48 protein-coding genes (1 of these 48 only partly in view) are annotated in these 57671 nt (G+C 43.6%); 16 read left to right on the forward strand and 32 right to left on the reverse strand.

The window, feature by feature from the left end:
* A protein-coding gene (gene folM, locus ATB74_RS17305) for a dihydromonapterin reductase (protein ID WP_061019256.1) crosses the window boundary here: on the forward strand, positions 1 to 565 show its 3' portion. Its footprint begins 152 nt before the window's first position; only the last 565 of its 717 coding nucleotides appear in the window; its start codon lies off the left edge, out of view; its stop codon occupies positions 563 to 565.
* Between the two features lie 54 nt (positions 566 to 619).
* Here folM and ATB74_RS17310 read toward each other — a convergent pair whose 3' ends face one another.
* The 3 genes from ATB74_RS17310 to ATB74_RS17320 all read right to left on the reverse strand — a co-directional run bounded on the left by ATB74_RS17310 (position 620) and on the right by ATB74_RS17320 (position 2326).
* Positions 620 to 976 carry a hypothetical protein gene (locus tag ATB74_RS17310; protein WP_061019257.1) on the reverse strand — a complete coding sequence of 119 codons (357 nt, stop codon included), beginning with the start codon at positions 974 to 976 and terminating at the stop codon, positions 620 to 622.
* A 56-nt stretch (positions 977 to 1032) separates the two neighbouring features.
* Positions 1033 to 1905, reverse strand: a complete 873-nt coding sequence (locus tag ATB74_RS17315) for a patatin-like phospholipase family protein (protein ID WP_060981789.1) — start codon at positions 1903 to 1905, stop codon at positions 1033 to 1035.
* An 82-nt stretch (positions 1906 to 1987) separates the two neighbouring features.
* Entirely contained in the window at positions 1988 to 2326 is a 339-nt protein-coding gene (locus ATB74_RS17320; protein ID WP_061019258.1) for a hypothetical protein, read from the reverse strand.
* Between the two features lie 314 nt (positions 2327 to 2640).
* Between ATB74_RS17320 and ATB74_RS17325 the strand changes: the two genes are divergently transcribed.
* Entirely contained in the window at positions 2641 to 4149 is a 1509-nt protein-coding gene (locus ATB74_RS17325) for a DUF3360 domain-containing protein (RefSeq protein WP_061019259.1), read from the forward strand.
* A gap of 97 nt (positions 4150 to 4246) precedes the next feature.
* On the opposite strand, the gene ATB74_RS17330 is transcribed toward ATB74_RS17325, so the two are convergent.
* Complete coding sequence (locus tag ATB74_RS17330; RefSeq protein ID WP_048609133.1) at positions 4247 to 4585, reverse strand: hypothetical protein; 339 nt, start codon at positions 4583 to 4585, stop codon at positions 4247 to 4249.
* Positions 4586 to 5220: 635 nt separating this feature from the next.
* On the opposite strand from ATB74_RS17330, the gene ATB74_RS17335 reads away from it, so the two are divergent.
* Positions 5221 to 5478 (forward strand): hypothetical protein, encoded by a 258-nt coding sequence (locus ATB74_RS17335; protein ID WP_048609136.1) that lies wholly within the window; start codon positions 5221 to 5223, stop codon positions 5476 to 5478.
* 355 nt (positions 5479 to 5833) lie between these two features.
* Here ATB74_RS17335 and ATB74_RS17340 read toward each other — a convergent pair whose 3' ends face one another.
* Together ATB74_RS17340 and ATB74_RS17345 are read right to left on the reverse strand one after the other, a co-directional pair.
* Positions 5834 to 6976: an MFS transporter gene (locus ATB74_RS17340; RefSeq protein WP_061019328.1), complete on the reverse strand. Its 1143-nt coding sequence runs from the start codon at positions 6974 to 6976 to the stop codon at positions 5834 to 5836.
* 519 nt (positions 6977 to 7495) lie between these two features.
* Entirely contained in the window at positions 7496 to 8344 is an 849-nt protein-coding gene (locus ATB74_RS17345; protein WP_061019260.1) for a hypothetical protein, read from the reverse strand.
* A 496-nt stretch (positions 8345 to 8840) separates the two neighbouring features.
* On the opposite strand from ATB74_RS17345, the gene ATB74_RS17350 reads away from it, so the two are divergent.
* Positions 8841 to 9221 carry a hypothetical protein gene (locus ATB74_RS17350; RefSeq protein ID WP_061019261.1) on the forward strand — a complete coding sequence of 127 codons (381 nt, stop codon included), beginning with the start codon at positions 8841 to 8843 and terminating at the stop codon, positions 9219 to 9221.
* Between the two features lie 120 nt (positions 9222 to 9341).
* Here the strand turns inward: ATB74_RS17350 and ATB74_RS17355 are convergent, their stop codons facing one another.
* Together ATB74_RS17355 and ATB74_RS17360 are read right to left on the reverse strand one after the other, a co-directional pair.
* Positions 9342 to 10268, reverse strand: coding sequence for a hypothetical protein (locus ATB74_RS17355; protein ID WP_061019262.1), 927 nt, complete (start codon positions 10266 to 10268; stop codon positions 9342 to 9344).
* A gap of 297 nt (positions 10269 to 10565) precedes the next feature.
* Positions 10566 to 11438 carry an alpha/beta fold hydrolase gene (locus tag ATB74_RS17360; protein WP_061019263.1) on the reverse strand — a complete coding sequence of 291 codons (873 nt, stop codon included), beginning with the start codon at positions 11436 to 11438 and terminating at the stop codon, positions 10566 to 10568.
* A gap of 285 nt (positions 11439 to 11723) precedes the next feature.
* Between ATB74_RS17360 and ATB74_RS17365 the strand changes: the two genes are divergently transcribed.
* Complete coding sequence (locus ATB74_RS17365; protein WP_016793465.1) at positions 11724 to 12482, forward strand: hypothetical protein; 759 nt, start codon at positions 11724 to 11726, stop codon at positions 12480 to 12482.
* Positions 12475 to 14949, forward strand: a complete 2475-nt coding sequence (locus ATB74_RS17370; RefSeq protein WP_081090136.1) for a DEAD/DEAH box helicase family protein — start codon at positions 12475 to 12477, stop codon at positions 14947 to 14949. Before ATB74_RS17365 ends, ATB74_RS17370 begins: the two co-directional genes overlap by 8 nt.
* A gap of 197 nt (positions 14950 to 15146) precedes the next feature.
* On the opposite strand, the gene ATB74_RS24560 is transcribed toward ATB74_RS17370, so the two are convergent.
* Positions 15147 to 15734 carry a TetR/AcrR family transcriptional regulator gene (locus ATB74_RS24560; RefSeq protein ID WP_061019264.1) on the reverse strand — a complete coding sequence of 196 codons (588 nt, stop codon included), beginning with the start codon at positions 15732 to 15734 and terminating at the stop codon, positions 15147 to 15149.
* A gap of 179 nt (positions 15735 to 15913) precedes the next feature.
* Here ATB74_RS24560 and ATB74_RS17380 point away from each other — a divergent pair, with 179 nt between their 5' ends.
* Positions 15914 to 17164, forward strand: coding sequence for a glycosyltransferase (locus ATB74_RS17380; protein ID WP_179946925.1), 1251 nt, complete (start codon positions 15914 to 15916; stop codon positions 17162 to 17164).
* A 219-nt stretch (positions 17165 to 17383) separates the two neighbouring features.
* Here ATB74_RS17380 and pheT read toward each other — a convergent pair whose 3' ends face one another.
* The 7 genes from pheT to ATB74_RS17415 all read right to left on the reverse strand — a co-directional run bounded on the left by pheT (position 17384) and on the right by ATB74_RS17415 (position 27910).
* Complete coding sequence (pheT, locus tag ATB74_RS17385; RefSeq protein ID WP_061019266.1) at positions 17384 to 19771, reverse strand: phenylalanine--tRNA ligase subunit beta; 2388 nt, start codon at positions 19769 to 19771, stop codon at positions 17384 to 17386.
* 18 nt (positions 19772 to 19789) lie between these two features.
* The gene (pheS, locus tag ATB74_RS17390) at positions 19790 to 20773 is read right to left on the reverse strand and encodes a phenylalanine--tRNA ligase subunit alpha (RefSeq protein WP_004741591.1); all 984 of its coding nucleotides are present in this window, start codon (positions 20771 to 20773) and stop codon (positions 19790 to 19792) included.
* Positions 20774 to 21082: 309 nt separating this feature from the next.
* A complete protein-coding gene (locus ATB74_RS17395; RefSeq protein ID WP_432215317.1) occupies positions 21083 to 22234 on the reverse strand; it encodes a GGDEF domain-containing protein in 1152 nt (383 codons plus the stop codon).
* A gap of 160 nt (positions 22235 to 22394) precedes the next feature.
* Entirely contained in the window at positions 22395 to 23627 is a 1233-nt protein-coding gene (locus ATB74_RS17400; RefSeq protein ID WP_017096761.1) for a hypothetical protein, read from the reverse strand.
* Between the two features lie 9 nt (positions 23628 to 23636).
* The gene (locus tag ATB74_RS17405; protein WP_061019267.1) at positions 23637 to 24428 is read right to left on the reverse strand and encodes an outer membrane lipoprotein-sorting protein; all 792 of its coding nucleotides are present in this window, start codon (positions 24426 to 24428) and stop codon (positions 23637 to 23639) included.
* Between the two features lie 44 nt (positions 24429 to 24472).
* Complete coding sequence (locus ATB74_RS17410; RefSeq protein ID WP_061019268.1) at positions 24473 to 27004, reverse strand: efflux RND transporter permease subunit; 2532 nt, start codon at positions 27002 to 27004, stop codon at positions 24473 to 24475.
* Between the two features lie 120 nt (positions 27005 to 27124).
* Entirely contained in the window at positions 27125 to 27910 is a 786-nt protein-coding gene (locus tag ATB74_RS17415; protein WP_048611674.1) for a TetR/AcrR family transcriptional regulator, read from the reverse strand.
* 533 nt (positions 27911 to 28443) lie between these two features.
* Between ATB74_RS17415 and ATB74_RS17420 the strand changes: the two genes are divergently transcribed.
* Entirely contained in the window at positions 28444 to 29271 is an 828-nt protein-coding gene (locus tag ATB74_RS17420) for a hypothetical protein (protein WP_061019269.1), read from the forward strand.
* Positions 29192 to 29986 (forward strand): hypothetical protein, encoded by a 795-nt coding sequence (locus ATB74_RS17425; RefSeq protein ID WP_061019270.1) that lies wholly within the window; start codon positions 29192 to 29194, stop codon positions 29984 to 29986. Before ATB74_RS17420 ends, ATB74_RS17425 begins: the two co-directional genes overlap by 80 nt.
* 151 nt (positions 29987 to 30137) lie before the next feature.
* Here the strand turns inward: ATB74_RS17425 and ATB74_RS17430 are convergent, their stop codons facing one another.
* The 3 genes from ATB74_RS17430 to ATB74_RS17440 all read right to left on the reverse strand — a co-directional run bounded on the left by ATB74_RS17430 (position 30138) and on the right by ATB74_RS17440 (position 36383).
* A complete protein-coding gene (locus ATB74_RS17430) occupies positions 30138 to 30632 on the reverse strand; it encodes an outer membrane beta-barrel protein (protein WP_060981766.1) in 495 nt (164 codons plus the stop codon).
* A gap of 143 nt (positions 30633 to 30775) precedes the next feature.
* On the reverse strand, positions 30776 to 34843 hold the full coding sequence (gene hrpA / locus ATB74_RS17435) for an ATP-dependent RNA helicase HrpA (RefSeq protein WP_061019271.1): 4068 nt from the start codon (positions 34841 to 34843) through the stop codon (positions 30776 to 30778).
* 226 nt (positions 34844 to 35069) lie between these two features.
* A complete protein-coding gene (locus ATB74_RS17440) occupies positions 35070 to 36383 on the reverse strand; it encodes a MipA/OmpV family protein (protein WP_061019272.1) in 1314 nt (437 codons plus the stop codon).
* An 81-nt stretch (positions 36384 to 36464) separates the two neighbouring features.
* Here ATB74_RS17440 and ATB74_RS17445 point away from each other — a divergent pair, with 81 nt between their 5' ends.
* From ATB74_RS17445 to ATB74_RS17455, 3 genes are all read left to right on the forward strand, one after another.
* The gene (locus ATB74_RS17445) at positions 36465 to 36920 is read left to right on the forward strand and encodes a hypothetical protein (protein ID WP_081090137.1); all 456 of its coding nucleotides are present in this window, start codon (positions 36465 to 36467) and stop codon (positions 36918 to 36920) included.
* Between the two features lie 24 nt (positions 36921 to 36944).
* A complete protein-coding gene (locus tag ATB74_RS17450) occupies positions 36945 to 38972 on the forward strand; it encodes an alkaline phosphatase D family protein (RefSeq protein WP_061019274.1) in 2028 nt (675 codons plus the stop codon).
* A gap of 112 nt (positions 38973 to 39084) precedes the next feature.
* The gene (locus tag ATB74_RS17455; RefSeq protein WP_061019275.1) at positions 39085 to 39534 is read left to right on the forward strand and encodes a TerB family tellurite resistance protein; all 450 of its coding nucleotides are present in this window, start codon (positions 39085 to 39087) and stop codon (positions 39532 to 39534) included.
* A 90-nt stretch (positions 39535 to 39624) separates the two neighbouring features.
* On the opposite strand, the gene ATB74_RS17460 is transcribed toward ATB74_RS17455, so the two are convergent.
* From ATB74_RS17460 to ATB74_RS17480, 6 genes are all read right to left on the reverse strand, one after another.
* Entirely contained in the window at positions 39625 to 40062 is a 438-nt protein-coding gene (locus tag ATB74_RS17460) for a hypothetical protein (protein WP_060981760.1), read from the reverse strand.
* A 5-nt stretch (positions 40063 to 40067) separates the two neighbouring features.
* Positions 40068 to 40772, reverse strand: coding sequence for a winged helix-turn-helix domain-containing protein (locus tag ATB74_RS17465; RefSeq protein WP_061019331.1), 705 nt, complete (start codon positions 40770 to 40772; stop codon positions 40068 to 40070).
* Positions 40773 to 41147: 375 nt separating this feature from the next.
* Positions 41148 to 41285, reverse strand: coding sequence for a hypothetical protein (locus ATB74_RS24145; protein ID WP_155645071.1), 138 nt, complete (start codon positions 41283 to 41285; stop codon positions 41148 to 41150).
* Positions 41286 to 41300: 15 nt separating this feature from the next.
* Positions 41301 to 41657: an antibiotic biosynthesis monooxygenase family protein gene (locus ATB74_RS17470; RefSeq protein WP_061019276.1), complete on the reverse strand. Its 357-nt coding sequence runs from the start codon at positions 41655 to 41657 to the stop codon at positions 41301 to 41303.
* 307 nt (positions 41658 to 41964) lie between these two features.
* The gene (locus tag ATB74_RS17475) at positions 41965 to 42495 is read right to left on the reverse strand and encodes a 3'-5' exonuclease (RefSeq protein ID WP_017068784.1); all 531 of its coding nucleotides are present in this window, start codon (positions 42493 to 42495) and stop codon (positions 41965 to 41967) included.
* Between the two features lie 87 nt (positions 42496 to 42582).
* The gene (locus ATB74_RS17480; RefSeq protein WP_060981758.1) at positions 42583 to 44121 is read right to left on the reverse strand and encodes a sensor domain-containing diguanylate cyclase; all 1539 of its coding nucleotides are present in this window, start codon (positions 44119 to 44121) and stop codon (positions 42583 to 42585) included.
* A 348-nt stretch (positions 44122 to 44469) separates the two neighbouring features.
* Between ATB74_RS17480 and ATB74_RS17485 the strand changes: the two genes are divergently transcribed.
* From ATB74_RS17485 to ATB74_RS17495, 3 genes are all read left to right on the forward strand, one after another.
* On the forward strand, positions 44470 to 45102 hold the full coding sequence (locus ATB74_RS17485) for a DUF2760 domain-containing protein (protein ID WP_048658430.1): 633 nt from the start codon (positions 44470 to 44472) through the stop codon (positions 45100 to 45102).
* On the forward strand, positions 45102 to 47072 hold the full coding sequence (locus tag ATB74_RS17490; protein WP_061019277.1) for an Hsp70 family protein: 1971 nt from the start codon (positions 45102 to 45104) through the stop codon (positions 47070 to 47072). Before ATB74_RS17485 ends, ATB74_RS17490 begins: the two co-directional genes overlap by 1 nt.
* Positions 47073 to 47224: 152 nt before the next feature.
* Positions 47225 to 50065, forward strand: a complete 2841-nt coding sequence (locus tag ATB74_RS17495; RefSeq protein ID WP_061019278.1) for an Hsp70 family protein — start codon at positions 47225 to 47227, stop codon at positions 50063 to 50065.
* A 154-nt stretch (positions 50066 to 50219) separates the two neighbouring features.
* Here the strand turns inward: ATB74_RS17495 and ATB74_RS17500 are convergent, their stop codons facing one another.
* Positions 50220 to 50435 carry a hypothetical protein gene (locus ATB74_RS17500; RefSeq protein WP_012604204.1) on the reverse strand — a complete coding sequence of 72 codons (216 nt, stop codon included), beginning with the start codon at positions 50433 to 50435 and terminating at the stop codon, positions 50220 to 50222.
* Between the two features lie 329 nt (positions 50436 to 50764).
* On the opposite strand from ATB74_RS17500, the gene ATB74_RS17505 reads away from it, so the two are divergent.
* Complete coding sequence (locus ATB74_RS17505; RefSeq protein ID WP_061019279.1) at positions 50765 to 51763, forward strand: sensor domain-containing diguanylate cyclase; 999 nt, start codon at positions 50765 to 50767, stop codon at positions 51761 to 51763.
* Positions 51764 to 51814: 51 nt separating this feature from the next.
* Here the strand turns inward: ATB74_RS17505 and ATB74_RS17510 are convergent, their stop codons facing one another.
* From ATB74_RS17510 to ATB74_RS17535, 6 genes are all read right to left on the reverse strand, one after another.
* On the reverse strand, positions 51815 to 52288 hold the full coding sequence (locus ATB74_RS17510) for a DUF2947 domain-containing protein (protein WP_061019280.1): 474 nt from the start codon (positions 52286 to 52288) through the stop codon (positions 51815 to 51817).
* 152 nt (positions 52289 to 52440) lie between these two features.
* A complete protein-coding gene (rimJ, locus tag ATB74_RS17515; protein WP_061019281.1) occupies positions 52441 to 53028 on the reverse strand; it encodes a ribosomal protein S5-alanine N-acetyltransferase in 588 nt (195 codons plus the stop codon).
* A gap of 18 nt (positions 53029 to 53046) precedes the next feature.
* Entirely contained in the window at positions 53047 to 54591 is a 1545-nt protein-coding gene (gene tyrR, locus ATB74_RS17520) for a transcriptional regulator TyrR (RefSeq protein ID WP_060981754.1), read from the reverse strand.
* 123 nt (positions 54592 to 54714) lie between these two features.
* The gene (locus ATB74_RS17525; protein WP_061019282.1) at positions 54715 to 55767 is read right to left on the reverse strand and encodes a YcjF family protein; all 1053 of its coding nucleotides are present in this window, start codon (positions 55765 to 55767) and stop codon (positions 54715 to 54717) included.
* Between the two features lie 14 nt (positions 55768 to 55781).
* On the reverse strand, positions 55782 to 57155 hold the full coding sequence (locus tag ATB74_RS17530) for a YcjX family protein (protein WP_061019283.1): 1374 nt from the start codon (positions 57153 to 57155) through the stop codon (positions 55782 to 55784).
* Between the two features lie 218 nt (positions 57156 to 57373).
* Positions 57374 to 57559: a hypothetical protein gene (locus tag ATB74_RS17535; protein WP_004734731.1), complete on the reverse strand. Its 186-nt coding sequence runs from the start codon at positions 57557 to 57559 to the stop codon at positions 57374 to 57376.
* Positions 57560 to 57671 lie beyond the last annotated feature (112 nt).

Here is a 57671-nt window from a genome sequence, read left to right on the forward strand (position 1 = left end):
GCAGGTAGATTTTTATCAACAAAGTAGCCTAGAGGGCTTTCTTCACTACGTTGGTCAAGAATATAAGACACTTCGAGCCATCATACATAACGCTTCAGACTGGAAACCTGAGAACAAAAACAATCCCTGTGAAAATTCATCACAAATCATGCATCAGATGATGACGATTCACGCCACCGTGCCTTATCTGTTCAATTTAACACTCAAAGACCAACTGATGTCTGGCGATAAAACGTCAGACATTATCCACATCAGTGATTACGTTGCGGAAAAAGGCAGTAAAAAACACATTGCTTACGCGGCCAGTAAAGCTGCACTCAACAACCTGACATTGTCTTTTTCAGCGATGCTGGCTCCCAAGGTGAAAGTAAACACCCTCTCTCCAGCCATGATTAAGTTCAATGAACATGACGATGAAGCATACAAAATCAAAGCTCTGCAGAAAGCTCTGATTCCGACAGAAGCGGGCTTTGAGGAAATAATAGATGGCATCAAGTTTGTGTTGGCCAGTCACTACATGACAGGAAGAACTTTGCACCTTGATGGCGGCAGGCATTTGAAGTGATGCTCTTACATTGTCTGCTACCTAAAACGGCTGCTATATAGCGAATGCAGTTAACTAGAAACCGCTATAAGAAAGAGGAAGGCGATTTTCTTCATCCCAGCCCGACAACTCAATATTGATCAATGATTTGCGCTGCTCATTACAAAGTGAAGCGAGATTGATGATAGGCAGTTGGCTGCGAAACTGCGCGGTAAGTATCACCTTTTTACTTTCACTCAGGCTGTTTCGACATTGCGTTAAAATCGCTTCGGTATCTAATTGGTGTGCGTTCTCGATAATCTGAATAGCAACGTTTTTTTTATAGTAACTTGTTAGCCAAGATATAGCCTGCTCTTCCACGCTGGTGAGCACGATGACATCTTTTGTTGCCACCAGATCGTTAAGTTCAAGTTGTTTGAGTTCAGCTTGCATAAATACCCTCTTCGTCAAGTCAGTGACCTACACAATAAAAATCAGCGACCTAACCATTAAAGTCGGTTACCCAGTTTAGTCTGTGCCAAATGGTAGCCTTTATCTATCATCTCTTGTGAGCGATCAAACTCTAAGGTGCCACAGGCATTGCGTGGGATCTCAAGCGTAATATCGGCGGGGTAAGCGGCCAATTTTTGGCGAGCAATGGTCGATTGCATCGCATCAAACGCTTGGTTGGCAATGTCGTAGGCTGCAAAGTTAAAGCTCATTTTGCTTTTTACACTGCTACCTAGATTATCGATAAAGTGGACGACCTTGTCGTGCAAGTTGCCCTCTTTCGCAGGTAAAGAAGCAGGGTTCACTTCCTGTTGTACCATTTCAGGTTCACCACCTAAGTTCACAGCCAGAGTAACGTCTGTATTGTCTCCAAAGGTAGGCGCTATCGGTACGGGATTGAGTACACCGCCATCAATGAGCTCTTCTCCATTGATAACATGAGGTGTGAAGAACAGTGGCAAAGAGATAGAGGCGCGAATAGCATCAAAAAGAGAGCCTGATTGCAGCCAAACCTCTTTTTCATCGGCGACGTTGGCAGCGACGGCGGTATAAGGGATGGGCAGATCTTCAATTGAAATCTCGCCGATCAACTCACGTAGTGTGTCGATGATCTTGTCCCCTTTGAACATCCCGCTCGATTGCCATGAAAAGTCCAACATCATAGCCATATCCGATTGGTCGATACTGGTGACCCACTCTTCAAATTCATCCAACTTGCCCGCAGCGTAGACACCACCGATAAGTGCACCAATTGAACAGCCAGAGATGGATTTTATCTGATAGCCATGCTCCATTAACCAACGGATGATTCCAACGTGCACCAAGCCTCTTGCGCCACCACTGCCAAGTACCAATGAGATCGTTTTTGCCATCGTATTAATCCTTTAGTTTAAATTCTAGGTGGGCTAACTCGCCGATTTACCAACTCGCCGATCTCAACTCACTGAATCACTCTCAGTCCATACGGGTAATGAAGGTTTGCTCGTCATCGACAAAAGCCACGTAGTCGCCGTGATAGACAAAAACCCGACCACGCCCTTCAACGATACACGCAAGCTGTGGGTTCAAATCTTCTTCAAGATCTTTACTTTGGTACGTGCCGGTATCAGTGATCACACCGCGGAGTGTAGGCAGAAATCCATAGCTACGCTTGGCTTGATCAATCAGGCTCAACTCGCTAGCGGTAGAAAAGTAAGCTGGGATTGGGCCTGCATCTTCGATAAACATAGTTTTCAGTTCTTCAAAGGCTGTAATTACCAGCCAGTCGATGCCATTTACGTGATGGATAAACATTGTTTATAAATACCTAGTTTCTCGATAATTCTAATGCGGAGATTCTATCACTATCAGTGCATAACGTGGGAGAAATTAAGGGACTACAAATAACCAGACACCCACTATCTACAGAGTCTAATACTAGTCGACCTACTCTACGACTAATGTCTAACTAACTGAGTCTATTTGTTTTTTTTGGTTTGGTATAAGGTAATAACAACTAAATGTTAATGAATCTTTAACTATAAGTTGACATGTTGTTTGCGCTTCTGCGTGAGTAAATTACGTTTGTTGGAACAACACACCTCAGAGTGTGAAAGAAAGGAATCAAAATGAGCAGCACTTTAGAGTCCGTACATATACGAAGAGATAAGCCTCAAGCCAACGAGGACGAACTCTCCTATGAACAACAACACAAACCAAGCTCAGAGTTTGACTCCCGAGAACAGTATTTAGAACACGAATTACAAATCATGTCGCCTAAGCGCTGGCGTCCAAACTTACCGTTTAAAGATTACCGATTTGAAATAGAAGACACCATCCCAGCGATGGCCGCGACCATTGGTAAAGTGGTTATGGTGGGCGCTATCGCAGCAACCTTTGCTGGAGCGCTCGGGTTGAATGAAGACTTCATTCTAGAAAACGTTCGTTATGAACTCCTCATCGCCTCTGTTTTCATCATTCTTTTCTCTGGCTTTTTATTGCCGACCGCTAACCTCGCTGGTACTCACGGCCCGCTTATCCCTTTAATTCCTATTGTCGTTGCTGCAGGTGGCCACCCTATGGCGTTTGGCTTGTTGATTGGCGCTTTTGGTTTACTCTTAGCCATCAGTAAAGGTGGCAGCATGTTGGCTAACCTAACCAGTAAAGGCGTGTGTGGCGGCTTACTGCTCTACCTTGGCTTTGTGGGAACGGCTTCTCAAGTGAAAAAGCTATTCGCTTGGGCTGAAGGAATCGGTATGAGCCACATCGCTTTTGTTGTGATCTTTTGCACCATTATTCTGTACGCGCTATTGGAGCACTTCCGTAAGCGTTGGTTAGCTGTGCCTCTTAGCTGCTTGCTGGGTGGTACGATTGCATTTGCCATGGGCGCCCCATTCGCTTTCCACACAGAGCCTGGCTTACCTAACATGAACCCTATGTATTGGTGGGGAGAAGACACAGGTTGGATGCTAGGTCTACCAACGATTGAACACTTCATGGTGGTATTGCCGTTTGCGATTCTAGCGGTAGCGATGTGGTCGCCAGATTTCTTAGGGCATCAAGTATTCCAAAAGATCAGCTACCCAGAACGTACCGAAAAAGTACACATGAACATTGACGACACCATGACCACAGCGTCAATTCGTCAGACGTTTGGTTCTCTGCTCGGTGGTACTAACTTTACGTCTTCATGGGGTACTTACATCGTACCGGCGGCTATTGCTAAACGCCCTATTCCTGCGGGCGCTTTGCTCACGGCTCTGTTCTGTATCATCGCCGCGGTTTGGGGTTACCCGATGGATCTAGCTATCTGGCAACCTGTACTGTGTGTCGCCCTGATTGTTGGGGTATTTGTGCCACTGCTAGAAGCTGGAATGGAAATGACGCGTGAAGGGAAAACCACCCAGTCGGCAGCGATTGTTGTATTTTCTTCAGCACTCGTTAACCCTGCATTTGGTTGGGCTCTCACCATGCTGTTGGACAACTTAGGCTTAGTTGGTTGTAAAGAACGTAGTAGCGAACTGAGCAAGATGAGCCGTTGGGTGCTGCCAGGCATTATGTTTGTTGTGCTAACAAGTGTCATGGCGTTGGTTGGCCTTCTACCAGGGATTCCAGCGATTATCCCAAGCTTTCGTTAAGCTAGATTAATCGTTAACTTCAATAGAAATACAAAGGCCTCGTACATGCGAGGCCTTAGTTTTTCTATCAAGGGTTAATAGCCCTACTTCACTGGCTTTAGTCCATTCGGGTAATAAAAGTTTGCTCATCATCAACAAAAGCCACGTAGTCGCCGTGATAGATGAAAACACGCCCTCTGCCCTCAACGATACACGCAAGCTGCGGGTTCAAATCTTCTTCAAGATCTTTGCTTTGGTACGTGCCAGTATCTGTGATGACGCCACGGAGTGTAGGCAAAAACCCACAGCTGCGCTTGGCTTGATCAATCAGGCTTAATTCACTGCTAATAGAAAAGTAAGACGGGATAGGGCCAGCATCTTCGATAAACATCGGTTTCAATTCTTCAAAAGCTGTAATCACCAGCCAGTCGATGCCGTTCACATGATGGATAAACATTGTTTATAAATACCTAGATTCTCGATAATTCTGATGCGGGGATTCTAACACTATCAAGTGTAGAGCGTGGGAGAAATTGAGTTTCACTAGGAACACAAGAAGGCCCCGCAATCGCGAGGCTTTCGTTTTTCTATCGAACCGTTACCGTTATCCTTTAACAACGACAGCACCCTACTCGAATTTCACCGCTTTCATCACGTTGTATTGAACGGTTCTAGCATCAAAAACTCCCCCTCTAGCTCCCCCTCAAATGATGTTCACCGATCTCTTTAGATTAACGTTCGAGGGGAAGAACATTCTTTGTCGCTGGACATATAGCTGCACATGTAGCGAACGGTATTCAGTTCCTCCCCTTTCCCGTTGCCAACAAGAGATTGGAGATGAAAACCAAGGGGAGGTTAGGAGGGGATTGTCACGTGCAACTACCCTATTTCACCAGCTTCAAAGCTTTCACCAGAGTAATGTTGAATTGCTGAGTTGTGCTAGCACTGGAAAATGGCTTGCCCCTTCAATGTAGAAAACACTGCAAACCCTGATGTGTTTCTTGTTCACTTCCGAGTCCGTCAATGTCAAAATATTCTTGCTAAAAAGGTAGAAAAGTTTATAGTATTTTTTAGCTAAAATTGAGAATCAATATGTCATTACAGAAAAAACAATCCAAAGTATCACTGAACATCAAAATCTCATCAGACTTAGATGTTCGTCTTAAACGAGCGAGAAAAGCAGCGCGTGAACAGGGGTTGATGTTCAACGTATCTCAAGAAGTTGAAAAGTTTCTTGAGAAGGAAATAAAGAAAGTGGAACGCCAACTATCAATCGATGAAGAGATTAAGAATAACCTCGAGGATCTTGGTGGGCTTGATATAGATAAAATGATGAAATCAATGGATTAATCAAAAACAACAAAGCGTGGAGATAATTATGGGCACAATAATCGGACTGTTAATTTTAGCTGGCATCACTGTATTCCTAAAGCGTCAAACGGGACTTCATTTGCATGAGTGGATTGCAAAAAAATATAAAGACTCCCAAGACAAAAAATAATGGACTCTATCAGTTTGACAGGCTCCATCGATTTGACTTAAAAAACTAAGGCCCCGTAATCGCTAGGCCTTGGTTTTATCTTCTAACGGCTATAACTATCTTTTAATAACTACCGCACCCAACTTCACCGCTTTCATCAACGTTAGGTGAACTGCTTTGGTTACTCTAACAATAGGAAATGACCAGTCAGATAAATGAGTGTCGCTATTGTTTTTGTAGCCTATTGAATCCATTAATCCGCTGATGAAGCTGCGTGCCCATAGTCAACGACACAAACAGGCTAATCAAAGCAATCACTGCTCCTGTAACAAACACCCATTGATAACCAGACATCCAGATAATTCCCAACAAAAATGGCAAGAACACCGCTGCAATATGGTTGATAGTGAATGACAAACTCGCCGTTGAAGCCACTTCATCTTCCCGAATTGTCTTTTTAAAGTATGTGTTTAAAGCTATCGCAAAACTAAAAATAATACTGTCGACAACATACAGCGCCGCTGCCGCATAATGATCATCCACAAATGCGTAAGATAGGAATAGCAACACTAACGCGGCATACTCAATGATCAAAGCGAGCCTCTCTCCTACTCGATCGATAAATCTCCCAACATAAGGTAGAGCAAGCGTCGCAGCTAAACTGGAGACCATAAACAGAGCGGCCATCATCGCGATCGTATATTGAAACTTGGTCACCATCAGTAAGCCAGAAAATGCCACAAAGATTTGTCTTCTTGCCCCACTCAAAAAGGTAAGAATGTAATAGGTCGTGTACTCTCGTCGGACAATGAGTTTGGTGTGTTGCTTCACCTCTGTGTGAGTATCTTGAAACGTGGCCAAGTAAACCGCCAGCCAGAAACATATTATTCCACAAGTAAAGAAAATAGCCTTATCTGAAACATCAAACAGATAGCTCGCGACCATAATACCTAGAAACGTCACCATCGAGAAAAAAGAGGCTGCAGAGCGAATCTTTCCCATTGATTCACTAAAGTTCTCGGTCTCTAACAATTGGGTTGAAAGTGATTTGTTCACCGCCTCTAAATAATGGAAGCCAATAGACATGATCGTCGTGCTGAAATAGAAGCCATAAATCGAAGGCAAATACCCAGTCACGGCAACGCCTAGCCCTAATGTTGCAACCGACAGTACAGCGACTCTTTGTTCTGAAGCGATGAACAACAGAAACAAAACAGTAAATGAAAGCAAGCCTGGGATTTCCCTGACACTCTGCAATGCACCCACATCAGCACCGGTCATACCAACAGTATCGACAGCGAAGTTATTCATCACAACTCGCCACCCAGTATTCGCTATCACTGACGCGATCGCGATAATAACCAACATCGCAAATGAGCTTCGCGATGTTAAAAGCCTAAGCCAAAGAGTCATTTAAGCCGCCGATTCTAAAAGAAAATCTTGAATATGATCGCGCATGAATGAAGCCGTTATTAGTTTTCCGTTCATATTCAGATCCTCAAAAATAATGGTATGTTCTGAGCTTTGTAACGATATGCAACTAAGAAAAAGAACACAGAGACAATACAACTCGCTAACAAATTGTTACACGATCGTTTTTAGAATGTTATTTCTTGAGATTGGTAAGTATTCAGAGAGGTTTTACTTATTTGAGACATTCATTGAAGACTGTTATTGGTTATTAAAAACACAACTGCACTGGCAACGATCGGTATTCAGTTCCTCCCCTTTCCCGCTACCAACAAGAGATTGGAGATGTAAACCAAGGGGGAGGTTAGGAGAGGATTGTTAGTCGAACCTTACGTACACTCTCCAAGTTGTTTTGCTCGCTGTACAACACACAAAAAGGCCTCGTAATCGCGAGGCCTTAGTTCATTAGAGATATATTTACTTCGACATAACATCACACTTGGTTTCATCTAAACCAAGCCCTTTTGCAGCTAGCTTACATTGCTCTTTAATGTCTGTTATCTGGTTCTCCCACTGCTGATCAAAAGATGGAAGTGAATTACTGTTGATAGTTGCGAAATACTGATCGCGCATTAATAAAAAGTTTGACCTAATAGCCTGTTGATCAGCATAGACCTTAACAGCCTTAGTGAGCAGCTTTGCGATATCTTTCGGGTCGTATGCTATTGACTGTCGTCCATCCTTATCAGCCCCACCGAGAGTAATTTGATACAAGATGTCATAGTAATCACGCTGAATACGATGCACCTGTTTCTGATACCTATCGTAACTGGTTTCTTTTACGGCCTTGTTGAGCTTATCAATATTACCTTTCGTAAATTCATTAAGTAATTCAAAGGTATTGTTTTTTATTAGTTCAGATTTGTCTTTCTGCGATTGCGCAATAATTGAGTATGAAAGCTCATTGAGGCGCAATGCCCTGCTCAATGCTAATTGTTTTGCTTGCGGTGAAATAACAAAGTTGATGATATCGTCCGCATTAGGCTTAGTTTCGGCGTACACTTCTTTAATATCAGTGACTTGTTTCACTTGAAAATCGGACATAAGTGTTGAGTTAGTTAGCACGTCTCCTTGTACAAATTTAGGTAAAGGCCTTGGAGCACACCCGATAACGGTATCTAGGGCTCTCGCGCCTAACGTAAGTTCGTTGCTAAAAACTTCAGTAAGTTGGTCGTTGTAAGGTTGGCACCAAGATTTGTCTGCAACTTCGTTTGTAGACACACATCCAGCGAGTAATAAAACGATTAGTGTTAGATACTTATACATAAGAAATCTCTTTATCTGACGTTGAGTTTAAAGCCTCCCCACATGATGAAAGGTGCTGTTAAAATTATTTTTATCAGTAAAGAGGTCATTACAGGTTAGATTAGCCATTTACAGATAAGTGTGACACCTGTTGTATATTTAACGATGAAGATATAAATATTTCGTATGTTAGGTGCTTGGTTTGTATGAAGCATACAACACTACCCTCAAATGCAGTTCAACGATCTCTTTAGATTAACGTTCGAGGGGGAGAACATTCTTTGTCGCTGAACATATAGCAACACATGTAGCGAACGGTATTCAGTTCCTCCCCTTTCCCATTACCAACAAGAGATTGGAGATGTGAATCAAGGGGAGGTTGGGAGGGGATTATCGGTCAAGCCTCATATGCAATTGATTCAAAAGCAATAACGCAATTTGTTACAATGCCCATAATTAAAGGGTGATCTTATTTCGCTATACTCCGCGCCTAATTCCAGAAACAGACCTAATACCAATGAATATCTTTAAAACCTTGGCTCTTTCTATCACGCTATTTTTAGTTGGCTGTGCATCTGGTTCAGCAATATTAGTCGGTGAAGCCAGAGACCCAATTACACCTCAAGAGGTTACGCTATATCTTGAAGCGCCTGAGAGCTATGAAAAAATAGCTTTAGTTGACGCATCTAGTGATGCAGGGATGACGAAACAAGGCTCCATCGACTATGCAATCGAAGAGTTAAAAAAGCAGGCGGCTAAACTAGGAGCTAATGGTGTCTTACTTCAAGCGACAGGAAGCAACAGCTCTGTAGTATTGGGAGGCGTTGGCACAGACTACCAGTACTTAATCCCTGTTTCAGAACAGACGGTTAATGGAATCGCGATCTACACAGAGTAATTAATATTGTGCAAGTTAGCTGTCTCGTCAGCACAAACAAAAAGGCCTCGCAATCACGAGGCCTTGTTTTATCTGCGTTCCAACGAAAAAGTAGCTAGCAATTTACGATGGCAAACCAAATTAACTCGAGAGCCATTCATCCAATACTGTGATGAATTTAGGGTTGATGAGATAACCGATGGAAGCGTGCGGATTACTTTTTCCGTTGCGAATATTGAGGTTATAGATTGGGTGGATGTCTTTCATTCCGCCGGGTATCAGATCCAGTTTGAGCATGTCTTTGAAGTCATTTCTAATTTTGCTGTCATGAGAGATAAAATCATCTTCTGCCGATATGTTTATCCACTGCTGAATGTTTAAAGGATACTTTTTCTCATCTTTCAAGCGGCTCCCTTTTAGCCTATCTTTTACGTTTTCATCGCCTAACGGTGACCCAAGCGTAAGCAATAAGTTGACCTTATTATCCGCACCATAGTCATGCCTATACTCTCCGTAATGAGACAACTTCCACAGCACGTCATAACTGATCATCGACCCGAGACTGTGCGCTACAATCATCACATCATCTCGATGATCAAGCGCTTCCTGCAGTTCAACCATTAGCCTATGCCTGACATCGCTGCCAAAATAGGTATCTTCATACCAATAGTGCGCCATATCCGGCGCGACCTTCGTTATCAGTGTCTCAGCCACACCTAGCTTTCCAAATAGCGATGAAAAAGTATCTGCTAGCGCCTCTTTCAGAAAACCAATTTTAGATACCTTGTTATACGTTGTTTTATTGAACTGGCTTGTCTTGTACTTCTTGAGTTCAGACAGCGCTTGCTGTCGACTTGCAGGGTCTTCCGTTGGTTTCTCTAACAATGTGTTTGATAGTTCACCGTAATAGACAAACCGTTTATCGACATCTTTAAAAGCTTGTAATGAACTTGAGTCTCCACAATCTCGCTGCAAGCCATGTTCTATAGCCTCGTACCAGAGTGCTTGAAGGGGAGCTTTGTCGGGCTTTTGAGCGCGACCATGAATGAATATTATTTTCTTAGCCATAGCAGGACGTCCTAAACACATAGTTAAAGTGATTATCACTAGAAAGCCCCCCTAGATTCGGTCAGCCCTTGCTAATAAAAGTGGTGCTAATTACGTATCTAGGGGTGGTTGGTAGAGCATTTATATAACTATGAGGCCGTCGTTTAAGGACGATAAACGAGTGAACGAAGCGATCATTACTCGCAAATTGAAATGAATGTAGCTAGCAAAACCTCCAACTCACAAAAAGGCCCCGCACACGCGAGGCCTTGGTTTTTATATCAACAGTTGCAGCCATCATTTAACAACTACAGCACCCTACTTCACTGACTTGACCGCTTTAATCAACGTTGCGTTGAACTGCTTTGGTTGCTCAAGCATTGGGAAGTGGCCTGAGTCTTCAACGTAGTAAATGCTGTAATCCTTGATGTGTTTCTTGTTCGCTTCTGAATCCGTTGGCCATAGGCGAGCGTTAACCAATATTACTGGCACATTCACGTTCTCATACACGCGGTGTGCTTCGCCTGTCACGTATTGGCCTAGATAATGGCGGAACTGGTTTATCGCGATAGCTGGCGGTGCTGATGCCATGTCTTGCGTTACCCAGTAAAGTAAATCTGCGTCTACATCTTTTGGTAGCGAGTCTTTCACGAACGCAGTAATGCCCGCTTGGAAGTTTGCTTCAAACGGCTTGGTCATTGCATCTAGGTCGCTTTGTGAAACCGCTAGTGCGACGTTTTGAGATGTATCGATACCAATAATGCCCTTCACTCTTTTCGGCATCAGTTTAGCGGCTTCTGCAATTACGCCACCTGCCATCGAATGCCCAACTAAGATGACTGAATCGAGTTGTTCTTTCTCGATGACGGCTTTGATGTCTTCAGCGAATGCAACCATGGTGTACTCTTCGCGGTTGAACGATGAGTTACCGTGCCCTGCTAAGTCCATAGTGATCACTTGGTACTGCGTTGAAAACTCACTCACTTGGTTTTTCCAAAGCCTGCTGTCTAAGCTCCAACCGTGAATGAAGATCAGTGCCGTCTCCGCAGTCCCACTTTTGCCATACGCAATTTGCTCACCATCGTGAGATATAGCAATACCGTACTTAACCTTTGAATCATAAGCCATGGCATTAAAGCTACCAAGTGCCATGAATACCAAGAGTGTGATATTTAGAATTAAACGTTTCATAGTGTCTCTCTACTTACTTTGGAGGGAACACAGAAAGCGCTCCTCTCAATCAATATAGCCACTATAAAGTGTGAAGTTGTAGACGGGTCAATGAGAATTAAACACGAGTTATTCATCTGATTTTATCAACAGGACGTTTACCCCTATTCAGTCTCCACTTAAAGAACCATAGGTAGATCCAATATAAACCTCAAAATAATTGTGCTTTTTTTGAACGTAAGGTACATTTCAACACAATAAACAGTAACTTACTGATATTTATCACAATAAAGGTTTCTAAGCTTAATGTTGAATTCAGAATTAATACAACTCGATACAGGCAGGTCACTCCACGTTATAGAGATTGAGTCAATAACAAAAGAAATGAAAAACTTGTTGAACAAATATTTTGTTTCAATTTGCGAAGGTGATTCAGATAGTGAGATTAGCTTAGTTAAGAAAAGGTTAGTTAAATTCCTAGAAACAAAGAATGAAGCAACACAAATGGGGGCTGTCGCTGAATTTTTTGTGCACCTTTATTTGAATCAACTTAATTTTAAACAAGAGTTTCTATTCTTCAATTTAGAAGAAAACTCCATAAAAAAAGGGTTTGATGGTCTGTTTTCGAGAGATACTGAGACATTTTTGGTAGAAAGCAAGTCTGGGAATATTACAACAAAGGGAATAAGTCACAAATCCAAATTAAATACAGCATATTCAGATCTAAAGGATTACGTATCTGGGAAAAGTGAAAAAGGTAGAAACAATCCATGGAGGAATGCTTATAACCACGCCTGCCATATAGATGTCTGCTCAGAAAAAAGCTTAAGAAAAAAAATCAAGAAATTGAGCGAAATGTATGATGACGGTGATTATACTCACGTAAAGGATTATAGAATAATACCTTGTTCTACAATATTCTTAAATTCAATTTGGGATAATGAAGAAAACTCAAAGATATTAAATGAAAATGATTTCTTAAAAAATTACGAATGTAGCTCGTTAGATGCAGTGTGTATATCAAAGACAAGCTTAGAATTATTTAAAGAATATTTAGGTGAATAAATTGGCTATTTCCTTTAGTTGGCTAAAAAAAGATGAAAGATTCATTTCTTCAATGCAAAAAATGTCGCTAAACATTCCTTTAGAGACTTGTGAAATGGAATACCTTCTAGGTTGTTCTGTTATTTTCCTTGAAGAATACCGTAAAGATAAAAGAAAAAACTTGTACTTTGAAATTGCCTATTACATTGTACTTAAAAGTGCAATTAACAATAATGAGTATGAACCTCTACTTGATGTTAGTTCTAACTTTGGATTGTATCCAATTTCAAACTACATTTCAAAAAATGGTCTTTACACCAGTAACCTATCTTCACAATTTAGTCTTTCCTTTCAACTCACCAAATTTGAATACAATAATATTGTTGAAACTTATGACCAGAGGAAATCAAGACTAGAACTTGTAAAAAGTAATGACAATGAGAACTGCTATATTGCTCCTACATCTTTCGGTAAAAGCTCTCTCATTACAGAAATAATTAAGGAGAAGAAACAAAAAAGAATAGCAATTATCGTACCAACAAAGTCACTTTTGATTCAAACTTACAAGTTAATTAAGAAAAACTTCTCAAAAAGAAATATAATATTTCATGATGAAATGTATGATGGTTCGAATGATTTCATAGCTATATTCACTCAAGAAAGAGCTCTAAGATTATTAAAAGACGACAATATTTCATTTGACCTATTGATAATTGACGAAGCTCATAATTTATTTAACTATGATTCGAGAAGCTTACTACTGACTAGGTTAATCAGAAGAAATAGAAAGCGAAACTCTAAATCAACAAATTATTACTTATCACCACTAATTTCTGATTCTAATAATTTAAAGGTCGAAAGAGAACAAGAAATATTTGAGAGGAAGATTATAAGCAATATTAAAGAAGCTGACATCTTCGAATATAAATCTTCTGGAGAAATAAGAAAATACAATCGTTTCTTAGATACTTTCTTTGACTCAGGACATAGTGAACACTTTCTTGACTACATAGTTAATAATAGTAAAAACAAGAACTTCTTATACCTTAGAGCACCAAGAAAAGTTGAAGAATTATCTATATTGCTTGATTCAACACTTGAATATATCAATTCACCTAGTTTAGTGGAACTCTCACATGTAATATCAATGAATGTTCACAAAGACTTTTATTGTGTAGATTACATTAAGAAAGGATTAGTTTATCTCCATGGAAAACTACCTGATTTAATAAAAGAGTATCTAGAATTTAAATTCTCAGAAAATAGAGAAGTAAGATATGTGGTAGCTAACTCTGTTATACTTGAAGGAGTAAACCTACCTGTTGATAACATGTATATCATGAATACTAATTCTCTCGATGCTAAATCTCTTACCAACCTAATTGGCAGAGTTAATAGATTAAATGAAGTATTTGATGATGAAAGAAAATCTTTAGATAAACTCTTGCCTAGTGTCCATTTTGTAAACTCTGAAGAATTCAACCGTAAAGGTGGGAATATGGAGAATCAAATTAGGAAATTAAAAAGCGGCGTATTTAAAGATAGTTTAGATAACCCACTATTAGTTAACTTTGACATTGATAAAATGAAGCTAGAACTTGAGCAAGCGAAAGAAAACAACAAGCTTGATAAAATAGCAACGTTAGAGAAGAAAATTGAGGAATACCAACAAGTAAAAGGAAAAGAAGACTTCCTCATAACTAGTGATTTAGATGATAAAAATAGAATTAAAAAGACTCTTTTAGAATCAGATATTCTTTCAGTTTATTATAACTCTGAATCTATGATAAATAGCCTTACAAGTAGGGTTGAAAATATAGAAAACCTCTCTGACTGGAATGAATCACATATTATTGATAAGGTTTATCTATTTTTCATTCAGGGTTTAGAAGGAAATATAGTTAAAAAAGATTTTTTGCGACTACAGCATGAAAAGGCAAGAAATTACTATAAGTTGTTCACTGGAAACCTTCACCGCCTTAGCTTAAAAGAACATATCGCAGACACGATACGATATTTTCAATCAATAAAGCACTTACCACAAGGTAGAGAGTTCTATATTGGAGAGTCATATGGTGAATTTGGTAAAATTAACATCGATGGTAGATTAGGTAAAACTGTGTATTTAGATCTTTCTACTAAGTCAAATAAAGAAATTGCAAATATATCACTAGTAAAGATAAAGATTGAGAGTGACTTTATTTCATATACATTAAATAACTTTGTTAATGTCATGCATGATTTAGAAATCATTTCAGAAGAAGAATATGAGCTTCATATATATGGAACAACAAATAAGTCTAATTCGGAATTCGTTAAGCTGGGGCTTAGTGGCTCCTTGATAAACAAGCTAGATAAAGACAATCAAATGGTTAATTTGACAATAAACTCTCATGGGTTAGTTGAGTACAATAACGCCTTTATTCGTTATATTAATATGCAAGATGATTTGATAAAATTTGAAATCAGTAAATTTATCGACATCTAAATAGTAGCTTTAGTATAACCACCCCAAAACAAAAAGGCCTCGCAATGCGAGGCCTTTTATTTTTTCTATCTATCAGAAGAGATTAGTCGCGAAGTGCTGCGCCGAATTTCTCTGAGATTGAAGCTACGATAGCATCTACTGAACCAGCGATGTCTGGTGCGCTCTACAGACTGTAGGCTAAGTGCGATTGGTTTAAGCTACTTTTTCCCTAAAATGCCGTAAAAAAATAGATGCCCTACACTTTCCATGTATTGATGCCCCTTTTTCAAGAAGTCTGGGTCTTTATAGATAGTCATATTGGCGTTCATAAAATCTACAATCGCTTCAGGCTGCAAATGAACGGCAACCTCACCTTCGTGCTGCCCTTGCTTAACAAGAGCAAGTAAAAATGGGATTTGTCTTTCTTGAACAAACCGCTCATAAATTTTCATAAGAGCGCCACCTTGCCAATCAAAATGCTTTAAAGCGTTCTTATTGATTTCGTTTCCCTCTCCATCACCTAGAGCAAAAAATTGTTTGAGCTTGTCTTGAAAGGAAGACTCTAATTCAAGAATTGCCTCTACCGATTCAAAGGATTGGTTTAAATATTGAGTCACCACCAATTCAACCAGTGCCTCTTTTGAACCAAAATAGTTATAAATACTCACTTGTGAAACTTTAGCTTCTTTAGCGAGTTCAGCAATACTCGTGCTGGCAGGACCTTTGCTAAAGAACAAAGTTTTAGCTGTGCTAATAATCTGGTCTTTCTTTTGTTCTGCTCGGCGCTGAAATCCATTAGTTGTCATAGTCCCTCCAAGTTATGAAGTCTATCTTACTTTTATTTCATAAATTTGACCAGATGATTGTTTTGACGTATTTTATGAAATATCCAACGTACATATTTCATAAACCAACTTGGAGTACTTGATGAATTTCATGCTCCCATTTGATAGAAAATTAGGGGCTTTAGATGAAGGTACTATTGTTGACTATCGGTTCTCGTGGCGATGTAGAACCGTATATCGCTTTAGGTAAAGCGTTAATACAAAAGGGGCACCAAGTAGATTTATGTACAGCATCTCGATTTCAAGGGTTCGTTGAAGAAAGTGGTTTAACCTACAGATACATTAATGATGACTTATTCAAGTTAATGGATAACGGTATATTTGAAAACATGGGCAGCTTGTTTAGTGGGATAAGAACGGTAGTCAAATTGGTTAAAAAGGCGAAACCGCTTAACCGCCAAATGATCATTGATAGTATTCACGCCGGGCTAGAATCAAAGCCCGACTTAATCATTTACCACCCAAAATGTTTAGCTGCCGTATCCATTGCAGAGAAGTTTACAGTCCCTGCTGTGATGGGAGTTCTGCAACCAATGATAACTAAAACCAGTGCTTTCCCCCCAGCAGGGATTCCAAACTTAGGTTCATTAGCAAATAAGCTTAGTTATCGACTGATTAACTTAGGCTACTCCCAGTATTCAAAAGAACTCAATCAACAACGTGCCGAGCTTTTAGGTTTACCCGCTTTGAAAAGAAATACGGGAATATTGTCACACAGTAGCGGCAAACCAGTCCCCGTCTTACATGGGTTTAGCGAACAGCTAGTACCTCGTCCAAACGATTGGACTTGTGACGCAACTATCACAGGGTATTGGCAATCAAAAACCGACCTAAATGATTACCACCCCTCAAAAGAACTGGTGGAATTTTTATCTCATGAATCAAAACCTGTTTATATTGGTTTTGGCAGTATGACTGGAAAAGATCCCGCAAGAACAGGGAAAATGATCGTTGATGCAGTGACCAAAGCTGGTGTTCGGGCAATCCTAGCATCAGGATGGGGAGGTCTAAAAGTGGACGCATTGCCAAACGATGTATTAGTGATTGAGTCTGTCCCACATGATTGGTTATTCCCAAAAGTGGCAGCTGTTATACATCACGGGGGAGCAGGTACAACCGCAGCGGGTCTTTCGGCGGGTAAACCAACATTGATTTGTCCTTTTTTTGGTGACCAACCATTTTGGGGGGCTCAAGTTGAACAAAAAGGGTTAGGCCCTTCACCGATTAAGCAGAAGAAGCTTACGAGCGACAATTTAAGTAAGGCTTTGATTGAGTTAGTGTCCAACCAAGATTTCAAGATCAATACGAATAAACTCGCCAAGGAACTTTCACATGAAAATGGTGTTGATACGGCGATTACTTGGATGGAGACTCGTGGGTTATTAAGGTGATTTTCGTACCGTAATAAGTACACAAGTAGAACATTGAGAACCATAATCCGGATATCTAAAACTCTGAATAACCTTCGGGTACTCTAGTTATTCGTTAAATACTAATTAAATCACGGACATCTAACTTTCTAGCGATGAGTTGCCACCTACTCTAACCTATCCACATACAAAAAAGGCCTCGCAATGCGAGGCCTTTGGTTTTCTATCTATCAGAAGAGATTAGTCGCGAAGTGCTGCGCCGAATTTCTCTGAGATTGAAGCTACGATAGCATCTACTGAACCAGCGATGTCTGCATCTTCAAGTGTGCGCTCTACAGACTGTAGGCTAAGTGCGATTGCTAGGCTCTTCTTACCTTCTTCAACGCCTTGACCAACGTATACGTCGAACAGTTTAGCGCCTGTTAGGAATTCGCCACCCGCTGCGATACACGCTTCAACGATGTCGCCAGAAGCAACTGCTTCGTCAACAACTACTGCGATATCACGACGGTTTGCAGGGAACTTAGATACGGCTACTGCTTCTGGAAGCACGCGAGTGTTGATAGCTGCCCATTCGATTTCGAATACGATAGTACGGCCGTTTAGACCAAACTTACGCTCTAGTTCTGGGTGAACAGTACCAATGATACCCACTTCTTTGCCGTCTACTACGATAGCCGCAGTTTGACCTGGGTGAAGTGCTGGGTGCTTCGCTGCTTTGAAGCTGTATGCGATTTCGTTTGCTGAAAGCTCAAGAACGGCTTCTAGGTCACCTTTAAGATCGAAGAAATCTACAGTGTTAGTTGCAATGTCCCAGTGCTCTTCGCCACGAGTACCAGAGATAACGCCCGCAAGCATCATTTCTTGGCGCATGCCGTTTTCAGCAGTTGCTTCAGGGATGAAACGTAGGCCTGATTCGAATAGACGAACGCGAGACTGTTGACGCTTCTGGTTGTGAACAACTGTGTTTAGTAGACCTTGGATTAGGCCAAGACGCATTGCTGACATGTCCGCAGAGATTGGGAATGGCAGGATTAGCGGCTCAACACCAGGTACAACAAGTTTTTGCTGTTCTGGTTCCACGAAGCTGTATGTGATTGCTTCGTGGTAGCCACGGTCTACAAGAAGGTCACGAACGCGCTTAAGCGGTTGGTCAGCTTCTTTGTGGTCATTCATTTTAAGTGCCGCTTTAGGCGCTTGGTTTGGAATGTTATCGTAACCGTAGATACGACCTACTTCTTCAATTAGGTCTTGCTCGATTGCGATATCAAAACGCCAAGATGGAGACGTTGCCGTCCAACCAGCGTCTGTAGTCTCTACTTCACAACCTAGGCGAGTAAGAATTTCCACTACGTCTGTAGATGGGATCTCGTGACCTAGTAGGCTGTCTAGCTTAGCGCGACGTAGAGCAACTACGTTTGCTTTAGGAAGATCAGCTTCAGATTCGCTGCCGTTTACTGGCGCAACTTCACCACCACAGATTTCAACTAGAAGCTGTGTTGCACGCTCCATTGCTGCTGCTTGAAGTGTTGAATCAACACCACGTTCGAAACGTAGAGAAGAATCAGTGTGAAGGCCGTAAGCACGTGCGCGACCACGGATGTGATCCGGTGCGAAGAATGCTGCTTCAAGAAGAACGTCAGTTGTTTCAGTAGTCACACCTGAATCTTGACCGCCAAAGATACCAGCGATTGCTAGTGCTTTGTTGTGGTCAGCGATAACAAGTGTGTTGCTGTTTAGTTCAGCTTCGTTGCCATCTAGAAGTGTTAGCTTTTCGCCCTGCTCTGCTAGACGAACCACGATACCGCCTTCGATCTTAGCTAGATCAAATGCGTGCATTGGTTGGCCTTGCTCTAGCATCACGTAGTTTGTGATGTCTACAACTGGGTCGATTGAACGGATACCACAACGGCGCAGTTTTTCTTGCATCCAGATTGGAGATTCCGCTTTCACGTTTACGTTCTTAACCACACGGCCAAGGTAACGTGGACAAGCATCAGTTGCTTTGATTTCAACAGATACTGTGTCTTCAATGCTTGTTGCAACAGCTTCAACTGTTGGCTCTGTAACGTCTGCGCGGTTTAGTACGCCAACTTCACGAGCAAGGCCACGGATGCTGAAGCAGTCTGCGCGGTTTGCTGTTAGGTCTACGTCGATAGTTACGTCGTTAAGCTCAAGAAGCTCACGTACGTCCATACCTAGCGTTGTGCCTTCAGGCAGCTCAAGGATGCCGTCTGACTCTACGTCGATACCTAGCTCAGAGAAAGAACAAAGCATGCCGTGCGATGGAACGCCACGTAGTTTTGCTTTCTTGATTTTGAAGTCACCAGGAAGTACTGCGCCAACTGTTGCTACTGCTACAGTTAGGCCAAGACGACAGTTAGATGCACCACAAACGATGTCTAAAAGTTCTTCTTCACCGATATCAATTTTTGTAACTTGTAGTTTGTCTGCGTCTGGGTGCTGACCGCACTCAACCACTTTACCTACTTTAACGCCGGTGAATTCACCAGCAACAGGTTCTACATCGTCAACTTCCAAACCAGCCATAGTGATTTGGTGAGCTAGCTCTTCGCTGTTAATTGCAGGTTTAACCCACTCGCGTAGCCAAGATTCACTGAATTTCATAGTTTTGACTGCCCCGGATTACTTGAATTGTTTAAGGAAACGAAGGTCGTTCTCGAAGAACGCACGAAGGTCATTTACGCCGTAACGAAGCATCGTTAGACGCTCTACACCCATACCGAATGCAAAACCAGAGTATTTCTCAGGGTCGATGCCAACAGAGCGAAGTACGTTAGGGTGAACCATGCCACAGCCTAGAACTTCTAGCCATTTGCCATCTTTACGTTTCACGTCAACTTCAGCTGAAGGCTCTGTGAACGGGAAGAATGAAGGACGGAAACGCACTTCAACTTCTTCTTCAAAGAAGTTACAAAGGAAATCGTTAAGAATGCCTTTAAGTTGTGCGAAGTTTACGTTCTCATCAACTAACATACCTTCCACTTGGTGGAACATTGGCGTGTGAGTTTGATCGTAGTCGTTACGGTAAACACGACCCGGAGCAATGAAGCGGAATGGCGGTTTGCCGTTTTCCATCGTACGGATTTGAACACCAGAAGTGTGCGTACGTAGCATTAGATCAGGGTTGAAGAAGAAAGTATCGTGATCAGTACGAGCTGGGTGATCGTCTGCGATGTTTAGTGCATCAAAGTTGTGGAATGCATCTTCGATCTCAGGGCCAGACTCAGTGTTAAAACCAAGCTCACCAAAGAACTGTTCGATACGCTCAACTGTGCGAGTAACTGGGTGAAGACCACCGTTCTCAATGCGACGACCTGGTAGGCTCACATCGATAGTTTCTTCAGCTAGTTTCGCTTCAAGCTCTGCACGTTGTAGTGCGTCTTTGCGAGCTGCGATCGCTTGTTGAACAGCACCTTTCGCTTTGTTGATCTCTTGACCAGCAGTGCGACGCTCTTCAGGTGGAAGTTTACCTAGGCTTTGTAGTTGAAGAGTTAGTTCACCCTTCTTACCTAAATACTGAACTCGCACTTCATCAAGTGCGACTAACGAATCTGCTGTATCAATAGCAGTCGTTGCATTAGCAATGATCTCTTCTAGATGTTGCATCATTTCCTCATCTACCAGTTGGTAGTGTCCGTATCGGATGATTAGTTTTTTTAGATAGCTACACATAGTAATCAAACACGCAACCAATGCCAAATTGAATCGTTAAAAGAGCAAGTTATTGACTAAAAACACGGCAAATTTAACAGGATATTAATGAGGAGTAAGAGGAAGTGGCACAAATACGAGTGCCACTCCTTTGTTTGGAAGTGAGCGGGGCTCTAGATTTGCAGAGAGCTGAGTTCTAAATCTCAAGTGAACCGAGATCTAAAACTAAAGCGAACTTAGATCTGAACTTCAAATAAACCAGTTTTAAATCTGAATCGAACAAACGCTGTTTTTACCTGCGTTTTTCGCTAAATAGACGGACTCATCGGCGGCTTTAATTAACTCGTTCATTGAGCCGAATTCTTGGGTTATTTCAGCCACACCGACACTAATACTGCCAATCCAAACTTGATGGCTGGTTTCAACCTCTAATTCAGACACTTTCTGGCGAGCCGTTTCCGCGATGTGCATGCCACCTTTGAGGTCGGTGTTAGGGCAAATAACCAAGAACTCATCGCCACCTAACCGGCAAACAATATCATCATTACGGAACGTATTTTTCAGTTCACGCGAGAGGGTTTGTAGAACCAAGTCACCTGCATCATGACCACTGGTGTCATTAATGCGCTTGAAGTTGTCGGCATCAATCATAATGCACACTAAAGGCATACCCAGTTCTTTGGAGTCTTGCCAATGTAGCGCTAACTGTTTAAAGGCACTGCGGCGGTTAGGCAAATGAGTGAGTGAGTCTGTTAACGACAGTTCTTCAAGCTTCTTACTCGCTCGTTTCAATTCTGCCGTCCGTTCCTCGACTTTGTCTTCGAGTAACTGATTGAAGCGTAACAACTGCTTGTTTCGTTCAGAGACTTGTTCAAACAGGCCGTTAAGCGCAGCCAACAGCGGGACAGTCGCAGAGTCTTGTTGTTTTTCTTCAGCTTCAAAGGCTTGTAGAGGTGTTGCGCCCTCTTCTATGGCGGTCATTTGTCGCGCCATGTTTTGGTCGATGCCGAGGATGTGGTAAGCAAGCCAATGGATGAGGAAGTCCAATAACTGCCGTGCTGACACCTGATCTTCTTCCAAGATGAACGCTTGCATACTGTAGATATCTTGCATAAATACACGATGCACTTTGATGTGTTCTTCTATGTGTAACTCATACACACCGCAATCTCTCATCAAAGATTCTTCTTCTTTAAAGTGAAATTCGGCATAGCGTGTGAGATCAAGTAAAGCGATGTTAATGTCGTCTATAGAGATTGTATTCTCTGACAAAAGATTTCCGTAGTGGTTGATAAAACCAACAAGGTATTGATGTTGTTCATCGACAACACCAATGCCTGTTTCAAAGTTTTGATCCCAATTAAATAAACTCATAGATCCCTTAGGGCCGATACCACCAGCACAATTCACATGCATATTCGGAGGTTATAGATACTCAAAAAATATAACCATCTTACCTGTGGGACTATTCGATTATTTGCTCTATTTTATAAAAAGATGACGTTGAACATTATAAATATAGCGCGTCTTAAATCTGAGACGTTCCCTTTAACAAGAACGCCCCACCAAACTAACACTAGAAATAATATTCCAACGCTACCTCAACAAAATCATCCTTACGAGCGAAGAACAATAAGTCTTCTGGGGTTTCGTTCTCAAACAACCAAGCGTTTAATCGCCACTTGAGATTGTTGTTGATGCGGCTTGATGCTTCTAGCTTCGCGCTGTAGACATCGCTGTTATCTAAGTCTTGAGTGATGCCTGTAAGTACTTCGGTGCCGTCTTCATCATTCAAGGCGAAACGTGCACCAAGAAACACATCGTTTTGGCCGATGGTTTGGGCGTTGTTGCCTCGGCTGTCATACAAGTATTCCGCAATGAAGCCGATGTCCCAGTACGATTCAAGCGCTCCAACCCAAGTGTATTCAAAGCCTGTTGCGACGCCTGTGTGGTTGTCGTAACTATCGCGATAAATGCTTTCCAGCTTCCATAACCAGTCACCGATAATGCCCTGCACATCCAGTCCGAAGTGCTGCATTTGCGCGTAGTATGGCTTGAGTTGGTTGCCTTGCACACGGTAATAAGGGTCGCGGTTTGTGCCGCCTAAGTAACTTAAGCCGACATCCCAATCACCGTACATTTGGCTATAACGCAATGCCACATCGACGTGCTTTTCTTCTCTCGAAGATTCGTAAAGTGCATCATCGGATACTGGCACTGTTGGCCTTAATCTGCCGTCTTCCCCAGCGAAGGTACGCTCACGAAAATACGGCAGTAGCATGGCGTCTATGGTTCCCCAGTCTTTTATCGAGGTGAAGTGCACCATTGGCTGACCCAGTTTCGATTCACCATCGACCGATTCAATGGCATCGGTTTGGTTTACCACATCCACCAAGTGCGCCGATTCGGTCACGCCCCAAAACACCTTGCCGACACCAGCTCGCAGTTCGTAATCATCCCAATACGTGAGGTACAGAGCTTCTCGAACGTCGCCATGAGTTCGCTCATCGTCTTCACTGTCTAACCGATAAAACGGCGTGAAGGTAAAGCTGCCGTTGCCCTCTTGTTGTTCCCAATAAAACTCTGGCTGCAATACCAGTGAGCTTTGCCCTTTATCTTGTCCTTGTAAGCCGTCGCTAAAGAACTGCCTGTGTTCAAGGTTAACCTGCCCTGCGAGTTCTGGGGTGACTTGTTCTACGAACTCAGAGCTAAAGCCTGCCGCCACACATGGCAACGACACCTGCATAAGCCCAACTGTCGCTGCCAAGGTTAAAGATAACTGCGTTCCTGTTAACACAATCCTTTTCATATTCTTGCCTTACTTTGCACGTTTCAGTGTGTTTTTCTGGAAATCTTTGTCCTTAAGACCGGTTTGGAACGCTAAATCTGTCGTGGTTAAAACGGTGCTTTTGCCTGTTTGATGGTTTTGCATCGACATTGTGTGCGCGCGCCAGTATTGGTTTAGGTATTGTTTGTAGTCTTGGAACGAGAGGGTTTTCAGTAATGCGCCTTTACGGTCGTAAAACTCCACTTGAACGGGGCGGTAATATTGTTGGTCTAGCCATACTTTCTGCATGGTGTAGCCAGAGTTTTTATCGGTCGGTACTTGCTCCAAGACAAAGGTATCGACGCCTTCCAGGTTCGCGTCTTCAATGTAGTTGAAGGTGTACTTTTCTAGTTCAAACGAGCTTAAATCTTCATAAGCAAATTCACTGCCCATAAACGGGCCTGATTTGTTACGTGAAGAGATGCGTTTGACACGTTTCAGAGCAGGTAAATACAGCCATTGGTCATCCGATTTAGAGATGTGTGAATGGTTTAAGAAAGCCGTGCCTTTTACGTCACGTGGCTCATCAAAAATGGTTAAGCCTTTGTCGCCATCGTCATCGACTTCTAATGATTTCAATCGCATCAAGCGCGTGCTGCTTTCGCCCTGTTTATTGCGAAGTAGCATTTCCATGGTTGCGACAGAATCACCCCACCCCATATCGACGGCTTTGCGTTGCTCGGCTATTTCTAGGCCTTTCGCTGGGTCTGCTAATGCTGGGAAAGCAGCGAATGAGCTCAGCGTGAATAATGTAGTAACGAGAGTTTGTTTAACGCTTTTCATAAATATCTCCTTGAGTCAGCCCACCGTAGCGGGCTGACGATTCCTTATTTGGTCGATGTAGTCAGTTCGCCAGCTGGGTTAGCTTGCGCTGATTTAGATGGCTCTGTTTTAGACGGTTGCGATTCGTGCTGAGGTTTATCTGAGTAGTGCGTCTGCTTGTCGAAGATCATCAGCAAGCTCGGTAGCAAGATGAAGTCGACCACCAGCGCAATGAAAATCACAATCGCGCTGAGCAAGCCCATGTCGGAGTTAAGTCTGAAGCTCGACATCGCCAGCACCGAGAAGCCCGCAACAAGCACGACCGTGGTGATCCACAATGCGCGTCCGACGGTGTGAAAAGCGTATCGAACCGCTTCTTCTGCTGATTTTTCTTCCATTCTGGCGCGCTGGTATTTACTCAAGAAGTGCACCGCATCATCAACCACGATACCCAACGTGAGCGTGACCACGACAGACAAACCGAGGTTGATTTCACCGGAGATGAGCGCCCATAAACCAAAGCCAATAATCGCCGGGGCAATATTTGGTACTAGGCTAATCATGCCTAAGCGAACCGAGCGCAATGCAAAGATCATCAAGCCAGAGATAAGCACTAAGGTGATAGGCAGAGTTGATAGCATGCTCGCCATGTTGGTTTCGCCAATGTGAGCAAACATCAGTGATGGGCTCGACGCGACCACTTCATATTGCGGCGCATTAGCGGCAAACCATGAGTAAATGCGCTCTTCGAGTTCCACTAGCTCAACGCTGCCAAGGTTGTCGACGGTCAGCACCATTTTGATCGAGGACTTATCGACGTTGATCTGGTTGTTCAAGTCCAAACCATACGGCAAAGACATCTCGTAAAGCAGCAGATATTGCGCTGCAAGTTCACGGTTAAGCGGTAGTTTGTAGTAGCTTTCATCGTCGCCATGCATGTTCTTGTTCAAGCGCATGTAAACATCAGAAAGTGTTGCGACATGGTCGGTTTCAGGTTGGACGCGTAGCCACTCAGTAAAGTCACCAATCGCTTGTAAGAACACAGGATCAGCAATCGCTTGAGACTCGTTGGTTTTCACCGCGATACTGAGAGTCGTCATGCCGCTTACGGTCTCTTCCATGAAGTCGGCCGCTTGTCTGAATTCACTTGAGGTATCGAAATACTTCACCGACTCATCGTTCACTTTGTTGAGTGGAATTAACGCAGCAGCTCCGACAATCACAAGAGTTGAAACAGGCAGCAGTGCTTTGCGGTTAGCAACGACAAAATCACCGAGCTTATCCATAAAGGTGACTTTGTCTGCCGCCTTAGGATTGGCAGATAGACGTTTAACTGGCAGCAGTTTTAACAATACAGGCAACATAGTTACAGATAGGAAACATGCGATAAGTACGCCTAGTGCCGACAAGTTACCGAAATCACGCAGCACTGGAGAGTCCGACATGTTCATCATCAAGAAGCCGATCGCAGTGGTCACTGAGGTGATTAGAATCGGCATCGCATTGAGCTTGATGCTGTATTGAATGGCTTGTGCTTTCTCCATCCCGCGTTGCATCGCTTGTCTCATGGTCACAATCACGTGAACACAATCGGCCACCGCCAAAGTTAAAACCAAGGTAGGAACATTTACGGTTGCTGTGCTGAGGAACATCCCTGCCCAGCCAGACAAGCCCATGGTCGCGACAATTGAAGAGATGATCACAACTAAGGTCGCAAGCACGCTAAAGAAGGAGCGCAGCATGAAGGTCAGGAACACCAACACTACTAGCAGCATTAATGGCACCAACGTTGAGCTGTCTTCTTGAGCCGAGGTCATAAATGCGTTGTTCATGGCTATGATGCCCGCTTTATGGAATTCGACATTCGGGTACTGAGCTTGGTACTTGCCAATCATGGCGTTGATGGCCGTAATCACCTCTTGCACTTCCGCGGTTTTATCCACTTCTGGCAATTGCACGGTGACGTTCACAATGGTCACGTCGCCAGAGGCTGACACCAAGGCATTCTTAAGCAGTGGTTCGTTTAGGGCGATCTGTTTGACTTTGGCGATTCGCTCGGGCGTGTGCTCGTATTCTTCATACAGCAGGTCTTCCACTAAGAGGTCATCTTCAATGGCTTCGGTATGCTGATAATTGGCAAGGGAATCGACACGGCTTGAGTACGGGATCTGCCACGCATCGACCGTGAGGTTTTGAATTAAGGTGAGAGTTTCTGGGGTGAAGACATTGCCATCTTCAGGGGCGACAACAATCGCAAGGTTGTCGGTTTTTGCAAAGGTCGTTTGGATTTCATCGAACGCCATCAACTGTTTGTTGGTGCCTTCGAAGAAGATATTGTAGTCCCCTCTAAAGTAGAGGTTCTTTGCCCCTAATGCAGAGAGAATGATGATTGAAAAAACCACCAGCAGAACGATAAACGAACGCTTGGTCGGTATTGAGTGCCAACTGTTATTTAGATCCCCGTTTGCGCTATCGACGTTACGGTTATCTCGATTTGGGTGATCGAAAGCTGGCTTCTGGCTGTCATGTTCCATCACAGTCTCCATTTGTGACGATTCGTCATAGTTGTGTCTTAAAAAGCCAGCCGAAGCTGACAAAAGACACAATGCTTAGTCATACACTCAAGAAAACCAAAACCACACTAGGCTAAACTTAAGTTTATGACGAATCGTCACTAATGGTTATTAATAAACCCACATGAGTGGGTTTAATGGAAGCTATCGACCTACAGATTCTAAGTAGGCAATCTCTTCGCTGAACAGTTCTTGTTCTACACGACGCCAAGTTTTGCGGTAGTCCCAATCAGTAGAAAGAGGCTGCCAGTTGAGGCCGTCTAGTAGCATGTTCGCGTTGTATAATACTGAATACGGGTCTTGTAACCGCTTAATACAATGACTGTTTGAAGCATTCTGTGACAAGGCATTTGAACCAAATGCGATTGACCAGTTTGCAAACACGATGGCGTCTGAACCCATACCAGAAGGGAACTTTAGGTCACCAGCATCGACTGCTTGGTTAACCATTAAATCGGCTTGTTCAATCACCAATTCTTCCAGTTCGTTCATCTCTGCTACGCGTGCACTAGACGCTTTCTCTAGTACCCACGGGCTTTTTGCCATGATCGCACAGGTTGATAGTACCGGCTCCATGCGAACATAGATTCGGTAAGCAACGTGTAATGCAACGACCTTTTCACGTGTGTTGCCTTCAAACTCTCCAGAACGAGCAAACATTAATGCTTCGGCCTTTAAAGAGTGAATACACAAGGCTAAAACTACGTCTTCTTTGCTGCAAAAGTGATTGTATATTGTACCTTTTGAATAAGAACTCGCTGCCGTTAGCTTATCCATCGTGAGGTTTCCGAACCCTTGTTCTCGAACCAGATCTTTTGCTAACAACATCAATTCTACTTCTCGGTCTGCGATAGACTGTTGCTTTTTAGACAACACGCCTTTGCAACCAAAGATACCTTGTTTATCGCCTTTACAACCAAAGCCAAACATAATTTCTCAGTCCGTATTTTAGCTTAGCTATCATCTAAGCTTCGCCAGTATTTAAAACACTCCTATCCAATATATTAACACGAATAGTAAATTCATGTAGTTAACCATTTTGTGACGCTTCGTCATTTCTGACCTATCGTCATAATAGCGCAAATATTGATCATATCAAGGTGTTTTATAAATTAAATACAGTTAATGAATATATAGATGGGTGGATAGGGAGTCGATAAGACAATCATCAATAGTCGACCTTAAGAGAAGACCCGTATTTTGACCTACAGAATGCGAAAGTGAATTGGTCATTTTTAACCGAACAAAGAATGTCGTCACTTTAAGCTGCTATGCGCATTCATGCCCAATTATTCCTAGCGTCAACCACAAGAATGAATGACTGTAGGCTTACTTTTTAGGGCAGACGTCTCCTTATGGTCAATATTTGGCTTACTAATGCCGTTTTCTGTTAAGTTGCTATAAATTCGGTAAGGGGTGACTTACAATAGTGACAACGACTTACCTTTTTTGAGAACACGATATTGAGCGCCAAATATTCTTATTTAGCTTGGCAAGTGAATACTTCTAGCCCAGCAGAAAAGCTTGTTTTATTGATGCTTGCAGATGGTGCTGACGAATTCGGCTACACCAATGTATGCCTACAAACAGCAGGTCAACTTTGTGCTCTCTCTACGTTTGGTTTAGCCGACTGTCTTAAGTGTTTAGTCGACCAAGGTTTTCTCGATAAGGTAAAAGTAGATTATCGAGATCAAAAAGAGATTCACGTTTTCAAAATGCTCATTGAGCAAGAGCAAGCTGCAGCTCACGTTGAGGTTCAACCGACCAATAGTATTCCGGTCTACTCTACTGCACCTGCACCTGCACCTGCACCTGCACCTGCACCTGCACCTGCACCTGCACCTGCACCTGCACCTGCACCTGCACCTAAGTTTCAGCCTGCTCCGGCGCCAATGCAACACATGCAGCATGCCCCTCGCCCACAAGGCCGAGGCTCAATGAACAGCAACACCGTTTCAACGCATGATTTGGATGAAGAGATCATTCCAACATGGGCGGAACGTGCGTTTAAATTCTCCGGCCTTGCCGGTGACCATAGTTTAGTATGGAAGAAATTTGTCCTCTGGTATAAAGCCAAAGCCAATGAACTAATGCCAATATCTCGGATTGAATCCAAGCTACAGTACTGGCTAGTTAACGAGAAGCAAAATGAAAGACAACAACAGCAGAAGACCTCTCAATATTCAGGAAATGCAGGACAAGCTCAAGGAAATGGGTATCGACAAAAGCTTAGCCCATCTGAACGCTTCAGGCAGCAGCTCATTCAAAAAGGCAAAAAGCCAACCTTCTGAGCCAGCTCAACCTGTTGTACCTGACGCTACAGTTCTGCCTAAAGATCCAGTAGTACCTGAAGTTATTGAAGCGCAAAGTACCGATGTGAAAGTAGCGACGGCACAAGCTGCAGGTTCTGGTGCGTCTCAACAAGTGCCTGTTGTTGATCAAGATGCCGCAGAATTAGAGCTAACAGATTGGTGTATCCATGTGTTCGGTTCTTTTTTGAGCGTATACGAAACACAGTGGGAATATCAGTACGGTAGTGAGCCAAGTGGTAAGTTCATCGAATTTGCCAACTCTGTTGATTCAGACGGCCTAAACCGTGTGCTAATGCACTGTCATGAGCGTATTCAACTAGGCAACAGTTGGCCACCGCAAATGGGTGAGCTTTGGATTCTGAAAGATTCTTTGACTGAAGAAGAGCTGTTGGATAGCCGTATTCGTGTGTTGTCGCGCACTGCCGTCAACAAGATTGAGAAGTGGTTAATCCAAAACAAACTGTACGACTTGAAGCGTACGGCTGAAAACAAGCTTGATGCTCTGTTTAAGAAGTACTACTTGGAAGCGAAGCGTTTAGATGAGAAAGGCATGCTAGAAACGGAATTGCCGCAATTCCTGCTTGCTGCTAACTCAGTCAAGAACCTGAACGACTTGAAACGCGAAGAGTACGAAAGCCAACATGGCAAAGCACTTAATCCGCGAATTCAACAGATTCTAAACAGCAAAAAGTAATCGCCCGTCCGCTGTCTATTGTAAAAAAGACAGCAGAGACAACACAATCAATAGATACAAAAATGCCAGCTATCAAGCTGGCATTTTTTATGAATTCTACGAACTCTTTCACGACTAACCGACCGCTATTTACGATCGCCTTACTGATTGCTTACAGTAGGTGGATAGTCGCGTTTAGCGTGAATACGCCTGAGTCGTCATCTTTCATTTTGAAGTTTTGGTAGCTAGCGCCTACAGATAGTGGACCAAAGATGAAGTATTCTGCGCCTACACCGTACATTACATCCTCACCTGATTGATTGAAGCCGTCAGATTTAAGATCGTAAGTGTGCACACCAGCCTTCGCGTATACGTGAAGAGGACCGAAGTCGATGCTTGGTTTGATCGCTAGGTAAGCAGTGCTTGCATCTAGGTTTGTAAGGTCACGGTTGCCGTACTTAACGCTGTCGAAAGAACCTAGATCCCAGTAACCCGCTTCAATACCGATTAGTGGCAGGATGCCTGTACCCACGTGGATACCCATCGCTGTTTCTTCTTCATTACCTAATGAGTTTTGACCACCCATTACGCCGCCGTACAACCAAGAATCAGCCATTGCTGTTGAAGATGCACCTAGCAGTGCTAGTGCCAATAACGTTTTTTTCATATTCGACCTTTTTCGTCCTAGTGGCAGGCCTTGAGTGGTAATAAATTGCCACCAAGTCGCCCTGTATGTAATAACTATTCAATTAGTAATGCAATAAGCAAGATTTATACCTAAACCTTGCTATTGCGTCTAGCTTTATTCCTTTAGCAAGCATCAATCGCGTTTTTAACACGCTTATCTGATACTGGGTAAGGCGTACCGAGCTGCTGTGCGAAGAAGCTTACACGAAGCTCTTCTATCATCCAACGCACCTCTTTTACATTTTCTGGAACCGCGATCCCTTTTGGAATTTTATTCAGCAGTTCTTTGTAATCATTCATTACTGACTCAACTTTGATCATATGAAGACGATCTTTGTTCGGGTCAATTGGCAGTTTTTCCATGCGGCGTTCAATCGCTCTCATATAGCGTAGAATATCCGGCAGGCGTTTCCACCCACATTCTGTGGAAAAACCCTTAAAAATCAAGCCTTCTACCTGAGCTTTTATATCCGAAAGTGCGAATGCCATAGAAAGATCAACACGGCCTTTTAGCTTCTTACTGATACTGAATGCCGTGGTTAAGATGGTTTCAACTTGTTGAGCAATCTCAACTACCGTATCACCCAACTCTGCACGTACGTGCTCTTTCAGTGCTTCAAACTGCTCTGGTTCCCAAACTAAACCGCCTTTCTCTTCAATCAGCTTATCAATACCACAAGCGATACAGTCATCGATTAAATCAAGTACTTGTCCGTATGGGTTGAAGTACAAACCAAGTTTCGATTTGTTCGGCAAGTTCGAGTGCAAGTATTTGATCGGCGATGGTACGTTCAACAAGATTAAACGACGCTGACCCGATTTCATTGCAGAGATCTGCTCTTGCTCGGTCTCGAACAATTTGATCTCTACGCTGTCTTTGGTATCCACCAGCGCAGGGAAAGCTTTAACATCGTAGCCGCCACGCTTCTGTTGGTAGACTTTTGGTAGCTCACCAAAGCTCCACGTATGCAGGTTTTGCTGCTCAATATCGTCGTCAGCAACCTTAGAAAGCGTTTCTTGAACCTTGTCTTTCAGGCTCTCTTTTAGCTCATGCAGATCTTTCTGTTCTTTCAGCTTACGCTTGCGATGATCTACAGCGCGGAATGTTACCTTTAAGTGCTCTGGAATCTGGTCTAACTTCCAGTCATCACGTACCACTTCCACGCCAGTCATACGACGTAGCTCTTTCTCAAGAGAATCCAACAGCGGAGCTTCAAGTGGCGTAACACGTGCCAAGAATGCATCGGCGTAGTTTGGCGCAGGCACAAAGTTACGGCGTAGCGTTTTAGGTAACGACTTAATCAAGCTAATCACTAGCTCTTGACGTAGACCCGGGATCTGCCAATCAAAACCGTTCTGGTCAATCTGGTTCAAGATAGGTAGCGGAATATGGACCGTTACACCATCGTTATCATCGCCCGGCTCAAATTGGTAGCTTAGCTTGAGCTTGATACCGTTTTGGTGCCAGAAGTTCGGGTAATCCAAATCGGTAACGTGGCTTGCATCACCTCTGAATAGCATCGACTTTTCAAAGTTCAGCAGATCGGGGGTTTTTTGACTGGTCTTCTTCCACCATGTATCGAAGTGACGGCCTGAAACAGCCTCTTCGCCAACACGCTGGTCATAGAAATCGAACAGTTCATCATCATCGATCAAGATGTCACGACGACGCGATTTATGCTCAAGCTCTTCCACTTCTTGTAGAAGCTTGCGATTCTGCTTGAAGAAGGCGTGTTTGGTTTCCCACTCACCTTCTACTAATGCACTACGCACGAACAACTCGCGGCTGACGGTTGCATCAATCGCACCGTAGTTCACCAAACGTTTAGGAACAATTGGGATTCCGTAAAGCATCACTTTTTCGTGTGCCATTACCGCTGCTTGCTTCTTCGACCAGTGTGGTTCGCTGTAGCTGCGTTTGATCAGGTGTTTCGCCAGTGGCTCAATCCATTCAGGTTGAATCTTCGCAATCACCCGACCCCAAAGTTTCGAGGTTTCCACCAACTCGGCAGACATGATCCACTTAGGCTGTTTCTTAAATAGGCCAGACGCTGGGAAGATATGGAAGCGAGCATTACGTGCACCTTGATATTCATTCTTCTCTTGGTCTTTCATACCGATGTGCGAAAGCAGACCTGATAGCAATGAGATGTGAATACCATCGTAGCTACCCGGTTCTGTATTCAACTTAGTATCCAGTTCACGCATTGCTTGATGAATTTGGAAGTACACATCTTGCCATTCACGGATACGTAAGTAGTTCAGGTAATCTTGCTTACACTGTTTGCGGAACTGGTTGCTCGATAGCGCTTTTTGCTGCTGCTTAATGTAGTCCCACAGGTTCACAAACGTGATGAAGTCAGACTCTTTATCGAAGAAACGCTTGTGCTTGTCATCAGACGATTGTTGCTTATCTGATGGACGCTCACGCGGATCTTGAATCGACAACGCAGACGCAATCACCATCACTTCGTGTAGGCATCGGTTACGTGGCGCTTCAATTACCATACGTGCTAAACGCGGATCGATAGGCAGTTTCGCCAGCTTACGACCAATCGCGGTTAGCTTCTTCTTGTCATCGCCGTGGTTCTTGTTTTTGTTTGCAGACGGTTCAACGGTCGCGATCGCACCAAGCTCTTCAAGCAGCCTTACACCATCTTGAATGTTGCGCTTATCGGGCGCTTCAACAAATGGGAACGCTTGAATGTCGCCTAAGCCTAGCGCTGTCATCTGAAGAATTACAGAAGCCAAGTTAGTGCGAAGAATCTCTGGGTCCGTAAACTCTGGGCGCGATTCGAAATCTTCCTCTGAGTACAGACGAATACAGATACCTTCCGCAACACGACCACAACGACCTTTACGCTGGTTAGCACTCGCTTGAGAGACAGGCTCAATCGGTAGGCGTTGTACCTTAGTACGGTAGCTATAGCGGCTAATGCGCGCCGTACCCGGGTCGATAACATACTTGATGCCCGGAACCGTTAACGAGGTTTCTGCCACGTTGGTTGCCAGCACGATACGTCGACCAGTATGAGACTGGAAGATACGGTTCTGCTCACCTGCCGATAGACGTGCGTAAAGCGGAACAATTTCAGTATCACGAAGGTTACGTTTGCTCAATGCATCTGCAGTATCACGAATCTCTCGCTCACCGTTCATGAAGATCAAGATATCGCCAAGGCCTTCATCACACAGCTCATCAACGGCTTCAAAGATGCCTTCGATTTGGTCGCGGTCTGAATCACTGTCATCACCACCTAGTGGGCGGTAACGCGTATCTACTGGGTAAGTACGGCCAGAGACTTCAATGATTGGTGCATTATTGAAGTGCTTAGAGAAACGCTCTGGGTCAATGGTTGCCGATGTGATGATCACTTTCAGATCAGGACGCTTTGGCAGCAGCTCTTTCAGGTAACCCATGATGAAATCGATGTTCAAGCTACGTTCGTGCGCTTCATCGATGATGATGGTGTCGTACTGGCTTAAGAAACGATCGTGTTGAATTTCCGCCAGTAGAATACCGTCGGTCATCAATTTAATTTGGGTGTTGTCAGAGATTTGATCGTTGAATCGAACCTTATAACCAACGAAGTCACCCAGCTGTGTTTCCATCTCTTCAGCAATACGGTTCGCAACCGAACGTGCAGCAAGACGACGAGGCTGAGTATGACCAATTAGGCCAAAGCGGCCGCGGCCAAGCTCAGAACAGATTTTTGGTAGCTGAGTGGTTTTACCCGAACCCGTTTCACCCGCCACGATAACCACTTGGTTTTCAGCGATGGCTTTCGCGATGTCTTCGCGCTTTTGGCTAACAGGAAGAATTTCTGGATATTCAATCGTTGGTTTCTGTGCAGCTCGCTGAGTTGCTGTCATCATCGACTTAGCAATGTCTAACGCAATCTCATCAAAGACAGCGTGCTTAGCTTGTTCGTTCTTAATTTTACTCGCACCAGCAATTCGCTTACTCAAACGGAAGCGATCGCGCATCATACATTCGTTGAGCGCTTTACGAAGAGAGGCTGGGCTATTCTGAGATGATTTGTTGTTTGTCGCTGATTGTTCAGCTTTTTTGGCATTTGATTGTTCAGCAGATTTTTTCGATGCAGCTTTGTGTGGCTTGGCTTTGCTCTGTGAAGAACTTGGCTGTGCTGCATTCTTGTTGTTATCTGCTTTTTCCGGAGACGAAGTCAAAGCGTGTCCTATTCTTGTACTTATTAAACTCGCGCGATTATATCACAAGTCTCAAACAAAAAAGCCTGACAGCAAAGGGAAAACCTTTTGCTATCAGGCTGATTAATCACGCTAACACTCGCAGGAGCTATGAAAGCGAGGTCAAATGTAAGTTGTACTTAGCAAATTACGGCTAAAAGCTGCCGTTAAATACCCTATCTATAAATACGACCGTTAAAAGCTGCGCTTAAAACTCATATTGAAAGTAAACCGTGTTGTAGTTACTGCCGCCTTTGATTCGTCCGAACTGAGACGCGTTTTCAAAGATCGCAGAACGGTGATGTAATGAATAACCGAACCATAAGTTGTTCAAGTCATTCTTACCAATCAAATCACCTACGTTAACGTCAAATGAGAAGTCTAAGTAGTTCAACAGGTGGCTGGCTGTGTAACCTTTACGATCCATCTCAGAGCCTTCGATATAAGTAATCGAATCTATGTAGGACATACCTTCTGCTACACCAAATCGCCATTGTGTTGGCCAATTGAATGTGTAGTAAGCCTTAATAGCAATGATGTATTCCGTGCTACTGGATTGAACGTCTGAACTCCAGTGATGCGCAATACCCGGCGTTAGATAAATATCCAACGGGAAACCAAAGATCTCATCCGTTAAAGGGTGACCATAAAAGAACGATGTGAGTTGGTTGTTGTATTCGTCTTTCTCCGCGTTGAACTTCATGATGTCGCCAATGTTCGATGGCGTTGCCCAACCGTGTGCAACACGCAGATAAGGTGCGTTACTTAACTTAGGTTTGGGTGCTTTCTCTTTGTCGTTGAAGAAACCAAAGCCAAGGTACAGTTCACCTTGATAACGATCTTCAACCACTGACGAATCGTAGGCGTTATCGTCTAGTCGAGTCACACTGGTTGAACCCAATAAGTACAAGTTCGAAATCACATGGTAACGGGCTTCTACACCGACATTCAGATCAACACCGGCACCAATGGTTTCATTACCAGCTGAGTAATACTCACTGTTGAAATCAGCGCTTTTATAACGAAGTGTCGCGCTTGGGTAAAACTCCCAGTCTCCGGTTTCATACTTAGCTTTCGCTCGTAAGTTACCGTGAAGGTTAAATTCACTGTCACTCATTAATTCCGTCTCGACAGACCAAGGGCCATCAAGTTGGTAAGTCAGTTGAGCACCAAAATCCGCAGTGTCGCCTTCAATCGCGTTCTGCTCAGATGCTGGGATATCAATAAAGCGCATGCGAGAGATAGCATTGAAAGACCATTTCTCGTCATCGGTTTGATAGAGATAGGCTCCCATCTCAGTACCATCAATGAACACATAGTCGTTCTTGAAAAATAGCATTGGAACAAAAGAGCTAACCGTTTGGTCCCCACCTGACGTGTCGTAAGGAATACTGGCGGTACGAAACATCGCCGCAATCCCCCACTCTTGCTCTTCAGCAGCCCACAGGTTAGTGCTTAAGAAAGCGCTACTTAGTAAAACCACGCCAGATGAAGTGAGAGTCGGTAAATATTTGAGCTTCATTCTTATATAATTACTCTTTGTAATAAATATTGTGTTACTGAATAGACATATATTAGCCATGACGGCTAACTATTTTTAGGTTTGATCGGCATTGACCGTTACAATGTAGAATATTCTCGGTTAAATGAAAGTATTGTGAAAGTCTCCGAATTACAAAACATTATAGATCACTTACCCAAATATTCCGATCCAGATATTGTTATGGGTGAGGCGTGGCTACCCGAACGCTTGGTGAATACCAACCTAGACGGCGATATGCTATTCCTTGAATTTGATAATGCCCCTGAAGACAATCAAGGGGATGAAGAAGGCCGCGGTTTTGTTGAACACGAAATCGCGATGATTCGTGAAAAACTGGAGCAGGTGTTAGACGACACATCCGACACCAAGACAAAAGCCGATGCCCTATTGGCAATATTTCTAATGGGCCATGAACTTTCTAGCTCGGAAGTTATCGAAATACTTGAAACAACAGAGTCTGAAACGAGTGAGCCTCAAACGAATAAGCTCGAATTAATAGAACACCACGACGACTAGCCACTAACGATTTTAGGTACCGTATTGAAACCCTCTACGACATCATCTCTTCCCCTGTTACTCGCCGGACCCATTTTAAGAAAAACCACAGCAACCGAAGTGGTTCTGTGGTTAGCCACCAGCTCACCTCTTACAGGCAGAGCTGAGCTGTATGTTAACGAAACAGATCTCGTTGGAGAAATCGGCCATTCCAACGTAGAGCAAGACCAACCGTTTTATACCTCATCGCTTGAAGAGCATGATTCGATTCAAATCGGTACACATGCGTGGGTAACGCTAATTCGCTTACAAGGTGAGTTTCCAACCAATACGCCCCTTGAATATGATCTTCACACAGAATCAGGTTCACTAAAAGAGCTCGCCCCTCACCTTGTTTACAACGGCAAATCTCGCGTTGAGTTTAAGATATCGACCTCGGCTGATTACATTTTGCATGGCTCTTGTCGTAATCCACATCATCCAAGCAAAGACAGTTTAGTCGCAGCCGATAACAAGATTGCCGATCAAAGCATCGTAGAAAGACCCGATATGCTGATGATGAGCGGTGACCAGATCTACGCCGACCATGTGGCAGGCCCAACGCTTGATGCTATCCAGCAAGTGATTCAACGGCTTGGTCTTGTTGGTGAGAGCTTGCCGACTGACTCGCAAATTAAACAAATCAACAGCAGTGATGCTCTGTATAACAGTGAATATCACTTATATCAGCGCCATCAGTACTTGCCGCACCACTCGACGTCAGAATCCGTGCTCAATAAGTTCTTCCCGAATCGTGGCGTGCCGATTTTTAGCTCTACCGATTGTGAAAACCACTTGGTCACGCTGTCTGAGTTTATCGCCATGTACCTATTGGTTTGGTCCCCGACACTGTGGCAATGCGTCAATCGAGAGCGTTTAATTGAGAATAACTTCACTCAAGGAGGACGCCAATTAACACCGACTGAGCAGCAACAGTGGCGTGATGAAAGCGTCATCATCGATGATTTCATTGCTGGATTGCCGCAAGTACAACGTCTGTTCGCGCACATTCCGACTTACATGATCTTCGACGATCACGATGTTACTGACGATTGGAACCTTACCGTGGGCTGGGAACATGCTGTCGATCAAAACCAGTTCGCTACTCAAGTGATTGGTAATGGCCTTGCCGCCTACTGGATGTGTCAGGGTTGGGGTAACAAACCGGAAAGCTTTAACGAAGCGTTCATCGAGCAAGCAAAACAACTTTTTACTGTTCAAGTGCGTGCCATTACAGAAAGGCATAATGAAGCCAATGATGCAGCGACTACTCACTCTATTAGCAGAATAGAACCAGACAAGCATCAAGCCTTCATTGAGATGTTGAATCGCTTTGAAGAGTGGCATTACACGATAGATACTTCACCCAAAGTCATAGTGTTAGATACACGAACCCGCCGTTGGCGTTCAGAGTCACGCATGAATAAACCTTCAGGTTTAATGGACTGGGAAGCCTTGATTGAGTTCCAACATCAGTTACTGCATCAAGATAAAGTGGTGATCGTTTCTGCTGCACCGATGTTTGGCGTGAAGTTTATTGAAACACTGCAAAAGATGGCGACCACAATCGGCAAGCCATTAGTGATAGACGCTGAAAACTGGATGGCACATCCGGGCAGTGCTAATACGCTGATCAGCATCTTTACCCATACTAAAACACCGACCAATTTCGTGGTGCTTTCTGGCGATGTTCACTACTCATTTGCTTACGATATCAAGCTGAGATATCGCCGAAACAGCCCGAACATCTATCAAATCACCTGTAGTGGCATTAAAAATCAATTCCCTGCTCCTCTGCTTAAATTCTGCGATGTATGGGACCGTTTATTGTACAGCCCTCGCTCAGTCTTGAACTATTTCACTAAGCGTAAACGCTTGAAGATCGAAAAGCGAAGCCCTGACAATCAGACCTTCTATCGCCTTTCAAATCGCAGTGCGATTGGTGAATTGAGGCTAGACAACGATGGGAAACCGCAATCAATTACCACCCTGAGCGGCGATGGCAAGGTCACGCGTTTTCCGGAACCGGACTAGGATGTGTTCCTTATTGCTGGCTTATCCGTAATGTCAGTTTTAAGTAAAAGGGCTTGCGATCACACTTTGTAGGCCCAATAGTTATAATATTCACCATTACTGGAACGCTCTTATGTTTAATTCACTTACATCGTTATTTAAACAGTTGGTCGAAGGCTCTGATTTAGGCAAAACGCCTATCGCCTCACCAAACTTAGCTATCGCCAGTTTGTTATGCGAAGTCGCAGGCGCAGACCACGAAATCAACGAGTCAGAACAAGAAGCGAAGTTGAGCTTACTGCAACGTCTGTTGGGCATTACTGAAGAAGAGTCGAAAGCCTTGTTACAACAAGCTGAGCCGCAAGTTGAACAATCTGTTTCTTTGTATGATTTCACCTCTCAACTGCGTGAGCTGTCACAGCCAGTGCGAATCGATTTAATCAAAGCTATGTGGGAAGTGGCGCACGCCGACGGGGAAATTGACCCTATCGAAGACTCTGTGATCCGTAAAACAGCAGAACTGCTCTACGTCGACCACAGTGACTTTATCAAGACTAAGTTGAACGTCCTCGGTAAAAGCTAACCAAAGGCTTTCTACTCGTGTTAATGCTCTCTATTGAGATAAGCAGTAACTATTAGAGTAAACAGTAACTATCAAAGTAAATGGTATCTATCAGCGTAAGCGGTCGCCATGCATGATGCCTTTAAGCTCTAACGGCGTGCCCTTTTTCGTCACATAAAGGCCACGCTGATTTGATACCAACACACTGCGCTTACCTTGTGTTTGTTGAATATATAAATGCTTAATATTGAACGTCTGTTTATCTTGGGCCTGATCTTGATCCAATTGATAAAAGTAGTAGTGATTCCCCCAACGTAAGAACACACCAAACATTTGCTTGGTTTGGACGACATTTCCATCGATGTCGTAACCAATGTACTGCATTTTAACACGGCCATTTTCCAATCGAAGTGAGAGCTTTTCCCAGCCTACCATTGGATATTTCGCGGTAAATTTATATGTACTTTTGGTTACGAGCCCAGAAATTAAGCCGACATTTAGAATAACAAAAAGCGTCAACAAGATAGGCATCCAAAACTTACGATTCATATCGGCTATCCTCGCTCATCTTCATTGTCGTCATCACAAGAGAGCGATTTAAAGTGATGGCTCATCTCTTTCCAACGCCCATTGATCAACGCAACAGCTTGAATGTTCTGACACCCAACTCCAATGCGATGTAGGTAGAGCGAATCAACACCAAGCTCTGACACGGTATTCAACTCGGTTAAGAGCGCTTGATCAAAATTCAAACTGTCGTGATAAACATCCATGCCGCGATAGGCAGTCTTATCCATAAAAAACGCAAACTGATAAAACAACATAAGAATAAACACACTGACTATGGTTCCGGCGATGCTAGATTTGTGACGAACAATAAAGCGCTGCACCTGACGTCGTTTCTGTGATTCCTGTTGCTGGGCTAATAGTGGCTCGCCTGCATTGCAGTCGCGCTCGGTATTAGCCCCCCTTGAAGCCGAGGTTTCGCTAAGATCTTTAGCTAGAGGAACTTCAATTTGAGGTGCTTCAACTTGACTAGCAGAAGTCGAGTTTGATAGATAACTATCAAGCTGTTGAGGTTTACTAAAACTGTATCCTTCCTTTTGAACCGTTAGAATTTTGCAATCACACCCGATTGAATTTAAGGCTGTGCGAATGTTCTTAACCGCGACGTTGAGCGAGCTTCCCGTGACGACCCTGCCAGGCCAACAATGCTCAAGCAAGAAGTCTCGACCAACGGCCTTCGGACTATTCTTCACTAGCTGTTCAAGGATCAGACTTTCTGAGGGAGACAAGGAGACCCGCTTATTAAAGTTCGAATCGGTGAGTGTATTATTAATAAGCTCTACACCCGAATCATCTAAGGTGATTTTTTCAGGGCTATTAGCATTCATTTAGGTGAGGGGCTCATATATAAAAAGGTCATCAAAAAGGTATTTGTTTGGTTGAGCTAATGCCGAACCATACATAGAAAAGAATGGTGATAAGTTTAGCCAATAATTTAGCCAGATATAAGCTCAGCAAGTAACAAGATGAAATAAGAATAAGGTGAGTTGGTAATGTAAACTCACTCACCTTTGTACCAAGCCAGCATCAATCAAGTTAGCAAATGCTTTTTTCTGCTGAGGCATCACCTAAAATACCGCTTGAGCATCATCGGTTTTCCAAGCCACGGACACACCGTATGCGGCAGCATAGGCATGAGTTGAAAATAGAGCAGCTGAAAATAGAAAGCTAAAAATTGCTAAAAAGGTTCCTAGAGTCGTTTTCATTGTGTAGTTTCCTAATTAGTCGCGAACAATTTCATACAAGTTAGGGTCAGCAGAAACCCCTTCGATTTTTAAAGGTGGTAGCTCTTTTCTCATCACTTGTATTGCATCATGGAATTGCTTTTTACTTTCCCACTCAGCAACATTGATGAAACGGTATGTCGCGTCTGAGCTTAAAGAACGGTGCAGTGTAGTCGAAAGGTATCCTGGTTGCTGCTCTAGTACATCTCTAGCACTTTCCCAATACGCTAGCGTAGCGGCTTCATGAGCAGGCTCGACTGAAAAAGTATTTATCAATATAACAGGTTGTGCCGAAACCAATGCGCTCACGCTTAGGGCTCCCAATGCCATTCCATACTTAATAATGTTCTTCATCCTATTCTCCTTGTTTTGGGTGAGCTAACGCTATCATCAAGCCCTACCCAATCAAGGCTGCAACCTGCGATTTAATATTAATTAAAAAGCTAAATTTCAAACCAATATTATTCACTCGTTAAATAAGCGATGTAGCCATTTACTATTGATAAACCACTCGCTGATATGAGTTTTCTTTGGATAGTAATTACCCTCAAATAGCAGGTACAAAAAAACCACCTAATAAGTAGGTGGCTCTTAGTTTGAATAACTCATAAGAATCAGGCTGGTTTTAAGTTTTTAACCAAGCGCCTGTTTAACGCAATGACTACAGCATCGTCAGCGTTAGCTTAGCCAAGTTGTAAGCATCAACATAACCAGAGTGCTGACGGCCTTCCCACTCAATGTTTTTCGCTTCTTGAGCGGCGCGGTGACCAATGCGTTTGTCTTTCAATCGATTCTGAACTCGATAAAGCGTTGCGATATTCAAGAACTCACTGAACGGAGGTTCGATGCCTTTCTCAATACACTCTTTGTGTAAAATGAGGTCGTCACGTCCCCACGCTGCATAGATTTTTTTTGGACCACCGAAGTTTTTAATCATCGACTTGATGACAGACTCTAATGGGCGGCCCTGCTTTTCGATTTTACGAGGTGTAATGCCCGTTAACTCGGCACAGAATAGAGAGACTTCGTCTTTCTCTGGCTTAACGTAGTATTGTGCTCGCTTCACGATAGTGCCAGATGCTAGATCAATCTCAGCAAGACCAACTTCAATGATCTCCCCTGTTGTTCCTACACCGTCTTCGCTCCAACAGCACATTTCCAAATCGAAACACACCACTCGATTGTGATTCATACGTCGCCTAATTCTCTCGTCAAAAATTTCGTGAAATTGTACATGAGCCTAATAAAGAACTCGACCCTAGTCGAACTAAGTGCTCATTTAGCCTGCAATTGTGACGCGATCTCGACCATTTAACTTACTTTGATAGAGCATACTGTCGGTTTTCTGAAGTATCTCTTCAATGTTTTCTGTCGAATGAATAGTCGCACCAATACTCAACGTACAATTTAACTGTTGGCCTTTGTACTCACAATGAGAGTGGCTCACTGTACGAAGAATGCATTCCAGGTATCGAGCTAACGATTCATGGTCTGATATGCTGGAAATGATACTGAATTCATCACCACCGAGACGGAACACATGATCGCCCTCCTTCAAGCTAACGGAGATAAGTTGAATCACATGAATCAACAAAGCATCACCCGCGGGGTGACCAAATTGGTCGTTGATGCCTTTGAATTTATCTACATCAAACCCAATCAAACTAAACGATTGACCAGATTCAGTGACCTTTTCTAACTCCTTGTTAAATGCACGTCGATTATAGACTTCAGTCAGGCTGTCATGGTTAGCTAAGAAGCGAAGTTCTTCGGTTCTTTCATCCAACATTTGATATAGACGTTCTTTTTCGCGGATTTGCATATTCACGATATAAGCAAGTAGTAATGAAATGGTTGTACCAACCAACGCGATTCCTGTTAACACGAGATAACCGTAAAAAGAGATGCAAGAATCTATTTTGTAATCAATTTTCCAATCCCGATTGGTCAATTCAATGGTCTTAGTGATGTGATGCCCTGTCACACCTTCATACCCGGCGGTTTCAAATAGAATTGGGGAATCTTCGGCTTCAAACCCCGTGTCAGTAACACGAATGTAGACATCCATATCACCCACAGCAGAAGCCAATAGATTCTCAAAGTAATAAGTTGTGCGAACCACACCAATCACAACACCGAGTAAATTATCACTCTCCCCTTCAAATACAGGGTGATAAACCAACATGCCACTTTTTGGTGTGTCTTGGTCTAAGCCATCTTGTATTAAGCGAACTTTGTCTGAGATATTCGCTTCACGCGTCTGCTTAATATTTTCTAAAATGAGCTTGAACCGCTCTCGAGAAGAGTAAAACCCAAGCACTTTTTTGTTTGCTTCTGTATTAGGGTAGAGATCAGAAGCAATAAAAGCAGGCTCGCCATCTAAGATGTAGCCGTAGGCTTTGGGTTTGTGTTTAGGAATGGTAAACAACTTATAGAATGGGTATTTTTCTTTCATTTTTGCCGTGTGCTCCGCAATCTCATCTACGGGCACTTTTTGCATCCACTGCAAACCAATCAGGCTCTTTGAGTCGTTAATGGTTTGCTGAGCAAAACGGTCAAACTTATCCCAATTTTCCGGTTCATTAGAATAGAAAAAATTAGCACCGGAGCCAATGTAAGCCACATCATTTCGAATAAACGCTTCCAAGCTCAGTGTCTGGTGAGTAGCAAAGCTATTCAAATTCATATTCAATGCGCGGTTTTGGTTTAGCGCGACTAATATAAAACACAACACTGTAATCAAAAAACTGACCGAAAATACGATCAATGGGAGAGTTCGTCTCTTCAACCCAGTTAGTGGGTCGGTAGTGTGAGGCATGTGGCTTCCAAATAGGCTCTAATGAGCTAAAAGTATATAACGGAAGGGAATGATGCTCCATTTATGTTTGGTCTAAAAACTGACATAAAACAGGCATTGTTTACCTACCTCTTACATCAGCGGCCAATATTCAGGCAAATCTCGACTAAATTTCACGCTAACACACCAAAAATCCACTTGATTGAAAACATTAAATACAACTCTTAAGCCTTGAATATGCTAGTATCCACCCATATTTATAGCTTGAAAGTGACCGTTTCGGCTTCGTGCCATTGAGTTTCTTTCCAACCTGTATATTCCTTTAAACCGACGAATATACCGTTAAATCAATTTTAAAGAGAAATCACTATGATCGTTGATTTGAACCTAATCCCACAGACGTTTGATATGCTTCACGCAGGCCTAACTGCATCAAGCGTTTTACTACTGTTAATTGCCGTTTCTCGTAAAACCAAAGTGGTTGAGAAAGTCGTAGAAAAACCAGTAGAAAAGATCGTTGAAGTTGAAAAGCCAGTTGAGAAAATTGTCGAAGTAGAAAAAGTTGTTGAAGTTGAGCGTGTGATCGAAAAAGTAGTAGAAGTTGAATCTAAACTGGCTACAGCACCAACAGATTCTGCAATGCAGCTACTGTCTATCATGCAGCAAGAAGCACGTTTAATTGACTTCCTAAAAGAAGACCTAACGTCATTCTCTGATGAAGAAGTTGGCGCAGCCGCTCGTGTTATTCACACGGGCGGTCAAAAAGTATTAGCCGATTACGTAACGCTATCTCACATCCGCAGCGAAGATGAAGAAACACGTATCACTATCGCTGAAGGTTTCAACCCTCAAGAAATTCGCCTAACAGGTAACGTAACGGGCAATGCACCATTCAACGGCACACTGGTTCACAAAGGTTGGAAAGCAACTGACATGAACCTGCCTAAGCTTGCTGAAAACTACGATGCATCTGTAATTGCACCGGCAGAGGTAGAGCTATAATGGAACACCAAACTCAGACATCATCGCAAGAGCTAGCTTCTCAAGGTCTAGAGCATCAGGCACCTAAGTTCAGCGTTGGTATCGATTTAGGTACTACACACTGCGTTTTATCTTACATCGACACAACGAATGAAGATGCACGCGTTGAGGTAATGCCAATTCCTCAGCTTACGGCTCCTGGTACAGTAGAAACTCGCAGCCAACTTGGCTCGTTCCTATACCAACCGCACGAACATGAAATGAATGCGGGCTCTCGCGTTCTTCCTTGGTCTTCAGAGCCGAAAGCGCTAGTGGGTGCGATTGCTCGTAACCTTGGTTCGAAAACCCCTATCCGTTTAGTAGCAAGTGCAAAATCTTGGTTATGCCACGGTGGTGTTAACCGTCGCGATGCTTTCCTTCCTGCAGGCAGCCCTGAAGAAGTGGAAAAAGTATCTCCGCTTAAGACAACTGAATTGTATCTTGAGCATCTTAAAGACGCTTGGAACCACGCAAACCCAGAACACAAGCTGGCAGACCAAGATGTAACGATCACGGTTCCTGCTTCGTTTGATCCTGCGGCTCGTGACCTAACAGCAGAAGCTGCACGTAATGTTGGTTTCACTCACCTAACGCTTCTTGAAGAGCCACAAGCTGCTCTTTACAGCTGGATTGATAACAGCAACGACACATGGCGTGATGAAGTAAACGTTGGTGACATCGTTCTTGTTGTCGATATCGGTGGTGGTACTACCGACCTTTCATTAGTTGAAGTAACACAAGATGACGGTAACCTAAGCCTGAACCGTATCGCAGTAGGTGAACACATCCTACTTGGCGGCGACAACATGGACTTAGCACTGGCTTACCGCCTGAAAATGAAACTGGCTCAAGAAGGCAAAGAGCTGGCTCCTTGGCAGGTTCAAGCAATGACTCACGCATGTCGTGATGCGAAAGAAGCACTGCTAAACGATGCTGAACTGCAATCTGTGCCTATCGTTGTACCAAGCCGTGGTTCTAAACTACTTGGCGCAACACTGAAAACAGAACTGACTCAGCAAGAAGTACAACAAACATTGGTTGATGGCTTCTTCCCGAAAGTAGCCGTGACTGAGCACCCAGTACAAAAGACGCGTGGCGCACTGACTCAAATGGGTCTGCCTTACGCTCAAGATGCCGGTATTACTCGTCACATTGCCGCATTCCTTTCTAAGCAAGCAAACGCGCTTTCTGGAAATGGCGAAACGGCTCAGCAAGATTTCAACCCGTTTGCAAACATGCCCGGTATGCCCGGTACAGAAGCGCAAGGGTCAGAAGCGCCAGCGGCAGACTTCATCAAGCCAACAGCAATCCTGTTCAATGGTGGTGTTCTAAAATCAAACCTACTTGCTGATCGCCTTTCAGATACGATCAACGAATGGCTGATCAATGTTGACGAAGAGTTCGCTAAACAGCTTTCAGGTTTAGATTTAGACCTAGCAGTTGCAAGCGGTGCTTCTTACTACGGCGCAGTTCGTCGTGGCCAAGGCGTTCGTATCCGTGGCGGTATCGCTTCTTCTTACTACGTAGGAATTGAAAGCGCGATGCCAGCAATCCCAGGTATGGCTCCTCCGATGGAAGCACTGTGTGTTGCACCATTTGGTATGGAAGAAGGCTCAAGCGTACAAGTACCTAGCCAAGAGTTCGGTCTAGTGATTGGTCAGCCAGTACACTTCCAGTTCTTCGGTTCAACCACTCGTCGTGAAGATCAAGCGGGCACGCACCTTGATCACTGGGCGCCTGAAGAGCTTGATGAGCTTCCTGAAATCCAAGTGACACTGCCTGTATCTGAAGGCCGTCGCGAAGGTGAAGTGGTTCCAGTTACTCTGGCTTCTCGCGTTACTGAGCTAGGTACCTTATACCTGGAAGCGATTGCCACTGACAACGGTCAGAAGTGGCACGTTGAGTTCGATGTTCGTGAAGACTCAAATAACGACTCAAACGAACAAGCATAACGAATCAACGGCACCTTAGCGGGTGCCGTTACTTTATCAATGTAGTTCTCAATCTAGTCCTGCCTGTTTCTCAGGAATGACGTTTACGAATAACAACAATAAGACCAAAGCTATCAAAAACTGGTCATCACTCTGGAAGAATAAGGTTTTGTATGGCAACTCCTCGTTTTTTAGTCGGCATTGACTTAGGCACAACGAATACGGTTGTCGCTTACTGTGAAATCAACGACGACCTACAACATGCTCCCGTTTCTCTTTTCGATATTGACCAACTCATCGGCCCCGGTGAAGTGGTTCGCAAGCCCCTACTCCCATCGTTTCGTTACCACCCGGCACAAGGTCAAATCTCCCCTTCTGACCTAACAATGCCGTGGGAACCAAGCCCCGTTGAAGGCGATATTAAGAACGTTATCGTCGGTGAATGGGCCCGTGAATTGGGCGCTAAGGTTGAAGGCCGCCAAGTATCGAGTGCTAAGAGTTGGTTATCACACCAAGCGGTTGACCGTAACTCCGACATTCTGCCTTGGGCTGGCGCAGCTGATGTCGACAAAGTCTCGCCAGTTGTGGCGAGTGCAAGCTACCTCAACCACATTCGCCAAGCATGGAACTACCGTAACCCAAGCAACAAGCTTGAAGACCAAGATGTTGTGGTTACCGTTCCCGCTTCATTCGATGAGACAGCGCGTAAACTAACACTCGAAGCCGCAGAACTGGCAGGCTTAGGTAAGATTCTGTTACTCGAAGAGCCGCAAGCCGTTTGTTATGACTGGTATGCCCGTCACCAACAAACCGCAGCGGATGAACTTCAAAAAATCCCGCTGATTCTAGTGTGTGATGTTGGTGGCGGTACCACCGACTTGAGCTTAATTGAAGCCAAGTTCGATGCGAATAGCGACGGTAAGAACGAACTCGCGCTCGACCGTATCGGCGTTGGCGAACACTTGATGCTCGGTGGTGATAACCTCGACTTAGCACTTGCTCACCTTGCTGAGCAACGCTTCAATCAAAACAAAAAGCTGAATGCCTCTAGCCTAACCAAACTGATTCAGCAGACTCGCGCTGCAAAAGAGAGCCTACTTTCTGCCAATGCACCAGATGATGTGAAGATCACCATGCTCGGTAGCGGTTCTAAACTGCTTGGCGGAACTAAGAGTATTGGTTTAACCAAACAAGAAGTTCATCAAATCGCATTGGAAGGTTTCTTCCCGCTTTCTGAGTTTACAGAAGTGCCAGACAAACGCCGCAGTGCTGTTGTTGAATTTGGCCTGCCTTACGTGGCTGACCCTGCGGTGAGTAAGCACGTTGCAGAATTCCTAGCAACACACCAACAAGTGTCTAAAGCCGCATTGGAAAACTCAGACTCGATTGAGTTCGATGACACTAAACCCGCAATTCCAGTTGGTGTGCTACTCAATGGTGGTGTGTTTAACAGTGAATTGGTCACTGAGCGAATCACTCAGCTACTGGGCAACTGGAACGGTTCTCCAATCACAGTGCTTGATAACCCTCATCCTGATTGGTCTGTTGCCCTTGGTGCGGTTGCTTTTGGTAAAGCCCGCCGTGGTGCACAACTGAAAATCGGTGGTGGTGCCGCTCGTTCTTACTTCTTGCATCTACAAGAGAAGAACAAGATGGGCAAAGCACTTTGTCTGCTTGCCAAGGGGACTGAGGAAGGACAAGAGATACGCTTAAACAGCCGTCGCTTCTCGCTGACTTTAGGTGAGCCAGTACGATTTAATCTACTGACTTCAACACATGATCAAATTGCTCACGACACTGCCATTCAAAACGGCGTGATGGTCAATGTGGATGCCGACTTGTTCTCCCCTCTTCCACCGTATATCTCTACCTTGGAAGGCTCAGGTACTGCAGAACTTCAAGCCAACCAAAAAGAGCGTGTTGAAGTACTGCTTGCTTGTCAGTTAACCGAAGTCGGCACACTGAAAATGGAGTGTGTGAGTACAGAAGATGACTCTAAACGTTGGTTGCTTGAGTTTGAAGTAAGAAACAAGCAAGGCGATGAATCTGATACCTCAGCGCTTCACCCAAGATTGGAAGAGTGTAAGGAATTGATTTCTCGCTTGTACAGCGGCAACAAGAAGAGTGCTGAATCGAAAGAGATCAAAACGCTATCGAAAGATCTTGAGAAGCGACTAGGTAAACGCGATGAATGGGACTTCACGACCCTTCGTCATCTGTTTGATACGTTCTCATTAGGTCGTAAACGTCGTCGCCGCTCAGAAGCACACGAGAAGAACTGGCTACGTTTGGCGGGTTACTCACTGCGCCCAGGCTTTGGTGACCCTACCGATTCATGGCGCATCGAACAAATTTGGGGCCTTTACCAACAGAACATTCAGTTCAAGAACCACCAAGGTTGGACAGACTGGTGGGTATTCTGGCGTCGTGTCGCTGGCGGGCTCAACCAAGAGCAGCAAGAGAGTATCTTGGCAGACATCGCTAAATACCTTCACCCAGGTGCAATGAAGAACCCTAAAACAGCCAAAGATGCGCAAGACAATGGTTATGAAGCCATGGTTCGTTTAGCGGCGTCACTTGAGCAACTTGAGGTTGAAGACAAAGTACTGCTGGCAAGTTGGTTCTTAAGCAAAGCGATTAATCATAACCAATTTGAACAAGCGCACTGGTGGGCACTGGGTCGATTGGCTTCAAGAACACCTTTGTATGGTAGCCAACACAGCGTGATTCCTAGAGAACAAGCTGAACAATGGTTACCGAAACTGCTTGAGCAGAACTGGCATAAAGAGCAGATGATCGCCTTTGCCGCGGTGATGATTTGTCGTAAAACCGGTGACCGTCAGTTTGATATCTCTGACGACTATCGCAATCAAGTGATTGAGAAGCTTAAGCAAAGCAAGGTGCCAGAGTCTTGGTTAACGCTAGTGAGTGAAGTAACAGAGCTTTCTGAGAGCGAGTCTAAGCGTGTGTTTGGTGACGCGTTACCAAGCGGATTAAGCCTGATTAATAGCTAGTTTAAAACTCGTTATTTTGAGTGCTGAGTAGTAAAGAAAAAGCCACTTTCGATTCGTTGAAAGTGGCTTTTTTATTGGTGGGTTAAGGCTGGTATGTGTCGTTGATAATCAGCTTTGGGGTTAAGAGCCTTAGCCGTATTGCAGTTAATCATTGTTAATGTTTAGTTCCAGTTGGGTTGATAGGAAAATCCGTATTCTCATAAATGTCAGACAGTTTTTTCGGTTTCTTCTCTTTAGCTCCTTTATTTGATTGATTATGAGTTTCGCTTAAAAGCCATTCCTCATGCATTTTTGCGGAATCCAAAAACTCTGGATCTTCCATTGCTTCCTTGCGAAGTTTATTTACACGTTCGAGAGTATCCCAAATCATAATACTTCACCTCCACTAAGGCTACACTTCCAATATAGAACTCCCCCCTATTGATTCAATACTTTCCGGTTAAACTATAGTGAATTTGTGATTTACATATCGAAAAAGGCTTTATAAATGCATTATTTGAACAGACAAAACTCACTTATTTTTATTAAAAAATAAATATGGTTAGGGTGGTTTCTATAATTTTTTATAAACGCACCACCTAGGAGGTACTGTATTTTCCCATCAAGGCTACAAATGAATAAAAATGTATTATTTCAGATTGTAAAGACAATTTTTTGACATTATAGTCAACAGTATGACATTCCATCAGGTGATCATTAATGCCATTTACTAACATATATAAGTCTAGCTCCAAATATGCCATAAATGATCTAGTTAAAGATATGGATCTATCTTTATGGAAAAGCATGCTCAACAATATTGCAGAAGTGCTTAATGCTCCAGCTGTTGGGCTTATTCTTACTGCTGAAGTAGGATTTCAAAACATTGCTATGTCCACATCTCCAGGGGTCAAAGCAAACCCAGGGAAGATAATCCCTAAGGACATCAACCTCTATTGCAAGAAAGTGATGGACACAAGAGCTATGCTCTACGTTCACAACGCTACAGGCCTAGATGAGTGGAGCAACAATCCTGAACTAACACAGATGGGCTATGTCTCTTACCTTGGGTTACCTATCTTTCACTCCGATGGAAGTATGTTTGCTACGCTTTGTGCTCTAGATACTAAAGAAACATCTTATCAAACTGTCCAGATAAACTTAATGGAAAGCATTCGAGCTTTATTGGAGCGCGAAGTCCATACCGCCGAAAGAGTTAGAAATTTAAAATTCACATCAATTCACGATGAACTAACTCAAGTTTTTAATCGGCGCGGTGTGCTGAATGAATCTCCAAAGATTATTGATAATGCTTCTGAATATGGCCTAGCAATTGGGTTCATTTATTTTGACATTGATGGCCTGAAATATATCAATGATAACTTCGGGCATAATATTGGTGACCAATATATAAAATGCTTTTCCAATTCACTTAAACAAAACACTCGCAAGGAAGACATTTGTGGCCGAATTGGTGGTGATGAGTTCGTTCTATTGTGTAGAGATGTCTCAGAAACCTCTTTAGAGCAAATAGTAACTCGAGTTAAATCAGATTTTGATAAGCACTTCAAAAATTTGGGGATCAATTCTCGAGCTGACTTTAGTCAAGGAACACTAATTTACTCATCGAATCCACCCCCTATCCATGAATTAATAAAGTTAGCCGATATAAAAATGTATGAAAACAAGATGAGTAAACGTTGTGCTAAATTCAAATAAAAAAGCGAGCTCTAGGCTCGCTTTTCTATAGCTTTTAACTCGTTCTACAGCTTACGCGCGGTTACCAATTTTCACAGTGCCATTTGTAGCAAACCAAAGTGCTTCTGAACGACGACGACCGAGTAGAATTGGGCCGTCATCGTAGAACAAAAAGTTTTTCCAATGCTTCTTGAAAATCGCCCATTTGGTTTCAAGAACATTGTATTTTTCATAACAAAAATAAACAGTTACGTCATCTTGCCAATCAATAAAGTTAAGAATCTCTTCTGGCATTTCTGGCTCATCCGCTTCCCAATGCGCCATCCAGCTGATCTCTTCATTCCAGTTCGATGTTTTACTTGGCCAGTCTTGCGAGCTCAGTCGTTCTGCATCTGGGCTTTGAGGGCTCACGTTCTCTTTCCAGAACTGTGATGCTCTCGCCTGTGTCATTGGCTTAATCTTTTCCAAGTCCTCTGCCGGCAGCGGCATTGACTGGTGTGTGAAAATCCATTTTCTTTGGTATTCGTCCAAAGTTGTGTATGACATCAAAATTCCTCAAATATCTTCTCAGGCTGATGGATTTACCATGCCTATCTGTTCTTTTTGATGCAGTGACGGTTTCATTTTATCTATGTCGTCACTGCCTCTAAATCTGTATTTACGCTTAATTGGTACTTACGCCTAATGACTATTGATCTCTATACAGCGCGTCTATCTTCCCAGTTTGGGTTAACTAATGCCGTCAGTATATGGTCTTCCCATTTACTGTTAATCTGTAGGTAGTCTTTAGCAAAACCTTCTCGGACAAAACCAAGATGTTCTAATACACCAGCACTGCGTTCGTTGTGAGGCATGTAGCCCGCCATTAAGCGGTGCATGTTCTGCACATCAAACATATAGTCTTTAGCCATGCTCAAGCCTCTGCGCATGTAACCGTGGCCCTGTGCACTTTGCGCCAATGAGTAACCGACATTACAAGCGTAGAACGGGAAACGCGACAAATTACTGAACGATATGGTGCCTAACATTTCATTAGAGTCAGCGTTAATCAGTAAACAGTAATAGCCTAGCCCCATTTTATGAAGCTCGTTTAACTTGATCAGTCGCTGCGCCCAACTCGCTCTATCAAAGAACGCGTCTTCGCGAATCGGTTCCCAAGGTTTCAGGTATTCTCTGTTAACCTGAAAGTACTCGCTGATCATGCCTGCGTCATCGATTTCAGCCGTGCGTAGAATCAGATTACCATCATGCTTATAAATGCGCTCTGGTGTACTCAAATCTTCCATAATCTTGTTCTTATTCGATCAGTTCTTTCTGATACCGTAGTCACGAAGCTTATTCGCAATTGAGGTGTGAGATACATTCAAACGCTTTGCAAGCTTACGACTTGATGGGAAAGACTGGTAAAGCTTTTCTAGAATCTGAGATTCGTAGTCTTTCATGATTTCATCGAGCGAGCCGTCTAAGCTCAGGTTCGCCATTCCAGCTGTCATTGTTTCAAGCTGTGGCAAGTGGAATTGCTCAACCGTTAGTGTGTCTGAGTCCAACTCTGTTAGCGCACGAAGAACCATGTTGTCCAATTGACGAATGTTGCCCGGCCATTGGTAATTACCAAGCTGATCGATTAACTCTTGAGTCAGTTTTGGTTTTAACATGCCTAACTGCTGCGCGTATTTAGCAACAAACAGTTCCAACAGAGGTGCTACGTCATTTGAGCGTTCACGCAACGCAGGAATAGATAACGTCAGTACATTCAAGCGGTAGAACAGGTCTTCACGAAACGAGCCCGAGTCGGCTAATTCAGAAAGACGATGACGCGTTGACGCAATAATACGAACATCAGCGTGCATCTCTTCTTCTTCACCCACACGACGGAATGAACCATCCTGTAAGAAACGCAGCAGTTTGATTTGTAGATGCGGGCTCATCTCACCAATTTCATCTAAAAATACGGTACCACCATTCGCTTGCTCGAAAATGCCTTTATGACCTTGTTCATGGTTGAATGAACCCGGTGCATGACCAAATAATTCCGTTTCCGCTACATCATCAGGCATCGATGCACAGCTTAGAATCAAGAATGGGAAAGAAGAACGATTTGAACGGTTATGACACGCTTTTGCTAGCATCTCTTTACCTGTACCCGTATCACCCTCAATCAGTAGAGGCTGATCCAGCATAGCCAGTTTCTTAGCTTGGCTAATCAGGGCTTTATGACGATTAGAGACACCAACAAAGTGTTCAAAACCTAAGTTATTCTGTTCAGGGATTGCATCTGGCGTGTTCACCTCTTGGTTGCAAGAACGAATCGTCATTACTGCGCTAGCCAGTACCGCTTCGTTCACATCACCACCAAGGTAAATTGGCAGGATCTCAATAGAGAAATCTAAACCATCCAGCACCACTACTTCACGATGGCGTGTTACATCACCTTCGATCCAACGAGCAAAGTTAAAGCTAGGGACAAACGTCGCTAACGGTTCACCGATGACTTCGTCTTCTTGCTTATTGAAGAGGTTCAATGCAGCGTGGTTAGCCATATCGACTGAGCCTTTAAGGTCAATCGCAATCACGGGATCAGGTAGGTTTGCCAGCAGAGCAATCAGCTCTGTGTTATGCCTTTCGCTTGGCATAAATTGGATTTTACGTACATCCTTCACACCTGAAATTCGGCGAATTTCAGCCATAAGTTCACTAAAAGCATCAAAATCAATATCAGGGCAGTTTAGGTAGATAATGCCTTTAACATCAATTTCGATTCCTCTTAAATCAATGCTTTTTGAGGCCAAGATATCGAGCAACTCACGCGTTAAGCCGAGTCTGTCTTCACACAATACTTCAAGACGCACAAATAGTCCTATTATAGGTGTCAGGATAAGTTGACAGTAGTGTGGATTAAGCTCTGAGTTCAGTCAAGAAGAAGAGTAAACATATGTTTACTCTTCTTCTCAAACTATTGAGCTTTCAATGCTTTATTTGAGAGTAATACGCTTTATTTCTGAAAGAACGGCTTTGCGGAGGTCTGCCAGTTTTACTTTTCGCTCGTTATGCCAAGGCATGGGACGAAGCAATGTCATGGCTTTTAACCCTAATCGAGCAGTCAGGATACCAACACCTAAGCCCTGCCCTGCTCGAGCTGAGACTTTACCAGCTAAGTCCATCGAGACGAGATCCATACTTGCGTCTATCGCGAGTTCACTCGCCCCCGCCGCTGCCATGTTGATTAACACCAACTTAAACAGCTTAATTCGAGACCAGTAGCCAAGCTCAATGCCATACACATCAGCAAGCTTGTCTATCATGGTGAAATTACGCCACGCCACCAGCAACATATCAGCAGCAGCCAATGGGCTCACCGCAACTAAAGCCGCCGATTCGGTCGAGAACTTAGTGACAATTTGAGTCGCCATTTTATCTTGTTGGGCTACAACCAGTGCATCGTACATATCCAACACTTCTGCATCACTGTGCGCTGGGTTAATGCTGTTTCGCCACTTATCGTACGAAGGTGACTCAGCGATAATGCCGCCCTGTTTGGCGATGTTTTCACAGAACGCTTTGCCCTTGCCGACACTTTGACTTTGGAGTAGCTCTTCACTCTGCTCTTGCACACTAAAGTGATCTTTAAGTGAGCGCAGTTTCCACAGCTCTTTGCCTATTGCACCTAAACCCAATGAAGCAATGGCAGCAATGAAGCCTGCCCAGCCTAACGCAAGCCAGTCAGCCGTTTGAATCGCGGTAATGACCGAATCAATTGCCTGCCATCCAACTAGGCCAGAAAAAGCGACCAATAGACCCGTCCCAAACCACTTCTTCTTTTTGCTCGGTCGAATCACTTGTTCCAATTGCTGTTCAGCTTCACCATCAAGATCGGCTTCCACTTGCGGTGCAACAGGGACAAATTTCTCTTGCTCTGTGAACAGTTGTTGAGCGCCTAAATCCGGGCCAACTTCGCTCTTGTCTTGCTCATCAAAAGAGGTCTTCAATGGTTCATTAAAGACCTGCTTTGTTTTTAATTCACTCATTTTGATTGCCTCAATTACTTCAACTTGTCGCCAATGAGATACTCTAAAACCTTGTCGACTCTTAGATGTTGGCAAGGCTCATCGGAATGTTGCTCCATCGGTCTAAAGCTCGTGAAATCAAATTGGTTGGTTTCCCAATACTGTTTGTTGGGCAACTTACGCGGCACCTCTCCCGGATACATGGTTTGAGGGACATTATCCAAAGTCACACCTTGCAACGCCGGAACATTGTCTGAGCCCGACGAGATATAACCCGCGCTGGTGGCTTGAATAGACGCGATACTCATACAACTCATGTCAATGTGTTCAAACGCCGCCTGTTGCCAAGCCGGATGCACCATCTGTTGTAACAATGACACCAAGTTCGGATGTTGATCCGGTGTCACGTGGTCAGCTTTAGTGGCCGCAAATAAGATCTTGTCGATCTTCGGCGCGAATAAGCGTCTTAAGATATTGCTTCGTCCGTACTTGAAGCTCTTAAGTAACTGTTCTAACGCACCGCGCATGTCCATGAAGGAGTCATAGCCCGCATTGAGTGGCTGCAAACAATCCACCAGCACAATTTGTCTGTCGAAGGTTGAGAAATGATTCTTGTAGAACGCTTTCACGACCTTCTGTTGATACTCTTCATAACGCGCTTTCAGTACCGCATAGTTACTTGTTTTTGAGAACTTACCCTCAGGTGCGATACACGGAAAAAATTGCAGCACAGGCGCGGCTTCAAGCTCACCGGGTAATACGAATCGACCCGGCTGTACCCAATGCAGTCCGTTACTTTTACAAGTATGAAGGTACTGGGTATAGCTATTGGCAATCGCGACCAGTTTCTTTTCGTCCGCTTCTGCTAGCAAATCGATATCACCACGCATTGCGTTCCACTGTTGGGAGTAGGTTTCTCTATCGCCTTTCAACGCGGCAAACTGAGATTGGCTCCAGGTATCGAAGTCCATATCCAGTAACGGCAAATCAAGCAGCCACTCTCCTGGATAATCGACAATATCGAGATAAAGGGTGCTGTTTTTACTCAGTAGCTTCTTTGCGCCCTTCGCAGGCTTATATTTGATTGCTAAACGAATCTCACTGACATCACGCGTTGGCACCGGCCATTCTGGTGGCTGTGCATTCAACGACTCCATCGCTTCATCATAAGAGAAGCGTGGGATCATCATGTTGTGTTGCGGGATACGCTTTGCGCCAATAATTCTTCCATCTCTCGCCGATGCAAGCAGTGGCAGGTTTTTATGGGTAGACGTGTGAAGAAGCTGATTAACCAGCGAAGTTATGAATGCTGTCTTACCCGCACGAGAAAGCCCCGTGACTGCTACTCGAATATGAGAATCCGTTCCTCTGCTTATAAAGTCACTCATTTCTTGAGTTAGGTGTTTCATTTGAACGACTCCGTGATAGTTAGGCTAGCTGGTTACTGATAATAGAGAGGCAAGCCTATGTTCTTTCCCAGTTGGGATAGTTTGTATGCTTTTGCTTATCTTGATGTTGATGTTGATGTTGATGAGTATGCAATACACATTCTTAATGCTAGATGAATAAAAGCCCCTGACTACATTCATAATCAGGGGCTTTAGAATTTTTGCACGATATCCGACGTTTAATCGTCTTCAATCAACTTGTAGATAACAAACAGCGCAATCTCTGCAATTAGCCAAAGCGCACATGTAATCGTCACGTATTTATTATCAAAGATACTGATCCCTTTCAAGATCAGGTCGTAGCCAACAAAAGCACCAATCACCACTGCCAAGATAATCTGTAGGATCTGAATAAAACGAGGCATTCCTCTCTCCTATGTTCTTATATCAAACTATGTGTTTATCACTATATCATTGATAATATGACAAAAGTGCAGATAATGCTGCACTTTTGTCTTTAACTTTCTGTCAAAAATT

Origin of the sequence: Vibrio splendidus (genome assembly GCF_001557875.1) — a bacterium.
GTDB lineage: Bacteria > Pseudomonadota > Gammaproteobacteria > Enterobacterales > Vibrionaceae > Vibrio > Vibrio splendidus_F.

Excerpts from the sequence above, each read along its gene's own strand:
- ATB74_RS17310 (WP_061019257.1), bottom strand. The coding sequence starts at position 976 with ATGCAAGCTGAACTCAAACAACTTGAACTTAACGATCTGGTGGCAACA.
- ATB74_RS17315 (WP_060981789.1), bottom strand. The coding sequence starts at position 1,905 with ATGGCAAAAACGATCTCATTGGTACTTGGCAGTGGTGGCGCAAGAGGC.
- ATB74_RS17320 (WP_061019258.1), bottom strand. The coding sequence starts at position 2,326 with ATGTTTATCCATCACGTAAATGGCATCGACTGGCTGGTAATTACAGCC.
- ATB74_RS17325 (WP_061019259.1), top strand. The coding sequence starts at position 2,641 with ATGAGCAGCACTTTAGAGTCCGTACATATACGAAGAGATAAGCCTCAA.
- ATB74_RS17330 (WP_048609133.1), bottom strand. The coding sequence starts at position 4,585 with ATGTTTATCCATCATGTGAACGGCATCGACTGGCTGGTGATTACAGCT.
- ATB74_RS17335 (WP_048609136.1), top strand. The coding sequence starts at position 5,221 with ATGTCATTACAGAAAAAACAATCCAAAGTATCACTGAACATCAAAATC.
- ATB74_RS17340 (WP_061019328.1), bottom strand. The coding sequence starts at position 6,976 with ATGTTGGTTATTATCGCGATCGCGTCAGTGATAGCGAATACTGGGTGG.
- ATB74_RS17345 (WP_061019260.1), bottom strand. The coding sequence starts at position 8,344 with ATGTATAAGTATCTAACACTAATCGTTTTATTACTCGCTGGATGTGTG.
- ATB74_RS17350 (WP_061019261.1), top strand. The coding sequence starts at position 8,841 with ATGAATATCTTTAAAACCTTGGCTCTTTCTATCACGCTATTTTTAGTT.
- ATB74_RS17355 (WP_061019262.1), bottom strand. The coding sequence starts at position 10,268 with ATGGCTAAGAAAATAATATTCATTCATGGTCGCGCTCAAAAGCCCGAC.
- ATB74_RS17360 (WP_061019263.1), bottom strand. The coding sequence starts at position 11,438 with ATGAAACGTTTAATTCTAAATATCACACTCTTGGTATTCATGGCACTT.
- ATB74_RS17365 (WP_016793465.1), top strand. The coding sequence starts at position 11,724 with ATGTTGAATTCAGAATTAATACAACTCGATACAGGCAGGTCACTCCAC.
- ATB74_RS24560 (WP_061019264.1), bottom strand. The coding sequence starts at position 15,734 with ATGACAACTAATGGATTTCAGCGCCGAGCAGAACAAAAGAAAGACCAG.
- pheT (WP_061019266.1), bottom strand. The coding sequence starts at position 19,771 with ATGAAATTCAGTGAATCTTGGCTACGCGAGTGGGTTAAACCTGCAATT.
- pheS (WP_004741591.1), bottom strand. The coding sequence starts at position 20,773 with ATGCAACATCTAGAAGAGATCATTGCTAATGCAACGACTGCTATTGAT.
- ATB74_RS17395 (WP_432215317.1), bottom strand. The coding sequence starts at position 22,234 with ATGCATGTGAATTGTGCTGGTGGTATCGGCCCTAAGGGATCTATGAGT.
- ATB74_RS17400 (WP_017096761.1), bottom strand. The coding sequence starts at position 23,627 with ATGAAAAGGATTGTGTTAACAGGAACGCAGTTATCTTTAACCTTGGCA.
- ATB74_RS17405 (WP_061019267.1), bottom strand. The coding sequence starts at position 24,428 with ATGAAAAGCGTTAAACAAACTCTCGTTACTACATTATTCACGCTGAGC.
- ATB74_RS17415 (WP_048611674.1), bottom strand. The coding sequence starts at position 27,910 with ATGTTTGGCTTTGGTTGTAAAGGCGATAAACAAGGTATCTTTGGTTGC.
- ATB74_RS17425 (WP_061019270.1), top strand. The coding sequence starts at position 29,192 with ATGGGTATCGACAAAAGCTTAGCCCATCTGAACGCTTCAGGCAGCAGC.
- ATB74_RS17430 (WP_060981766.1), bottom strand. The coding sequence starts at position 30,632 with ATGAAAAAAACGTTATTGGCACTAGCACTGCTAGGTGCATCTTCAACA.
- ATB74_RS17440 (WP_061019272.1), bottom strand. The coding sequence starts at position 36,383 with ATGAAGCTCAAATATTTACCGACTCTCACTTCATCTGGCGTGGTTTTA.
- ATB74_RS17455 (WP_061019275.1), top strand. The coding sequence starts at position 39,085 with ATGTTTAATTCACTTACATCGTTATTTAAACAGTTGGTCGAAGGCTCT.
- ATB74_RS17460 (WP_060981760.1), bottom strand. The coding sequence starts at position 40,062 with ATGAATCGTAAGTTTTGGATGCCTATCTTGTTGACGCTTTTTGTTATT.
- ATB74_RS24145 (WP_155645071.1), bottom strand. The coding sequence starts at position 41,285 with ATGAAAACGACTCTAGGAACCTTTTTAGCAATTTTTAGCTTTCTATTT.
- ATB74_RS17470 (WP_061019276.1), bottom strand. The coding sequence starts at position 41,657 with ATGAAGAACATTATTAAGTATGGAATGGCATTGGGAGCCCTAAGCGTG.
- ATB74_RS17475 (WP_017068784.1), bottom strand. The coding sequence starts at position 42,495 with ATGAATCACAATCGAGTGGTGTGTTTCGATTTGGAAATGTGCTGTTGG.
- ATB74_RS17480 (WP_060981758.1), bottom strand. The coding sequence starts at position 44,121 with ATGCCTCACACTACCGACCCACTAACTGGGTTGAAGAGACGAACTCTC.
- ATB74_RS17485 (WP_048658430.1), top strand. The coding sequence starts at position 44,470 with ATGATCGTTGATTTGAACCTAATCCCACAGACGTTTGATATGCTTCAC.
- ATB74_RS17490 (WP_061019277.1), top strand. The coding sequence starts at position 45,102 with ATGGAACACCAAACTCAGACATCATCGCAAGAGCTAGCTTCTCAAGGT.
- ATB74_RS17495 (WP_061019278.1), top strand. The coding sequence starts at position 47,225 with ATGGCAACTCCTCGTTTTTTAGTCGGCATTGACTTAGGCACAACGAAT.
- ATB74_RS17500 (WP_012604204.1), bottom strand. The coding sequence starts at position 50,435 with ATGATTTGGGATACTCTCGAACGTGTAAATAAACTTCGCAAGGAAGCA.
- ATB74_RS17505 (WP_061019279.1), top strand. The coding sequence starts at position 50,765 with ATGCCATTTACTAACATATATAAGTCTAGCTCCAAATATGCCATAAAT.
- ATB74_RS17510 (WP_061019280.1), bottom strand. The coding sequence starts at position 52,288 with ATGTCATACACAACTTTGGACGAATACCAAAGAAAATGGATTTTCACA.
- rimJ (WP_061019281.1), bottom strand. The coding sequence starts at position 53,028 with ATGGAAGATTTGAGTACACCAGAGCGCATTTATAAGCATGATGGTAAT.
- ATB74_RS17525 (WP_061019282.1), bottom strand. The coding sequence starts at position 55,767 with ATGAGTGAATTAAAAACAAAGCAGGTCTTTAATGAACCATTGAAGACC.
- ATB74_RS17530 (WP_061019283.1), bottom strand. The coding sequence starts at position 57,155 with ATGAAACACCTAACTCAAGAAATGAGTGACTTTATAAGCAGAGGAACG.
- ATB74_RS17535 (WP_004734731.1), bottom strand. The coding sequence starts at position 57,559 with ATGCCTCGTTTTATTCAGATCCTACAGATTATCTTGGCAGTGGTGATT.